Origin of the sequence: Senegalia sp. (in: firmicutes) (genome assembly GCF_052088025.1) — a bacterium.
In the GTDB taxonomy this organism is placed as follows: Bacteria; Bacillota; Clostridia; order Tissierellales; family SIT17; genus Anaeromonas.
Window position 1 is genome coordinate 1 of sequence record NZ_JBQCYD010000021.1, and the last position, 45,557, is coordinate 45,557.

The window sequence follows — 45,557 nt, forward strand, 5'->3', positions numbered from 1 at the left end:
ATAAATAATTAATTAATTTAAAATTAATGCGTCAACTATATTGACATCTACCGTAGATGAAATTGATGCTATAGGATGCAAAAGAAACATGGATAGTAATAACGAAAAGGACCAAACACTAAATCAATTATTAGTTGAATTAGATGGTTTTAGCAGTAAATCTACAGTGGTAGTAATAGGTGCTACAAATAGATTAGATCTATTGGATGAAGCCTTACTTAGAGCTGGAAGATTTGATAGACATATTTATATAGGGAATCCAAACCTCAAAGCTAGAAAGGATATTTTCAATGTCCATATTAAAGATAAGCCTATACACAAAACAGTAGATATTGAAAGCTTATCTAAAAAAACCCATGGTTTTTCAGGAGCACAACTTGCAAGTATTGCAAATGAAGCTGCTATAATAGCTGTAAGAAATAACAAGAGAAAAATAGATTCTTATGATTTTAATGCTGCTATAGAGAGAGTGGTAGCAGGACTTGAAGTTAAACATCCTACTGTACTAAAAAAAGAAAAAAATATAGTAGCACATCATGAAGCAGGTCATGCAATTGCAAGCAAACTATTAAATTCAGATTTAATACAAAAAATATCTATAGTTCCAAGAGGTCAAGCACTTGGTTACGTGCTAAATTTCCCAGATGAGGAAAGATATCTTTTAACTGAAAAAGAATTATATAACAAGATAATAGTATTACTTTGTGGTAGAGCAGCAGAAAAAATTTGTTTTGATGAAGTAACAACAGGAGCACAAAATGATTTGAAAAAAGCAACTAATTTAGCTAGTAATATGGGTTGTAATTATGGAATGAGTTCTTTAGGTAATATGTCTATTGATGAAACTCATATAAGATACTCTATGGATTCAATAAACAAAGAAATAAAAGCAATAATGGAAGAATGTTATGAAAAATCTCTAGATATAATAAAAACTAACAAAGATATCTTAGTAGATGTTGCATCTTTCCTTTTAGAAAAAGAAACTATGGATTTAGAAGAATTAAATGTCATCTTTAAAAAGCATAGTAATTTAAGTAAAACAGCAAATTAAAGACACCGCTAGCGGTGTCTTTAATTATGCTATTTTTTTTCCTTTATTTCTTTTACTATCTTCTCTATAAATTCATTTACTTTCATAGCACCCGTATCTCCATCTTTTCTTGATCTAACTGATACCTTTTCTTCACTTGCTTCCTTTTCACCTACAACAAGCATATAAGGAATTTGTTGTAATTGAGCTTCTCTTATTTTATATCCAATTTTTTCTGATCTATCATCTAATTCTACTTTTATACCATTTTTTCTAAGTTCTTTTTTAACTTCTCTAGCATAATCATTAAATTTATCAGATATAGGAAGTATAGTAGCTTGAACTGGAGCAAGCCAAGTTGGGAATTTACCAGCGTAATGCTCTATTAATATACCTATAAACCTTTCAATACTACCAAATGCAGCAGTATGAATTACAATTGGTTTATGCTTATCTCCATCATCACCTATATATGATAAATCAAATCTTTGAGGTAATTGGAAATCTAATTGTATAGTACCACATTGCCAAGTTCTTCCTATAGCATCTTCTAAATGGAAATCTATTTTAGGACCATAAAAAGCTCCATCTCCTTCATTTAATATATAATCTACCCCCAACTCTTCTAAAGCTTCTCTTAGTGCAGTTTCAGCCATATCCCAGTCTTCTTCAGCACCCATTGAGTTTTCAGGTCTAGTGGATAATTCAATATTATATTTAAAATCAAAAGTAGTATAAATTTCATCTATTTTATTTACCACATTCTTTATTTCATCTTTTATTTGTTCTGGCAACATGAATATATGAGCATCATCTTGAGTAAATGCACGAACTCTCATAAGCCCATGTAAAACTCCAGATAATTCATGCCTATGAACTCTACCAATTTCAGCTACTCTCATTGGAAAATCTCTATAAGAATGTAATTCATTTTTATAAACTAGCATTCCACCAGGACAATTCATCGGTTTTATAGCGTAATCTTCTTCATCAATTTTTACTGTATACATGTTTTCTCTATAGTGATTCCAGTGACCAGATGTTTCCCATAATTTCCTATTTAATATTAATGGAGTTTCAATTTCCACATAATCTTTTTTCTTATGAAGATCTCTCCAAAAATCTAAAAGAGTATTTTTAAGTTCAGTTCCTTTTGGTAAGAAAAATGGAAATCCTGGCCCTTCTTCTAATATAGTAAATAAGCCTAATTCTTTGCCAAGTTTTCTATGATCTCTTTTTTTAGCTTCTTCCATACGTTCTATATATGCATCTAAATCCTTTTTCTTTTCAAAAGAAGTACCATATATCCTTTGAAGCATTTTTCTGTTTTCATCGCCTCTCCAGTATGCACCAGCTACATTTAATAATTTAAATGCTTTAACTTTCTTAGTGCTTGGAAGATGAGGTCCTCTACATAAATCTATGAAATCACCTTGTTTATAAAATGATATTTCTTCATCTTCTGGTAAATCTTCTACTAATTCTACTTTATAATCTTCACCTTGTTCTTTTAAATATTCAATTGCTTTATCTCGTGGAAGTACAAATTTTTCCATAGATAAATCTTCTTTTACTATTTTTTTCATTTCTTTTTCTATTTTTTCTAAGTCATCTTCACTAAATCTATGCTCTGTATCAAAGTCATAATAAAAACCATCTTTTATTGCAGGCCCTATAGCAAGTTTTGTATCAGGAAATAATCTCTTTACTGCATTAGCTAGTATGTGAGAACTAGTATGTCTAAATACTTCCTCTCCTCCATCATCATTGAACTTTAACAATGTTAAATCAGCATCTGAATCTATTTCTTCATCTAATCCTACGAGTTCATCATTTACTTTTGCACCAGTTACAACGCGTGCTAGACCTTCACTTATACCTTTAGCAACCTGCATGGGAGTTACTTTTTCTTCATATTCTTTTATTGATTCATCTGGTAAAGAAATTTTAATTTTATCCATATTCATCCTCCTTATTTTTGCAATTAAAAAAACCTCACTCCTAGACTTAAGTCTAGGGGCGAGGTTTACTTCGCGGTTCCACCCTTGTTTTTGCTTTAAAATCTTAACGTGATCAGCGGAAATCTTTACCCTTAAAGGTTCAGACTCAACTCCAGGTTAGTTTTCAATTGAACATATTTAGAAATACTTTCAGCTTATGCATTTCCTCTCTTTAAACTGTTTTCAATTTACTCGACCCTTCAATGTTATTATAAATATATTTATATTATTATACCTCTTATTATGCTACTTGTCAAATATATTTATACTATCTAAAAAATAAAAAATACTAATATACCTTGAATAGCTCCTATTAAAAGTCCTAATATACCACCCAATATTTCTATATGTTTAAGTTCTTTTTTTGCAATTGCAATTATTATCTCTTCAACCTTTTGTATTTCATAATTGTTTATTTTTTCTTCTACTATTTCAGAAATTTTCACCTTTTCAATTGTCTTATCAATCATTTCATCAATTAATTCCTTTATAGTTTTATCTCCTTCTTTAGCTATAAAATCATTTACATAACTTAATATCATTTTTTTAACAGTTGATGGTATTATAGAAGGCATCTTATTATCTACTATTTCATTGATTTTTTGCATGATTTTTATCTTTATCTTATATATATCATCTTCTTCTATAGCCTTATCAATTATTTCATTTATAGATAAAAGCTCTTCTTCAACTACTATACCTATACTTTTTGCTACTTCTTCTTTTCTTTTAGGTATTAAACCTTGTATCTTAAAATTAATTAAGGGTATATTTATAGGATATAGTGGTCTAAAAAGTAATTTAATAGCCACTATATTTGTAAGCCAACCTATAAGTCCTCCTATAATCATCATTATCATTATTTCAAGTATCGCCATTTTATTCACCTCTTATATTTCTTAACTAAGACATTATATCATATTTTTTGCATTAAAAAAATAGGGCAAAACCCTATTTTCCTAATATTTCCTATGAATATCTATTCTATGGCCTATATTACATAAGTTACAACCATCGCATAATATTACATTTTTCTCAAATATATTTTTTATTATCTTTATAGCTTCATCTTCTTTTCTATCTCCTAAATGAATCATTACTTTATTTGGAGCAATAGTTATCAAAGAACTTATTAAAAGGTCATCATATCCCATTTCATTGTTTTCCATTTCATCAGCTATTTCTTTTAAATATTCATTATTAATCATTCTCATATTTTCATCATACAAGAGATATCTTTTGTTTTTCATAAAAAATATATTTACAGTTTCAAATTTCGCCGTTTGTATATCTACAAAATATTTTAACATATTTATAAAATCTTCAAATTCTTTTTCTACTACAAATTCTTCAGTTATATCATTGACTGTATTTTTTATGATTTGTTTTAAAAATTCTAATCTAAAGTTTATAAATCCTTCTATATTTAAAATATCATTATTATTTAAATAATCTAATATTATTTTATTTATATTAGCTCTTTTACTTATATTAGATGTGATTAAATTATAGTTTTCATATCTATTTTCTATATAATCTAAACTTTTATTATATAAAAGATTTATATCTTTATCTTGAAACCAACTTTTTTTATTTAAAATTTCTTTTTTTATCATATTATATTGATATTTAGATATGATAAGATCTACTAACTCACTTGCAATAATATTATTAACTATTTTTTTTATTGCAACTTCATCAGCTTTATTTTTATCTTTTATTAAATATCTTATTTTTGATAAATTCCCGACCTTACATATATCTCCTTTTATATCCACTATAGAATTTATATTTTTGAATCTATTATTTAAAATAGTTGAAATATCACAGATTTGATCATCATATTCAATTGTTAAACAATACATTTCATCACTCCTTTCTAGCGTATTAGTAGTATGTGTTTAATGCTTGCTCTTATTCAAATTATTAGTTTACATTAAATGCAAATTAATGGAATTTTTACTGTAATTATTTATAACAAAAAAACTCTTAATAATATTATATGCAATAATATTATTAAGAGTTTTAATTTTTTTGGAGGCGGCACCCAGATTTGAACTGAGGGTAGAGGATTTGCAGTCCTCGGCCTTACCACTTGGCTATGCCGCCATATGTTTTAGCACAAAATTAATTATAGCATAAGTTTTTTTTCTAGTCAATATTTTTTATTTTTATATTTATAAAATATTATCTCACCTATATGGTAATAATATAAGTGAGGTGATTTATTATGAAAAAAGAAATAAAAAATCAAAAGAAAAAAATAATTTTTGAAAAGAGAAATTCAAAACAAGCTATATTAGATATTCATCATGAAGAAGGAGTAGCTAAGGTACCAATACCAGGTATTGATCAAGTAATAGAAGCAAAAGAATGGGTAGATGAAGTACAAAAATAGAGACAAATCCTAGGATTTGTCTCTATTTTTAATACTCTTCCATATTATTAAATCTAGCATCTTCTAACCATCGCTCTGATTTTGTTACATGATCTAACATGTTATCTATAGTTTGATAATGCTTCTTTTCTTCAATTATCAATCTTTCAAATATTTTCTTGTCACATTCATCTTTAGCATCATCAAATTGCTTTTGATAATACTCTATACTTTCTTTTTCTAATTCTAATGCATGCCTATATGCTCTTACAGTATCTGATATATTTATCTTAGCATATAAAAAATCGTCATTTTTTGATTCTTCTTCATATGAAGTATTTTCATTTAATCTCTCAGTAAAGATAGTATCTACATCTTCTATTTTCATAGTAGTATTACAATCAAAATAATTTTCTTTTATGTTCTTTATTATTTCATAATGTCTCCTTTCATCATCAGCCATCATTTTAAAAATATTTTGAATACCCTTACTTTCTGTTTTCTCAGCTTGTTCCTTATAATACTCTTCGCCCTCTTTTTCCATTTTCATAGCTAGTTCATATATGTTCATTTTAAAAAACCTCCTTAAGTAATCATTATTTATAAATATACCCTTATAAATTTAATAATAACAATATCTCTAGGTTTTAAATTGAATTTAATAATTCTTTAATTTCTTTTTCTTCAAAATTATATTTTTCATTACAGAAATGACATACTAGTTCAGCTTGTTTATCTTCTTCTAATATTTGTGTAAGTTCATCTCTTCCTAGACTTATAAGAGCTCTTTCCATACGATCCTTACTACAATCACATGCAAAATCCATTTCTTTCTTTTCTGTTATTTTCATAGAAAATTCACCAAACACTTGATTTAATATATCTTCTGGAGTACTACCTTCATCTATCAACGATGATATAAAAGAAAGTATAGTGATGTTCTTTTCAAGTTTTGTTAATACTTCCTCATCAATATTTGGAAGCACTTGAACTATAACCCCACCAGATGCCTTTACTGATATATCTTTATCTACAAGTACACCTAATGCTACTGCTGAAGGTTGTTGCTCTGATGTAGTGAAGTAATTAGCCAAATCCTCTGCAATTTCTCCACTCACAATATTAGATTGTCCTATATATGGATTTTTAAGCCCTATATCTTTTATTACTATTAGCTTTCCATTTGAACCTACAGCACCTCCTACATTGAGCTTACCATCAACTCTATCTTCTACTTCAATATCAGGATTTGAGATATATCCTTTGACTTCACCTTTACTATTAGAAACTGCAAGTATATTGTTTATAGGTCCATCACCTCTAAATTGAATAGTAAGTTTATCTTTATCACCCTTTAACATAGATCCCATTAAAGCTGCTCCTGTTAAAGTTCTACCTAATGCAGCTGTGGCTACAGGAGATGTGCCATGAATTTTTCTAGCTTTTTCCACTGTATTAGTTGAACTTGCAATAAATACTCTAAAAGAAGCATCTTCATCAATTGCTCTTATAATATAATCTTTCATTTTATTCCTCCTTTAATAATTTAATATTTATTATACCCTTAAAGACATAAAAAATATATAAAAAAATTAAGACCCCTATCATAGGAGTCTTAATTGCTACGTTAACTATATATTAAATATTATTATATTCTATTATAGTTTAGTGATATTAGTAGCTTGTGGGCCTTTTTCGCCTTCAACTATTTCGAATTCAACTTCTTGACCTTCTTCTAAAGTTTTGAATCCGTCACCTTGGATTGCTGAGTAATGAGCAAATACATCTTCGCCATTTTCTCTTGTTACAAATCCGTAACCTTTAGTTGCATTAAACCATTTAACTGTTCCTTTTTCCATTAAAAACATTCCTCCTAAAATCTATTGCTTGTAGATATGTATTATCTACTATAATTATAGTTTACCATATTATTTTTTTTATGTCAAATAAAATTTATAAAAATTTCACTTAATTGCCAAAAAATTAATTCTAGTGCTTTTCTTACTAGGTTTTTTAAATGATAAACCATCAAAAGATGATATTTCCTTAAATCCAACTTTCTTTAATAGTAACATAATTTCTTCGATATGAAAAGCTCTTTCTTTATGCACTTCATTAAATCTATGATAAATATCTTTTTCTTTTAAAAAAAATGTCAAATAAAAATTGCATATATCATCTTCAAATTCATTTTCCCAAGTATAAAATACATCTTCTTCATCATATATGAAAGTATTATTACCAATAACTTCAGATAACTTATAATATGAATTTATATCAAATATGAATATTCCCCCATCTTTTAAATGATTAAATACATTTAAAAATGTTTTTTCAAGATCTTTCATATTAATTATATAATTTATGCTATCACATATGCTTATTACAGAATCAAATTTTTTATTAAATTTAAAATCTATCATATTCATATTTCTTATAGATACATTTTTATATTTTCTAAGCTTTTCATAGGCAATTACAAGCATTTCCTCTGATAAATCAAAACACTCTACATCATATCTATTTTTTGCTAAAATTTCGGTTAGATTGCCTGTACCACATGCCATTTCCAATATATCTTTTGGTTTTTTATCTATTCTTTTAAATAAATCTTCAATATAATTATACCACTCATCATAATCAATATCCTTTGTCATGAGTCTATCATAAATTTCAGCAAATCTATTATAAACCATTTAAATCCCCCTTTTTACGTATATTACTTTTCTTTTTGATTTTCTTTAATCTTTCTTTTTCTCACATTTACTATCCCACCAATTTTACCAGTTTCCTTAGCGGTTAATCCACCCCAACCTAATTCTTTTACTTTATCTGTCAATCCCAGCTCTTCTGCAATTTCATATTTCATTTTATCTTCTATAGTTTCTTTTTTTCTCTTCTTAGTCATTATATCACTCCTCATTATTATTATGAGAGAATATAAGTGTAAATATACTCTTGATTTTAATTAAAAAAAATGGTAAAGTTAATATGTCGGAAATTACTACTTTTCCACTCCCCTTTAATAGCTAAAAGCTATTAAAAAGGCCAACTCCCCCAAGTTGGCCTTTTATTTTGCACTTTTTCATCTTTTCAATTAAATATATGCTAAGAAATTTAAAATTATAAAGCCTATAATTGTTATTATAATAGGTATATATTTAAATATATTTTTATTATCTTCTACTATGCTATCATCATATTCAATCTCAACTTCATTATATTTTGGTAATTTTTTATAAAGATATAGTGCAATAGCTCCTGAGAAAAATGAAATTCCAAACAAAGTAAATGATGCCATTGTAAGCTGAAGCGTTTCTGACATTGCTATATCTATATTTTCCATATTAGCTGCTTGATTTTCTATATTAGAAAGCATATAGGTAAGACTCCAAGCAAGTGCATTATTTGTAGCATGTGCTATCATACCCGCTATTAAAGAATTTGTCCTATATACTATAAAACCAAAAACTATGCCTAAAAAAATTGGTCCTAATAAATTTTGAATATTAAAGTGAAATATTCCAAAAAGAAAAGCAGAAATAAATATAGCCTTTTTATATCCTTTACTACTATATCCACTCATTATTAATCCTCTAAACATAATTTCTTCACAAATTCCAGGAGTAATTGCTATTACAAATAATCCCAATAAATAAAATGAAGCAGAAGAAGGAGTAGGAATAGGTGTAGGTTTTAATTCTCCAAATAAGCTCACTATTATTAACATTATAGAATTTACAAATGCAGCTACAGGATATAATAATATAGTAATAAAAATTACTAATAATATATCTTTAAATTTTATCTTGTTTAATCGCAATACCTTTTTTATACTGTAACCTTTCACTTTTAAAAATATAATTACAGGTAATAATACAAGTATATATTCGGTTATTAAAAGTCCCGAAAATAGTTCATATGATTGGGCAATGTTACCTATTGTAACTAATAATATGGCAATAAAAAAATAAAATATATTCACTTCTAATACCTTAGGTCTTTTCATAAATTTATCCATTTTTAGTCTTCCTCAAAAACAAAAATATCCTCTATATTCCTATAATGATTCCCATAATTTAAACCATAACCTGCTATAAATAAATCAGGTATTTTAAATCCATAGTAATCCGCTTCTATCTCCACTTCACGTCTTTCTGGTTTATCTAATAAAACACAAGATTTAATAGATTTTGGATTCTTTTCTTTTAAATAATCTAAAATAAATTTCATGGTATTTCCTGAATCTACTATATCATCTACTATGAGTACATCATAATCTTTTATATCAGCATGTAAATCATTTATCACTTTTACTTTACCTGAGGAATATTCATCATTTCCATAGCTAGATGTAGTCATAAACTCAACTCTAAGTTTCAAGTTTATTTTTCTTACTAAATCTGATGTAAAAACAAAACTTCCCTTTAGCAATGAAATCACTAATAAATTTTTATCCTTATAATCATTTGTAATTACTTCACCTAATTCTTTTACCTTTTCTGCTATTTCTTCCTTTGAAATAACAACTTTTCGTTTTTCATTCATTAAATCCACTCCTCATCCCTTTATATTTCTTTCTAATTGTTTAATGACTATTTTATTCCACTTTATTTATCCTGTCAACACCCTCTATCTAGTCATTATTAATTCCACTTAGATAATTTCTTATTCTTTTTAATTCATATAATATTTTATTTAAGGTATATTGTATTGAAACTCCTATTATAATTAATATTATTGCAAATATGACTTTAAACTCTACATTAAAGTCCATATAAAACACCTCCATAAATTTATTATAACAAATTAGAATTAAAAAAAGTAGCCAATTTGATATAGTTAAATTCAAATTGGCTACTTTTTTTAATATGCTTGTGCTTTTAATTTTGATTCATATGTATTTTCTTTATCTTCTACATCTTCACTATTTTCTCTATTATTATCATCTTTTATATATTCTAACTTAGATATTGAAACTTCAAATGCCATTTTATTTACTGTGCTTCCATCAGAAAGTCTTTTTTGATATTCTCTACTTTGAATTCTACCCCAAATTTTTATATGATCTCCTACTTTTAAATTCTCACAAAATCTTGCATTTCTCCCCCAAGATATTGAAGGAATATAATCCGACTTATTATATGCTCTATTAACAGCCATTAAAATATCAGTGATTTCTCTTCCAAAAGGTGTAGTTCTATAAACTGGCTTTTTGCAAATAAAACCATCTAAATAAATTTCATTTGGTCTCTTGCTTTTTTCAGCGTATTCTTCTTCACAAGGAATATATACATCTCTTGCAAAAATAGTTAACACTAGTTTGTTGTGACTATTTTCATATCTATTATATGATCTTAATTGACCTTCTACTATAATAGTTTTTCCTACTTGAATATCTAAATCTACTAATAAACGTTCTGATACAGTTACAGGTAATATATCACTCTGTTCGCTCAGCCTTGGAATCTCCATTTCATATACATAGAAAGACTCTCCATACATTTCATGACTAAATTCCTTTTCTTTAACCACCTTTCCTACAATAGTTACTGAATTATTGTTTACAATATTATCTACCAATACCCCCACTTCCTTTCCTATTCTTATGTAATTAGACTCTAAATAATATTATTCAAGTAAATATCAATTTATGAATAATATTTATAAGTATTTTTTTGCCCCTATTTTTTATATTAGACATAAATCTTAAAATACCTTTTTTATTATATAAAAAAATAGCAGAAACATATTAAATTTCTGCTATTTTTTTGAATATAATATTGCCTTTATCCATACCTTGAGAGCCAAGTAAAAGAATTATGTCTCCTTTTTCTACATAAGATATTGATTTTTGTATTGAATGATAAAGATCCTTATGGATTTCATATGGTACTTTATATTCCTTTAAAATATTTTCAAACTGTTTAATCTCTTCGTTTTTCACTTTATTATCTTCATCTACAACATCTTCACTCAAGGAAATAATGATTTTAGGTTTATTTAATAGCTCATACCATGAAGCTAAAACTACTGCATTTTCTTTATTTATATCTGAGCCTCTATTACCTCTTATTGAATTGACTATTATTATCTTATTATAATTCAAACTTTTTATCCTATCAAAATTTGATTGATAACTAGAGGGATTATGGCAAAAGTCATCTATTACAATATAATCACCATCATATATCTTTTCAAATCTACGAGAAATACTCTTAATTTCCTTCAAGCCTTCTTTTATAGCATTTATATCTAAACCATAATATAAGGCACAAGAAATAGCTGCTAGGCTGTTATATACATTATATAAGCCTGATATATTCATAGATATATTAAACTCTTGAGGTTCATAACTTTTCCCATTTATAGAATTTATAGTTCTTTGAATACAAACACTAAAATTTAAATTTTCATTTATATTTATGCTTGAAGCAGTTATAGTTGACTTTGAATTTAAACCATAGCTTATGGTTAAAACTTTATTATTTCCTTCTAGAATTTTCACTGCATTTTCATCATCTGTATTTATTATAGCTAATTTGTTTTCACCTAATGAATCAAATAGCATCTTTTTACTATTTAAATAATCTTCAAAAGTTTTATGAAAATCCAGATGATCTATATCAATGTTTGTATGTATAGCAATATTAAATTCTATACCATATGTTCTATAGAGTTTTAAAGCATGAGAAGAAACCTCCATAACAACAACTTGGGTTCCTATTTTGTTTAATTCAAAAAATATTTTATATAAATCTTCACTATCTGGTGTAGTCATGCTTATATGTTTATATTCTGCCTGTGTTTTTATTCCTAATGAACCTATAAGGGATGTTTTAATATGAGATTTTTTGAATATTGATTCAATTAAATGTGTTGTTGTGGTCTTTCCATTTGTTCCAGTTACGCCTATAATAAATAATTCTTTAGTCGGATAATCATAAAATTCATTTAAAAGTTCTGCTAGTTTTATTCTTGAATTTTCAACTTTTATTATAGGAATATTTTTATTTTTTATATTATCTTCAGTATATATCATAATTGCTCCATTTTTTATGGCTTCATTTATATAATTATTCCCATCTAATTTTCGTCCCTTTATAGCAACAAATACAAATCCTTTTTTAACTTTTTTTGAATTACATGTTATTCCCATTATCTCTTTATCCATTATATGCATTTCAAATCTCCTCTATGAACTAATTTAGAATCATGGTCTTTAGTATTTCACATTTTCTTTTTCATATTCTAATACTTGTTATTTTTTGTATTGGATACCTCTATGATCTATATAATAATTATCCTTATATATTAACTCTGAAATAGGTACTACTTCATATCCCTTGTCTTTTAATTCCTTTAATATTATAGGGAGATATCCCGTAACATATTTTGCATTATTATGAAATAAGATGATTGATCCATTTGTTACGTTTTTTACCACTTTATCAACTACTGGTTGAACACCTTTTTCTTTCCAGTCTAATGAATCAATACTCCATTGTATTACATTATAATCATTATCCTTACACACTTCAATAAGTCTATCATTATAATCACCATAAGGCGGCCTAAACAACTTGGTTTTCTTTTTTGTTAATTTAGACACCTTTTCTTCAGTTCTTTTTAATTCTTCTACTATTTGCCTTTCATTAAGTTCAGACATATAAGGATGTGTAGCTGAGTGATTTCCTATTTCATGACCTCTTTTGTCAAATTCTTTAACCCAATTAGGATATTCATCCACCCAAAATTCAACTAAAAAAAAAGTAGTTTTTACATCATTTTTATCAAGTATATCAAGAATTTCACCCGCATACTCATCTCCCCAAGCAGCATCGAAACTTATAGCAACTTTTTTATCACTTGTATCCACACCATAAATAGGTAATTGCTTTTCAGTAGAGAACACTTGACTTATATTAGTATTTGGATTTTTCATAAGAATGCTAGCAAGAAACAATAGAAATACTAATATAAAGACCATTATGACATTAATCTTTTTAAACAAATAACTTTTCATATATTTCACCCCACATTTTATAATTATTATATTATATTATGTGAAGTTGTAATTTAGTAATATAAAGCCAAATTGATTTCATATTAATTTTTTAATCATGCTTTTTTTCTATTCTATTATAAAGACTAGATGCAATAATTGCTGTTAGAGGTACAGTAAATATTAGACCTATGCTCCCTGCAAGAGCCCTTAATATTTCAGATGCAATCATATCTCTATTTATTATATCTATTATATTGAAATCATGAGCCATAAATAAAAGCATCAGATGTATTGAACCACCAGAATAAGCAAGTATTAATGTGTTTGACATGGTACCCATTATATCTCTACCTACATTCATTCCTGATTTTATCAATTCCTTGGTAGTCATATCTGGATTTGCTATTTTAATTTCATTTATTGAAGACGCAATTGACATACTAACATCCATCACAGCTCCTAAAGCTCCCAATATTATTCCTGCAAATAATATCCCTTTAAAATTGAAACCATCACCTTGTTCCACTAAACTAAGCATTTGTGCTTCTTCTGTTCCTAGACCTGTAAGACTCGCTAATTCACTTACAATTAAAGTTATTATTCCTGCAACTAATACTCCTGCACTCGTACCAATAATTGCAGCAAGAGCCTTTCTATTAAATCCTGAAATTATTATAAGTGTAACAGCTATTATAGCAATGGATACAATTATAGATAGATAAATAGGATTATATCCTTTTAATATTAACGGCAGCATTATTTTAAGAACAGCAAAAGCTGTTATTAATAATGTGATTATTGATTTTAAACCTTTTAATCCTCCTACAATAAGAAGCAACAAGAAAAATATAATTACTAGATATAATAAATATCTATCTCTAGCAATTTCTGATATATATCCTTGAATTATTTCACCATTTTCATCTTTTTCTAAATACAATAAAACTTTATCACTTTCCTCTACTACTATGTTGTAAGTAAACATACTATCTACAGTATTTTCAACTATTATTTTTTCACCTTTATTTTCACCACTTGTAATTTTTAGCTCTATAGTTTGAATTAAAGTAGTTTCACCTTCTGCATAAGAAGTCTCCTCTTCATCTTCTGATAATATCTCAAGCACCTTAGCTCTTACTGGCACTGGTTTCTCTTGTCCATTACCTTCAAGATTACCTTCAGCTAATGAAATGCTAAAATTCGAAAATATTATTATTATTAAAGTTAAAAATATAAGTATTTTTTTAAACATTTTTTACCGCCTTTCTTCTACAAAAACTATCACGATATACTTAATTATTAAATCATTATTTAAGATATTAGTCAATAATTATTCCTTCTAAAAAATATTTTTAGAATAATACATTGCCTTAGTTGAATATATTTATTATAAAGGGAAGAGGGGTAAGAATTATGGAAATATTTCATTATGAAGAGTTAAGAATCCTTATAGAGTTTTTTTGTGGATTAATAGTTTTTATGTTTTCCATTAAATTTCTATCAACAACTATGGAAAATAATTTAAATAATAAATTTAAAAATATATTTAATAAATTAACTTATAATAAAATTTTAAGTTTGATTTTAGGAATTTTAATCACACTATTATTTCAAAGTAGCAGTTTAGTTATTGTAATAATAATTACACTTGTTCATAGCAGAGTTTTAAATATTAAAAAAGCTATACCAATTATATTAGGTGCTAATATCGGTACAACATTTACCGCTCAAATAACTGCTTTTGATATAGAAAAATTATTACCTGTAATAATTTTAATAGCTTTAATATTATATCTATATGGAATGAATTCCAAACATAGATTAATAGCTACTTTTATACTTTCTATATCCTTAATATTCATTGGAATAAAGCTAATGGGTTCATCTATCTATGAGATTACTAATTCAACTTACATATTAAAAAATATAGCTTATATCTATGATAGTAAAATTAAATCTATATTTTTTGGTGCTTTTTTTAGTGCATTAATACATAGTAGTTCTACTTCTGTTGTATTACTACAATTAATTTCGAAAACTGGCATTATTCCATTATTATCTTCTATTTATATTTTATTTGGTTTAAATATAGGAACTTCAATAGATGCTATTATAGCAGGTATTACTACCAATACATATGGTAAAAAAATAGCCTTATTCCAACTTTCATTTAATATATTTGGATCTATAATTTTCTTTTTTTTAGGAGATATATTAGAAAATGTAGTAGTACTGATATCTCCAAATAATATAGCAAGGCAAATTGCTAATGCTCATACTATATTTAACATAACTACAGTTTTATTAATATTTCCCTTTACTGATAATATAGCTCAATTTTTAGATAAAAAAAATAATTAGGCAATTGCCTAATTATTTTTCATATATATATAATTCTTTTCCCTTTATTTTTTCTTGGTCAATACTTTCTTCTTGAGCTTTAGGAACAGTAATTATATCAGCTGATCCATCACTTATGAATTTCCTATCTGGATTATTTCTAAAACCTTCCATCCAGTCATACATACCTACTCCATCTACTTCTGTTTCACTTGCACGTACTCTTTGAATTGATAGAGGGTTAAACTCAGTATTTATAGGTGAAACACTTGGCTTCCAACCTACATTTAATATAGCTACATTCTTATATTCAGTGTCTTCAAAAGAACCTTCTTCTAAATATTTTTCTAATGATTCATCTGGTCTTCCACCATTACAAAGCGCGTAGGTATTTATCTGGTAATCAGGCACCACAGAATTAATAAATTTAACTTGTCCACCTACATATTCCTGTATTTTTGATTCAGAACTTACATTAGTCATATCATTATGATTTATTGTATGGTTACCTATATCCATACCTTTATCTAATATATATTTTAATTTATACTCAATTAATTCAGCTTGTCCAAATGGATTAGATCCATTTAAGAAAAATGTTGCTTCAAGTGGAAAGTCTGGATTTTCTTTGTGAAATTCTTCAAGTATTGCTACAGCACTATTTGGATCTATATTCTTTTCTCCATTTTCCTCTATTATATCAAAGTTATTTTGTCTTCCATCATCAAATGTGAGTACTACTGGAGTATATCCAGCTTCTGTAGTTATATTATTGTTTACAAAATCTTCTAAGCTTATAGGTCTGTAACCTTCATCATAAAGTGTTTGTAAATCACGTCTAAAATTCTCATGAGTTCTATCCCATACATCTTCCTCATCTGTTATACCGTGATACATAAGAACCATGATTTCACCATTTTCATTTGGACTTAAAGATAAGTCAATATCCTCTTTACTTATAGTTTCTTCTTTTTCCTTTTCTTCTTTAACTTCTTCTTTTTCATTAGTTTGAGCATTTTCTTTATTATTTTCATCATTTTTACTACTAGTTTCTGAACTATCAGAATTACATGCACTAAATGATAAGGCAACAAATAATATTAAAAAAATGCTTATAATTTTCTTCATATTTCCCCTCTTTTCACATATTTTTTTCATTTATTTCATTATATCAAATTTTTAATATATAGCAAAACATATATTTTAGTTAAAAGCTTAATTATATGTAATATACCTTTATTTTATAGATTTAATCAAAATCTTCCAGTATTTTTTATCTTAATAAGGTTATATTAATATTACAACAGAAAATGTTGTATAAAAAACTTTAGGAGGAAATAAAAAATGGCTAATAATAATAATAGAATAGTAGTACCAGAAGCAAGAAAGGCTTTAAACCAAATGAAAACTGAGGTAGCAAATGAATTAGGATTAACTAATTATGATTCTACTGATAAAGGAACATTATCTTCAAGACAAAACGGTTATGTTGGCGGAAATATGACTAAGAGATTAGTTGAATCTGCTCAAAGACAAATGTCAGGTAAATAATAGATTAAAAGAGAGGTAAGTTTTAAACTTACCTCTCTTTTTTATTGTCCTTTTGTGTTATAATTTATATGACTAAGTAAAGGAGAGATAAAATGTTTATAGAAAATAGCGATGAATTAGCACAAAATAAATTAATATTATTATACATATTTGAAAAAATAGATTATCCTATTACAAACTCTGAAATAACTCAATTCGTTCTAGAAAATAATCATATGAACTATTTTTTAGTTCAACAATATTTAAGTGAGTTAGTATCAACAAATTTCATCTCTATAAAAACGCAAGATGGAAATGAATATTATAACATTACAAATAATGGTAAGAAGGTTCTTGGTTTATTTGAAGGTAGAATCAGTATAAATACTAAAGAAATAATAGATGATAAATGCTCAATAAAAAAACAAGAAAAAATAAAAGAAAAACAAATAATAGGTAATTATTATAAAAAAAATGATGTAGAGTATATTGTAAATTTAAAAGTTGTAGAAAATGACAATACTATATTTACACTTTCTTTAAATGTCGTATCAAATGAACAAGCTAAAATGATATGTAATAATTGGAGGGAAAATCCTCAAATTATATATAAAGACTTTATAGACATACTTACAAAAAAACAAGACTAATTTTTATTCTTAAATAAAAATTAGTCCATTAGGTTCCTTACCTACAGGAATCTTTCTAACTATTTGATTTTTATATATATCAAATAGAAAGAGGCAATCTTTAGTTGAATCACTTATATACAATATACTGTTGTTATCCCACAATATATCGTTTGGCATTCCACCTATATATATTTTGTCTATTATTTTTTGAGTTATATAGTCAATCTTATATAAAAATCCATCTCCTCCATTAGTCGTAAAAACAATATTTAAATCTTTTATTACAACCATATCTAGCAATGTTTCTTCTATAAATATTTTTCTAAAAACCTTTTTATCTTCTAAATTAAATAAGGATATAGAAGACTTCATCTCTCCATAAGATCCGCATGATAATATAAACATATTTTGATTTAATATATGAAGATGTAGTGGATTAATATCTAAAAATATTTTTTCAATGTCATCTTTAACCAAATCTATTATACTTATACTATATTCATTACTATTTGCTACAAATAATTTTTTTCTTAATTTGTCAATTTTTAAATCATGAGGTTTCTCCCCAACTGCTATAGTTTCAATCAAATCAAAATTTTCTTCTTCTATTACTGATATAGAATTAGAATCACTATTAGTGACATAAATACACCTATTATATATTTCTATATGACTTGGGCTTGAACCAACATATACTAAATCCAATATTTCTTTTTTATCAATATCAATTTTAAATATATTATTTGTGTAGGAGTTTATGGTATACATTATATTTGATTCTGAACCTTTAAATATAGAGTGAGTTCTAGAATTATATATATTGCAATCTATTTTGTTTTTATTGTTTTCATTTATCATATCGCAATAATTTATTTTAGATGTTTTAAAATTATTTTCTAAATCTATAATTGTAATAGAATTATCACCTGAATTAGAAACCACAATTTTTTTTGGCTCAATTAAACTCATATTTTCACCTCATCTTTTCTATATAACACAGTATGCTAATAAATAAAATAAGGTGAATTTACATTCTATTTAATTTTTATAATTCCTCTAACTTCTCCAATCAAATATAGGGATCCTGATATAACTATTAAATCTCTCTTATTATATTTTTTATAAGCTAAATCAATTGCTTTTTTAATATCCTTTTCAGAAACGACATTTTTGTTGAACTTTTCTATTCTTTCTACTAGTTCCTCACTAGATAAGGCTCTTGGAACTCTAGGTTCAGTAGCTATTATACTATCTGCATATGGACTTATTATAGACAATATTTTATCTATATCTTTATCCTCTAACATCCCCATAACTAAAATGAGTTTATTATAATCAAATATCTTTTTTATATTAGATACTAAAGATTTAGCCCCTTCTTCATTGTGAGCACCATCTATAATAACCTTAGGATTGTTACTAATAATTTCTAGTCTTCCCATCCATTTAGCATTTTTAAGACCATTTTTTATATTTTCTTCTGATATATTTATTTTTTTCATATCATTTAATATAAGTAATGTTTTTATAGCTAAAGATGCATTATATATTTGATATTTTCCTATTAAATTTATCTTTAAATCACTATATAAATTACCTTGGTGTGAGAAGCTAAATAGTCCGCCTGAATCATTATATTCATCTATTTTTATAGAATTAAAATCTAAAAATGAAATATTAGAATTCTTTTCTTTTGATACATTTAATAAGACATTCTTAGCTCCCTCTACTTGTGGATAAGAAATAACCATAGAATTTTCCTTTATAATACCAGCTTTTTCATAAGCTATTTTTTCTATAGTATCACCTAATATATCCATATGATCCATTGATATAGATGTAATAACTGATATAAGGGGATTGTTTATTATATTTGTAGAATCATATCTACCACCAAGTCCTACTTCTAAGACTACCATATCCACTTTTTCTTCTAAAAAATATACAAAAGCTATAGCTGTTACTATTTCAAATTCAGTAGGATGATTATATCCCTCATCTAACATCATTTGTACTTTTATCTTTACTTTTTCTGTAACTTCACTAAGCCTATTATTTTCTATATTTCTATCATTTATTTTAATTCTCTCATTAAAAACTTCTAAATAGGGGGACGTAAAGGTCCCCACATTATATCCTGATTCAGTTAATATACTAGATATAAAAGTAGTAGTTGAACCTTTACCATTAGTACCTGCAATATGAATAAACTTCAATTTTTCATGAGGATTATCTAATAATTCAAGTAATTTTCTAATATTATCTAGTCCAAGCTTACTTCCAAATTTTCTAGTACCATGTATAAATTCTAATGCTTTCTCATAATTCATATATTAACCTCACCTTTTAATTCATCTTTTTTGTAATATTTTCTAATCTTTCTAATACCTTTTCAAGCATTTCTTCATATTTAATTTTCTTTTCCTTTTCTTCATTTACTATCTTTTCTGGAGCTTTTTCTGTAAATCCCTTATTTGATAATTTACCATTCACTCTTTTAATTTCATTTTCAAACCTTGATTTTTCCTTTTCTAATCTTTCAATTTCCTTATCAAAATCTACAAGCTCTTCAAGTGGTAAAAATATCTCTGCATTTTCTATTACAGCACTCATAGCATCATCATTGATTCCTTCTTTATTTTCTTTTACTTCTAAATCTGATGCAGAAGCAAGTGTCATAAAGAATGATTTGTTTTCTTCTAATATTTCTTTTATTTTATTATCTTTAGTTACAAAAATCACTCTTGCACGTTTTGAAGGAATAACATTCATCTCAGCTCTTATATTTCTAATATGCTTGATTGCATCCATTATAAAATTGATGTTTTTCTCTTCATCTTTGAAATTATATTTATAATCATTTTTTGGCCAATCTGATATCATTATGCTCTCATCATTATCATTTATATAACTATATATTTCCTCTGTCACAAATGGCATGAAAGGATGAAGAAGTTTATTTATATTTCTTAATACATGAATCAATACATTTTTAACTATTATCTTATCATCTTCATCTTCTCCATATAATCTTGCTTTAACCATTTCAATATACCAGTCACAATATTCATTCCAAGTAAAATCATAAACCCTTTGACCTGCAAGACCAAGCTCAAATTTATTCAAATTATCATCTATTTCCTTTATTGCACCATTAAGCCTAGAGATTATCCATTTATCTTCTAACTTTAAATCTTTATCATCCACACCAGTAAATTTAAAATCTTCTCCTAAATTCATTATTACAAATCTAGAAGCATTCCATAATTTATTTGCGAAGTTTCTACTTGCTTCTACTCTTTCAACATAAAATCTCATATCATTACCTGGTGTATTTCCAGTTATAAGAGAAAATCTCAATGCATCTGAACCATATTCATCAATGATTTCAAGAGGATCTATACCATTACCTAATGATTTACTCATTTTTCTCCCCTCAGAATCTCGAACGAGTCCTGTAATAAATACATCTTTAAAAGGAACCTCTCCCATTTGTTCCACACCTGAAAATACCATTCTTACTATCCAGAAAAATATAATATCATATCCTGTAACTAATACATCTGTAGGATAAAAATATTCTAGTTCTTTAGTATTCTCTGGCCATCCTAATGTAGAAAAAGGCCAAAGTGCTGATGAGAACCATGTGTCAAGACTATCTTCATCTTGAACTAAATTATGAGAATCACATTTACTACATTTTTCTGGTGCCTTTTTAGAGATAATAACTTCAGAGCAATCTTTACAATAATATACAGGAAGTCTATGTCCCCACCATAATTGTCTTGATATACACCAATCTCTTATATTTTCTAACCAATTAAGATATATTTTTTCAAATCTTTCTGGTATAAATTTAAATTCTCCATTTTTAAGAGCTTTTATTGCAGGTTCAGCTAGGGGTTTCATTTCTACAAACCATTGTTTTGAAATAATAGGTTCCACTATAGTATTACATCTTTCACAATGACCTACATTATGATTGTGCTCTTTAATTTCAACTAAATATCCTTGTTCTTTTAAATCTTCAACTATTTTTGCTCTAGCTTCATATCTATCTAATCCTTCATATTTTCCACCATTATTATTTATCCTTGCATCATCATCTAATATTTTAAGGTTTTCTAAATCATGTCTAAGTCCTACCTCAAAATCATTAGGATCATGGGCTGGAGTTATTTTAACAGCTCCTGTACCAAATTCTAATTCAACATATTCATCTTCTATTATTGGTATTTCCCTATCAACTAGAGGTAATATTAGTGTTTTACCTAGAAAATCTTTATATCTATCATCATCTGGATTTACAGCTACAGCAACATCACCAAGCATTGTTTCTGGTCTTGTTGTAGCTATTTCTAAAAACCTGTCTTCTCCTTTTACAGGATATCTCACATGCCATAGTTTGCCACTTGATTCAACATGTTCAACTTCAGCATCAGAAATAGCAGTAGCACAAGATGGACACCAATTGATTATCCTATCTCCTTGATATATCAATCCTTTTTCATATAATTTAATGAAAACTTCTTCTACTGCATCACTTAAGCCTTCATCAAGTGTAAATCTTTCCTTTGACCAATCTGGTGAAACACCTAATTTTTTAAGTTGATTTTTTATCTTTCCACCATATTCTTCTGTCCATTCCCAAGCCTTATCTAGAAATTTTTCTCTTCCTAGTTTTTCTTTACTTAATCCTTCTTCTTTTATGCGGGCTACTACCTTAGCTTCTGTAGAAATACTAGCATGGTCAGTTCCTGGAAGCCACAATGCCTCATATCCATCCATTCTCTTCCACCTTATCAATATATCTTGAATAGTATGATTTAAAGCATGGCCCATATGAAGACTTCCTGTTACATTTGGTGGTGGCATCATAATAGTAAAAGGTTCTTTATCTTCATTTACATCTGCTTTAAAATATCCACTTTCATTCCAATATTTATAAAGCCTATCTTCAAATTCCTTTGGATCATAAGTCTTAGATAAATTCTCCATTTAAACAACTCCTTTTTTTATTTTCCATAAATCATAAGTAAGACTGAAATAATAGTTAAAAATAAACCTGATAACTTTATTTTAAGCAAAGATTTTAAGTCTTTAATCTTACCCTTCTTATATTGTCTATCAGCGCCTAAAACTATCACACTGCTTATTAAAAATATTAATATACCTATTATATAAATAGTATCACTCCCTTAATAAACAAAAAACACCCTCAATCCTTATATAATATAAGGACGAGGGTAATCGCGGTACCACCTTAGTTTCAATTTAAAAAAATTGACTCTTAATTAATTTTAACGAATATTATCCGTTCAGATTTACTTAATTTTCAATCTGAAAGCTCAAAAGCTACATTCAGCAAAAGTTATCTTCTGGATCCTTTCAGCCTAAGGGATACCATTCTCTAAAAGTTCTTTTGCCTACTCCTCTTTGTCATTGCCTATATTTATTATATTACATAACATTATATATTTAATACATGCTTATTGTCAATATGAATGAATATTTTAAATACAAGTAACATATATAAGAATTCAAAATATAATAGAAGTATAGTGAATAAAATTTTGGAGGTGCATTATGAAATCTAAATTATTAGCAGTATTATTAGTAATTTCTTTGTTTATATTACCTATCATATCAGGCTGTAATGAAGAAGTAGCGCTTGAAAAAGTACGACTTATAGAAGTAACTCATTCCGTATTCTATGCTCCACAATATGTAGCATTGGAAAAAGGTTTTTTTGAAGAAGAAGGTTTAGATGTAGAACTTACAAATGGAAAAGGCGCAGATAAATGTATGACAGCTCTATTATCAGATCAAGCTGACATAGGCTTCATGGGACCTGAAGCTACAGTATATGTAGCTAATACCGATAAAGATGATTATGCGATTAATTTTGCTCAACTTACACAAAAAGATGGTTCTTTCTTAGTAGGTAGAGAAAAAGATGATGATTTTACATTTGATAAATTAAAGGGAAAAACAGTTATAGGTGGAAGAAAAGGTGGAATGCCAGAAATGACATTAGAATATGTATTAAAATCTAATGGCTTAGAATTAGGTAAAGATGTAAATGTTAGAACAGATATTCAATTTGCTGCAATGGCAGGAGCTTTTTTAGGCGGCGAAGGTGATTATGTAACATTATTTGAACCAGTAGCATCAGAGCTTGAAAAAGAAGGTAAAGGCCACATAGTAGCTTCTATAGGAGAAGAAGGAGGATATATTCCTTTTACAACTTATAGTGCAACAAAAGAATATATGAAGGAAAATCCTGAAACAATTCAAAAATTTACAAATGCAATCTATAAAGGAATGATTTGGGTAAATGAAAATTCATCAGAAGATGTAGCAGAAGCCTTAAAAGGACAATTCCCTGATACAGATAAAGATGTATTGATTTCTCTAGTAGAAAGATATAGAGATCAAGATACTTGGAAACCAGATTTAGTTTTAAGTCAAGATGGATTAGAGCATATGATGGATATAATGGAACTTGCAGGAGAATTAGAAGAACGCGCTGATTATGAAAAGATAGTAAATACAGAATTTGCTGAAAAAGCAATGGAGAAATAGAAGCGGGCTTTTTTCAGAGTAGAAATTGAAATAATTTCTACTCTGAATTTTTACTTGTTTTTGTTTACCTTAATATAATTTATGGTATAATTTAAATAAAGAGTCTTTAGTTTATACGACTAGGAGGAGAATTTATGAATAACGAAGAGAAAATATATGATTTATTAGAAAAAGTATATATAGAATTACAAGAAACAAAAAAAGATTTACATGATTTTAAAGAAGAATCCAAAAATGATTTAAGTAATTTTAGGCAAGAGTTTAATCAAGATTTGGAAAATTTTAGAGAAGAGACTAAAGATAATTTCCAGAGTTTTAGAAAAGAAGCCAGAGAAGATTTAGCAGCTTTTAGAGAAGAAACTAATAGAAGATTTGATACTTTAGAAAATAAATTTGATACCTTGGAGAATAAGCTAGATGATTTAGAATCTAATAATGCAAGCCGACATATTGTTATGAATTCTAATATAGAAAAAATAAAGAAAAATATGAGCACAGTAGAAGAAGTAACAGCTAAAAACTGGACAGATATTATTGAACTTAAAAAAATAAAATGAATTTATTTAAAGTAGGCCTAGGCCTACTTTTGTTTTGTATTATATGAGTAATTTATTAATTTCTTCCTTTAAATCATCTATCATTATTCTAAGCTCATCTTCATCTGGACGTTTTGAATCATCCCACATCTCATCTCTTGATAACCACCATACAGGACCTTTTTTCGGCGTATCTCCCGTCACTCTAGGAAATAAATGCCAATGCACATGAGTATCTCCGTTTCCTAATAGTTCATAGTTCATTTTCTCTGGCTTAAATACATTAAAGACTGCTTCTGCTACAATACTCATTTCTTCAAGATATTTCATTTTAAAGTCATAAGGTAAATAATGTAACTCTGTAGTATGTTCTTTGGATAAAAATAAAGTATATCCTTTAAAATGTTGATGATCACCTATCACTACATATCCTGTTTCTAATTCCATAACAAAGTATGGATTTATTCCTTGTTTAATCATTTCAATTCTTTCACAAATTAAGCAGTTCATTTTCTTCCCTCACTCTATAATTTATTTTATATACTTAAATATGATTTACCAATATTCAATCAATTAAAACCTATTTAATCTCTGCAAAAATTTCATGTATATTACCATCTGGATCTGCAAATAAAGCTGTCCTTTGACCCCAAGGCATATTGTGTGGTTCCTGAATAGAAGTTGCTCCATTTCTAACTAAATTTTTAAATGATTCATCCACATCATTAGTAGTTTCACATGGAAAAGCTAGTTCAAATGCTTGACCACTTGGTTTTTTCTTATATTCATTACTAAACTCATACATAACATCTCTCATGCAAATAGCAAATCTAACTCCATCATTTTTAAATTCAACATAGTTTTCAAGATCATTTTTAACTTCAAAGCCTAATATTTGATTATAAAATTCCTTCATCTTTTCTATATCATCTGTCCAAATTGTAATAAGATTTATTTGTGACTTCATTATAATCATCCTTTCTTAATTTTAATCTAAGCTTATCCAATATCTTTGAGTAATTTCATTTTCTTCTGGTATTTCATTTTCTAATATACCACCATTATTTATAATGGTCTTTGCTGATGCAATATTATCTTTATCACAAGTAATTAAAACTTTTTTAATATCTAATTTTAGACATTCTGTTAAAGATAATTTTAACATCTCAGTTGCATATCCTTGATGTCTTTCTGATTTTCTAATACTATAACCTATATGTCCACCAAATTTTAATAAGTAATCATTTAGGCGATGTCTAATATCAATCATACCAATTAAACGACCGTCATCAGTAGAAACAGCTATATATGTAGTTGCTGGAACTAAACCTTCTCCTACAGTCTCCTCTTTTAAATTATTACAAAATGAACTATACCACTCATCAAATGTTTCAGCATTTCTCAAACCAGCAGTACCATCCATGCTATCTCTACTTTCAATAAATTCTCTTTTATAATCCATAATTTTATCTTTATACTCTGTTGTAGGTAAAACTAATTTTAATCTATTCATATTTATCACTTACACCTGCCTCATTAATTCTAAATTCTTTCTTATCACAATCTATTTCAACTTCTACTCCATAGGCCAATATGCACATTGGTGAGGTATGTCCAAAATTCATATTGTACATAATTGGTAAATCACGTCTTTTAGCTTCATCTCTTATTACCTTTAAATATTGTTCTTTATATTCTTCATAATATTTTTCATCTTGAGGTTTACCTATAATTAATCCATTTATTTTATCAAATATGCCTAAAGCGTTGAAAGCTCTAAGACACCCTCTGATATAATCAGGTGTAGGCTTCTCTTCACTAGTTTCTAAAAATAATATCTTATCTTCCCATTCTTTTAAATCAGGCCATAATTCTGTTCCCCTTAACCAATCTAATACTTCTATACATCCACCTATTAATTTACCTCTTACCTTACCTTTTCCTTGAAGAATTTCATATCTTCTTTTTTCAATGTTTAATTCTCTTTTTATTTTGCTATTATCTTTATTTTCCCATGGCAAAAACTCTGAAGTCCAATGTTTGCTTCCTTCAACTTGTCCTATTTTTTCACTAGTAAATAATACTCTTTCAATCCACTTTTTTGTATAATCATGCATTTCTACATTTTCAGCAAATTCTGCCAGAATACTCGGTCCATAATAACTAATAATACCAGCTTTATAGCACATGAAGTGGTTTACCGTTGTATCGGAATATCCCATGAATATTTTAGGGTTATTCTTTATTAAATTAAAATCTATATAGGGCAATAATCTAAGAGTATCATCACCACCTATATTAGAAAATATAGCCTTAATTTCTTTATCTTTAAATGCATTCATCATATCTTCGGCTCTTGCCTCTGGATGTTCACTTAAATATTTACTACCCTTTAGACTATTTGGCATTTCTACAACTTTAAGTCCAAATACTTCTTCTAATCTTTTTTTCCCTATTTCATATCTATGTCTAAATTCTTTATCTCCCGCTCCACCCCATGATAAACTTACAATAGCTACTTTATCTGCTCTTTTTAGCTTTACTGGTTTTATCATAAATAATTCCTCCTTACAGTATTATTCCATTGTTCTTCCGTTATCCTCCAAACTTCATTAGGAATATATTGATAGTTTGAGTATCCTAATTTTTTTGCATTTCTATCAGCCATTTCTATGAACTCAATATTTCTGTTTACACCCTCTTTTAAACTTTCAACTATCATTTTTGACCAAATTCCACCTTTTTCATATAAACCTTTCATTAGAAAATCTTTTTCTAACTTTTCTATATCATATTTTATCTTTTTATGTTGGACAGTCCATTCATTATTTGACCATGAGAGTATAGAAAATTCTGCAGAAGATTCCTTGTTAAAATGTACTCCAACTGATCCAGGATTTAAAACCAGTTTTCCATTTATAACTCTACTCCATTGCTCATGAGTATGACCACAAATTAATACTTTTTCATCAATCTTATTTAAGATTTCTACAAGCCTATCCTCTTTATAAGGATAAAGATGTTCGTAAACATCATCTGTAGAACCATGAACTACTCTAATAGTATCAAAGTCTTCAATCTGTATTGATTTTTGATTAGTTAAGTCCCTTATAAATTCAATATTATGAGTCTCTAACTTATCTCTAGTCCAAATTATAGAATCTAATTGTCTATATTTATTCCAGTCAGTGGTTTTATCATCAATAGTTTTTAATATATACTCTTCTCTATTTCCACCTATAGTCCATCCCTTTAACTTAGATATTCTATTTAGAACTTCATTAGGATTAGGGCAATCACTAATATGATCACCTGCTATAATGAAATGATCAATTCCTTGATTCATTGAATAATTAATCACCGCTTCTAGTGCAGTAAAATTTCCATGGATATCTGCTAATACTCCTATTTTCATTTTTCATCTTCCTTTATATATTTATTTAAAATTTTCAATAATCTTATTATTATTTTATTCTACAAAACTTTTTAAAATCCTTTTTTATTAATAAAATCAGGCATGTTTTATAATTATAAAACATGCCTGATTTTAAATATTTTTATATAATAGTTTCAAAACTAAATTTTATTTTTTATTGTGTATCAAACTATTATTTACAATTTCTTTTCTTTTTTCTCTTAAGTTTCTTATTTCATTTTTAACTAATCCATCTTTCATTTTTCCCTTTTCTATAAAAAACATGGATAAACCTCCTGCGCCTACATGAGTACCAACTGCTGCTCCCATTTGCATTATATAAATATCTCCAATAAAATCTGTTTCTTTTTTTATTTTATCCTTTAAATCATGTGCAATTTTTATTTTTGTTGTATATCCAATTATGATAAAATTCGTAATATCTTTATCTACTCTTCTTACAAATTCATCTACATAATAATTTAGTGCCTTTTTCATCCCTCTTACTTTGGCTACTATAGCACCCTTACCTTTTTTCATAGACATAATAGGTTTAATCCTTAGTAATTTACCAATTAAAGCACTGGCATTGGTGAGTCTTCCACTTTTTATTAAATTATCTAAATCATCTACACAAAGAAAATGTTTAACTCTAGTTTTATAACTTTCATTAAACTCTATAAGTTCATCAAAACTGTATCCTTCTTCAATTAGCTGAGCAGATTTTATTATTAACCAGCCGCTTCCATGACTCATAGATAAAGAATCTACCACATGTATTTTAATATTGGAGTCTTTATTATCTTCAAAATAATAATCTTTTGCTATAACAGCCGATTGATAAGATCCGCTAGTTCCACTGGACATACAAATACAGAGTACTTCTGTATATCCTTCTTCTACAGCTTTATCTATGATTTTTAAGTATTCATCTGGACTAGGCATAGATGTAGTTGGGTTTTCATCTAGAGTTTTCTGTTTTTCATAGAATTCATCAGGCTGAATATCTATTTTATCTTTGTAACTTTTACCTTCTATAATAATATTTAGAGGTGCTACTCCTATGTTATATTTATCAATTATATCTTCAGATAAATCACATGTGGAATCTGCCATAATTTTAATCAAATTTATCCCACCTTCTATTTTGATATGGCATAATTAGTCAAATTTCTACAATATGTTTATTTTATTAGTATAGCATATATCTTGTTTATTGGATATATGCTATAAAAAAAATAATCTCTTAAATAAACTTATTCAAGAGATTATTTAATATTATTATTAACATATTTTTATTATGTTTCTCTATTTCTAAATGGTTCAGTTGATTCAGAGTTTTTTATAGCAACAATATATTGAAAAAATTCCAATATGCTTTTTTCTGATTTTTCATTATTAAACTCAGGAGACATTTTTATATCAGAAAAAGGTATTCTTTTACTATTTAATTTACAGACTATAAAAATTTTTAATATTTAGTACTTCTTAAAGTTATAACCTAATATTTCTACTGAATCTTTTTTATTTAATCTTGAATCATAATTCTTTCTTAACTGGATCATATTCAAATGATCGAATCCAATTTCTCTATAAAACTCTATTGCACTAATATTTCGAGGTATTACATCTACAAATAATGCAGTAACATTTTCATTAATCAACATATTATCAAGAAGAGACATAGCTTTTTTCCCTAATCCTTTTTTCCTATATTTTTTAAGAATATATAAATCTTCAAGCCATGCAGCGTTATCTCCACCAAATTCTAAATAAAAGAAACCAATAACGTCTCTATCTTCCATAGCTAAATAAATGTTTCCTTCTTTTAACCATGAGTTAAATGTTTGCTCACCTTTCTCGATTGTACACCAGTATTCCTCAGGTGCTTTAGTTAATTTACGATGATAATTCATTAATTCTACAATCATAGGTGATACAATCTCTTTATCCTCATTCTTACAAATTCTTAGTTCCATTTTTCACTCTCCTATTTCTTAAATACTAAATTTATCAATGTATATTTACCTTTATTACTTTCTTCCAACTATAATAAAGCGATGTTCTGTACCTACCACAAAACCTTTTTTCTCTAACTTTTTTTGTAACCTACACAAATTTCTAAAACAAGAATCTACAGAAAAATTAGGAAATTCCCATTCAATTACCTTTGCAAAATAAACTAAAGTGCCTACATCATAGAACTTATTTTGTGGAAAATATTCATTAGTATATAATATTTCAAAACCTGCTTCTTTTAACAATTTACTATTGTTCTCTAAATCATGCTTTGAATTCTTGATTTCTAAATTATCAATTAATTTGATTGATAAATCATTATTATTTTTTCCACCGACTTGTTGTGTTATGAAAAAACCATCTTTTTTTAATATTCTTTTTTACTTCATTTATAGCAAAAGACTCATGTTTATTTATAACTATATCAAATTTATCGTTCGAATAAGGAATATTACTATCTTCTATTATTTGCTTTACTTCTATTCCTAGAGGAGTCAATTTCTTTTTACATAATTCTATATTAGGTTTATATGTTTCTGTAACACTAGTTAATTTATAAGGATGATTAAGTGTTAATAGAAATTCTCCACCACCTGTACCCATATCTAATAATCTATCAGATGGTCTGATGTTATTTAATATAATTTCTTTATAATCCCAAGGGAGCCCTTCACTATCATATCTATCATTAATATGAGAAAAATCCCAGCCCTTAAGTGTATATTGTTCTTATTTTTTCCATTCTTCTTTTAACTTTTTATAATTCATTATATGCTCCTTTTATTTTTCATCATATTCATATTTATTTCATTTAGCATATAGCAAGAAATTTTGATATAAATATCCTTTTCATAGGTCATTTCATCTGATTTTTTTATATAAACATTTAATGCATCTTCTATTAAAGATTTGTATTTCTCTGAAAGTATATTTTTTCCCCAAATACCTCCCTCAAGTTTTGAAGAAATAACATTTTCTTTTATAAAATATAGAACTCTACATAAATTAAGAATAATATAAACCGGGTTATCTAATATATCATCTTCTGCATTTTTGATATCCCTAAGTATTGAATCTATATAATATCCTCTTGGTACATCACTAAATACATCGTCTATACCTCTACCATAAAGACAAACTCCTCTATGCTTAATAATAGTCATATGTGCTGCCAAATCAGGATCTACATCATTACCACAAATATAATCTTCATTAAAAAGATATTTATCTTTATGACTATCAGAATAGTGAAGTTCAAAAGGTGTGGGATAAACAAATTGTTTTGCATATTTTTCTAATATAATGCTCATTTCTATACCTTTTTTAGGTAAATTATTTATGTATAATATTGATGATATAAGTTCTTTTTTAAATTTATATTAATAGGTTCTTTTACAACTACAATAAAATCTATATCACTTGCATCAGTATAACAACCCATAGCTAATGAACCATGTAAATATATTCCAACAATATTAGAATCTAATATACTCTTAAATCTATCAATTATTATATCTAATATTCTAAATGGTTTCACATTATCCCCTTCAGCCTTAGATAGTTTTCTTATTTCTTATTTGTATGATTACAGGCGATTGAGTTCTCAGCATCTATAGCCAATGTATATTTATCACCTTTAACATATCCTAGAACAGGTCTATCTGTTTCTTCTTCATGAGGCAAATAATACACCCTATGAGAAATATTATTAAGTCCCATTTGTTTTTTCTCTCCTAACTTAATACAAAGTTAATTTAAATACCTTTTCATCTTTTAAAAATCTTTCTGTATCTTTAAATCCAACTTTTTCATATAACTTTTGCGCTACAATATTGTCTGGGTCAAAACATATATGTATTCCCTTGCAATCCTTAATTTTCTTCATTTCTACAATTATTTTAATTAAGGATGCTTTTCCATATCCGCAACCTTGAAACTTGTAATCTATCATTAATCTGCAGATTTCAAAAAAGTTATAATCATATGAATATCCATACATAGCAAACCCAACCATTGTTTCATTGTTATAGATAGCTTTAGTATCCCAGCCTTCTTGTACTTTTGATTGAGCAAGCGATAATGCATTAGATGCTATATATTCTTCAAATACAGTATGCGTATTATTTTTATTGGTTGTCAATTTAATGCATTCTATCCAGTTATCATTGGTAATATTTCTTAAATTAATATTCATAATTCATCTCCTATAATTAAAAAAGTCTATATACTAATAGGTCACTCTAATTCTAGTAGAATTCATCTTACGGTTGTAAATAACTCCTAGTATTACTGAAACAATAAATTCTATTATGTACACCAAAAACACCTTAAACCCTATATCTAATTGCAAATATCCGTTATATCCTATATATACGGCTAGTCCTATACATCCATTATACCAAGCGTGTGCTAATACACATAAAGTTATATTTTCACTATACTTATATAATGTAGAAAAACTAAAGCTTAAGATAATTGTCATAAGAGTATAAATTCCAAAATTAATTTCACTTTGTACAGTTCCTTTTATAAACCATAACGGTAGATGCCATAATGCCCATACAACTCCTACAACTATAGTAGCAGGAATATAAGTAAATATTTTTTCCAAATTAGGTTGTAGATAACCTCTCCAGCCTATTTCTTCAAATCCTCCCCCTATTATCATAAGAGGTAAATTAATAAACATATATAAAATAGAAACAGGTTCTTCTATTCCAAATCCAAACCAAACCATAAGAAAACGCCATAAAAGATATAGAAAAAATATTATTCCTACCTTTTTATTTATATTTTTATTAAACACAAACCTATTAAAAGAAGTAAATTGAAATTCATAAGGATATATTTTATGGATTATATAAAAAGCTATCATAGGTCCTAGCGCTCCTAATAAGTATGGAGCCCAGAATAAAACTTCTCCGTACCATAATACATTAAAATATTCATTTCCTATCACAATCATTCCCCAAGACAACCATGTAATGCTAAATGTAAATAGTAAAAATAACAATATTCGTTTTATCAATAAAGTCCTCTCCTCAAATGTCTTTTTATCTTATATTATATTTTTTTACATACATATAAATTATGTAAACTATATCCTATTAATGATGCATTATCATATGTCATAAAATGATAGTCTAACCATTTATCAAATTCATTTTCATCTAAATCATTTATATTATTTCTCATCATATGAACTATACCATCAGTACCTACATGCTTTAATTTCTCTACATTAAAATTAGTCATAGTTTTTTCCATTTCTTCATATGTTGAAAAATAAAAGCAATTTTCATTTTCTTCAAATTTAGATTCTACTCCAAATTCAGATACATTTTTTAAGTATTTATCACTAATATTTTCTTTATCCCTACCTATATGGATAACATATTGAGCATATCTATTTATATAAGCAAGTGCTAAAATTCCTCCTGGTTTTAAAACTCTTAGACATTCATTTATACATCTAATTCGATCATCCAAATTTGCAAGATGATATAATGGTCCTAAACACAATACCACATCAAAAACATTAGAAGAAAACTGTGATAAATCTAGTACATCTCCCAGTTTTATTTCTATATCATCAGAAACGATTTTTTTAGATTTTTCTATCATTATATCAACATTTTTTCGTAAAATGTCTACTGCTGTAACTTTATTACCTTTATTAAGATAATAAAAAGAATATCTTCCAGTTCCTGCTCCAACTTCTAGTATTTTTGAGTTAGCTTTTATTTTATCTTCTAATACATGAACTGTTGAAAGAAATTCTATTCTATGCGAATTATCTTTTACTAACCTTGAATCCTCATCATAGTTTTCATAATACTTTTCAATCATATTCATAGTTTAACCCCCTATAATTAAAAATGTTTGTCATAATTACTACTACTTATGCTACTTTATCATTTTTATATACTGTTAAGTTAAGGTAAGATAAATAACGAAATCCATAAATCATTATTTTTTGTTTTTAGCCTTCATTCTTTTAGATTCAATCTGTGTATACCTAAAAATTGCATAAATACATAAAATAATAATAAATGGTATTCTAATTGTACGCATTATAGACAAATTAAATATTTCTTCTATTAATACTGTAAAAAATAAAATAGAAGACATTAAAAATATTGTACCAATATAATAATATCTATCTTTTGTTCTTAACTCTTTCCTTTCTTCTTCGGTTGAAAAATAATATATTATTGAGATTATAGGTCCTTTTTGCATAAAAGAAAAGATGGAAAGTATTAAAAGGATAGTTGTAATTAGAATTATTATAATATTTAATATCATAATTTGCCTCCTTATATTTACTTATAAAAATGTAAATCAACTTCATATTAATAACTATCAATTTTTATTTTCTTCAATAAAATCAATGAATTTATAATTCATCTCTTCTGAAATATTATATAATGTATTTGTATCATCAGATTTCATCAATGATCCTTTTCCACCATTTTCTTCAATCCACAGATAAAGTTTTTCCTTACTATTGTCTTTGTAAATAACGTCTAAATTAAAATCTGGTTCTCTTATATCTACAATTCCATCTAATTTAGTAGCACTCGTTATTATATTTTTCAATTTATCAATAGTTTCTTCATTAGTTATATTTATAATTAAATCTGAATTAGATTTGTCAAATCCATTTGATTTAAAAATACTAATTTCTTTTATTTTTCCATCTAGTTCTAATTTAAGATTATCTTTTTCATTCAGTTGTTGATTACAGCCTAATAGACTCATAGAAGCTAATATTAAAATGAGTGCTATAATTCTTTTCATCCTTCAAACCCCCAACTTTTAATTATTTTCTATTTCCTTTCTTTTATACTTTATTCATATTTCCTTCAAATATTATTCTTTTACTTTAAACTTAACTTGTTATAAATAAAATCTGCTTGATTTTTTCCCAAAACTATTTTAATTTTATTTATTAATTCTTCTGTATATTTTATTTCTAATTTATTTAGCATAGCAAACAATTCTTTTAATTCATCATCTCCAAATGTATTTCTAAATTCATGCAAAATCAAAGCACCTTTAAATCTAGATAAATATGCCTTACTATCATTTCTATCCATATTCATTATAGCTGGACAATTTATAGTTTCTTTTTCGTAGTAATCAATAATAGCTTTATATTTTTCTTTACCAAAATAATGTTCAATATATAACCATGAGCTATATTCAGCAAAACTTTCATTTAACCAATCTTCCCAAGAGCTAGCATCAGCTTCATTCCACCAAATATGTGCCATTTCATGGCCTATAAAATGTATTAAATCCTTTTCTTTAATATCTCTTTCACTTAATACAATTAATTTTTCTCTACAGTAACCTCCACCTTTTACTCTTGGAGCGACTAAGATATTGAATTCATTATATAAAGCTTTACTTCCAAATTTATGGTTGTAGAAATTTAATATATCTTCAACATATTTTACTAAACATTCTACTATCTTATTTCCAGTCTTATTTATACTATAAAAACCCACTTTCATATTGTTAATTTTTATACTTTGATGACTGTAATTTTTCATAGCTAACAGATAACAATCCATTGAATCTATATTTGAACTCCAATTATCTCCTACTTTATTAGCTTCTAATAAATAATAATCTGGAATCCCAGAAATTAAAACATTATATTTAACTTTAGGTATTGATTTTATTAATGGATACCATGGAGAGTATAAGTTTAGTTCAATAAAATCATCATTTATACTATTAATTTCTGATTCTTGAATTCTATTAATAATTCCAGAGTATTTTATCTCAATACTTTTTATATTTGTTTTATTTAATATACTAATAATTTTAGCTTCTGGAAAAAACGGTAAAGATTTTTCAATCTTAGTTTCTTCATATATGATTTCCTTATTGTTGGCAATTATTTTTTCTATAATCAAACTTTTATGTAAATAAAGCTCTAGTTTAGTAGATTTGAATTCATTAAGAGATATAATTACTTTAGAATCAATAGATTCTTTAATAGGATTGATTTTAACATTTATAAAATATTCAATACTAATCTTAACCCTCTCCCTTTCTAGATTTTAATTTAACTTCAAGCTTTGAAAATTTTCAACTTATGTTTTTAATTAAACTTAGATATACTATATATTTTTTAATTTCTTAGTGAAATTGGTTATATGCAGTATTTTCTTTCACTTTAGAACATTAATTTTCTAATCTTATAAACTTTTTAAGTATTCATCAATAATTATTATATCTTTAATATCTTTTTCTCTTCCTAGCTCATTTTTTGTTTTCTAATGCTCTTCAAACTTCCAACTGGTATTTCATTAATATATTCAATTTTATCTACATTCCAATTTTCAAATATTTCAATAATTCCATTTATATTTATGGTTCTACTTTTATCGTTTTCAACTTCAGCAATAAATCCTTTCAAAAGTAATTCCTCTATCATATCTGTAGTACATCCAAGATCAATATCTCTCGTTTCACTTTTAACCTCATGCATTACTAAAGCAGAACCAGCTACTATCCAATATTTTTCTTTTGGAAAATCTAATTCATTCATTTTATCAATGATATCTTTTTTAGTAATCATATATCACCTCTAATTAATATTTAATTTATAAGTCTTAATATCACTAAAATAAGTAATATTACATATCTCAAATTATCCAAATTAAGTAAATTTTAAATCTCATTTTCTAGTTCTTTTTTTATTATTTATTTTCATTATCATTTTAACTGTTTCTCTTATATCTCCATCATCTGGTTCAGCATCATCCCAATTATGACCATATACTCCATAAATTTTTCTCACTAAAATATCGAATTCTATCCAACGTTCTTCTATTATTAATGTAAATACATATGCTAATCTGTTAACCATGAATTTGTTAAGAAGCTTCATATCTTCTTCGGATAATTGATTATTTGGATGTGCATGCATACCTTCTACTGGGCCGTTTCGAAAAGCGAAATGGGTTACTGCTTTTGATATAATATTAATATTATCAAGATTAAGAATCTCATTTTTAACCTGTAAGTTCAATTCTTTTGCCTCTTTTGATTTTACCTGTAGGAATTCGTCAACTATTGAATCTCTAATAGTCATTCCTAGCTTTCTTCGTCGATATGTTATCTTGGACTTCTTGACATCAAACAACTTTGCAATAGTTTCATCTGTCTTTTCTTCCTCTATAAATAATTGTTTTAGCTCTTCATCTGACAAATTTTGATGATTAATTATTTCACCACTAGCTTTCTGCTCACATAATTTTTCATAGAGACCCATATGAACACCCCTCAAATTTTTATATCTATATAATATTATTCTACATATATTCCCAAATCCCTTCTTTATTCCTATAATAGTTTAGAGTTTAATTACTCTCCTATCGGGTAATTATTTTATAAATAAAAATTACAGGGAGGAATGTTTTATGCCATGGAATAAGAATGATTATCCTGATGCTATGAAGAATCTGGATAATCAAGTGAAAGGTAAAGCTATAGAAATAGCTAATGAGCTTGTAAATCAAAATTATTCAGAAGGTAGAGCTATTCCTATTGCAATTGAAAGAGCTCGTGAATGGGCAGATAATAATGGTTCAAGTAGTTCAAACTCTAAAATTTATCATCTAGTACCAAATGATGATAAATGGGAAATCAAAAAAGAAAATGGTGAAAGAGCAAGCTTCACATTTGACACTAAAAAAGAAGCAAGGGATAAAGTAAATGACATGTTAAATGATACAGCAGATAAAATTATAATTCATAGAAAAGATGGAACAATAGAAGATACTTTAACTTCTTAGAAGTAGGTTAATAACCTACTTCTTTTTTGTCTGTAATTATTATATAATGAAATCAAAGCAATACTTGAGGAGGAGAATATGAAAACCTATTCTATGTTAAATATCCACAAAAAAATATCTAATAAAATATTAAATAATGAATATATTAAAGATAATTTTCTTTATGAAAAAATAAAAGAATATTTAAAAAGTGATTTATTTTCGCAAAAATTAAATTTTTTAATAAAGCATAAGGATTTTAGTGCTAGTGCTATATATGACATATTTTCTGAGCTAATTGAAGATTTTGGCTCTAATGAAAAAGATGAGTGGCTAAAATATTTCTATAATTATTTATTAGATAAATCATATCCAAATGCTGTGACATGTCAAATAAAAAAAGAGTATGAAATACCTACTTTGATTTTTATAGATACATTTAAAATTTTAACAGATTATGAAAGAAGTGATAGACAAAACTTACCAGATGGAAGATATCCTCTAGAAATTATATCTGATTCTAATATTAAAAGATTCAATATAACTAATGAATATAGAAAGTTCAAAAAAGTTTTTGAAAATGATTATATATATGAACTAATGAAATTACATCAAGAAATTACAGGTTATACTACATTAAACCATATTACTGGGGTTCATTATGTTGCTATGCATATTTCTAATCAATTATATAAATTAAATCTACCTGTAGATTTGGGCAAAGTATCTGCGGCAGCAACTGCACATGATATGGGTAAGTTTGGATGTAAGGGTGAAGAATTAAAACGCGTTCCATATCTTCATTATTTTTATACTGAGCAGTGGTTTAAAAATAATGATATGGAGTATATTGGTCATATTGCTACAAATCATTCTACATGGGATTTAGAGCTTGAGAATTTACCTATAGAATCTTTAATACTTATATATTCAGATTTTAGAGTTAAAGGTAAAAAAGTAAATGGTGAAAATAAAATGCATATTTATTCTCTTACAGATTCTTTTAATATAATTCTTGATAAATTAGATAATGTAGATGAAGAAAAAGAAAACAGATATAAAAAGGTCTATGCTAAATTAAAAGACTTTGAAAATTATATGATCAATTTAGGTGTTAGTACAGATACTAATGTTTTTGGTCCTAAGGAAAAGTCTAAAAAATACTTTTCACTTATGAAGAATGAAGAGATAGTAGAAAACTTAAAATACAGGGCTATAGAGCATAATATATTTATTATGGATAAACTAGATAGTGAAACTTCTCTAAGTTCTATATTAGAAATAGCCCGTAGTGAAAATGACCCCAAAAAATTAAGAGGCTATTTAAATGTTTTTGAAGAGTATTCAACTTACTTTACTAAAAGACAAAAAGAGATAACATTGAATTTCTTATATGATCTTTTAATTCATAAAGAAGAAGATATAAGAAAACAAAGTGCTGAATTAATAGGAATATTAATTGCAAATTATGATGAAGAATATAGAAAAGAAGTGCCTAAAAATGCCTATATTGATAATACTAAGAAAACCAGCTATGATCTTTTAAATGAATATATAAAGTTAGTATTATTTCCAGATCATAAAATCCTTGATCTTCATAAAAGATGGATAGGACTTAGTCTAAAGAATATAATAAATTCATTATTTTTAAATTGTGATAGATCTCAAAGAAAAAACTTTAGATCTATACTATTAAATTATTATGAAGATAATAATTTAATAGATATTAGTATAAAATTTTACCTTTTACAAGCAAGTGAATATATACCTTTTAAATCAGCAAATGAAAAGAAAATAGATTCTATGCTTGATTTTATAATTTCTTTTTTAGAAAATGATAATGATGTATATAGATTAACTGCTATTAATAGAACCTACAATATTATATATAGATTAGATAAAGATATTTCATTTATAAATGCCGTAAAAATTAGTCTTAAATCAAATTTGAATTATTCTAATTTGCCTTCTGAAAATTTTTTGAAATTAAAGATTGCTAAGAAACTAAAGATGGATAAAGAAATTATTGATTTATTAGCATCATATTATAAAAAAGATTTGTCTAAAACAGCAGATATTTTTTTGATGAATTTAAAAACTGCTACTCATTGGATAATCAAAAAAAATAATATTGAATTATTATTAGAACATATTATTCAATATGATGATAAAAATATAATCCACACTGCAATGCATTTTACGAATTTATTAAAGGTAAGTGAAAATGAAAATGTAAGAAATCATGCTGGAGAGGCACTTTTAAATATTTTTCCCTTCCTTTCATTAGATAAGAGAAATGATGTTACAGTAGAGCTTTTAAGGGCACTTGAAATACAAGGATATCATTTTACAAAATATATACCAAATTATTTAGGTCAATTAATTCTTTACCTCCATCCTACAGAATTAAATGAGATAATAGATGACTTTATATCTAAAATCAAATCTGCAAATAGACAAATTAAACTTTTAATATTAAAAACTGTAGGTATAGCTATACAAAACTATTCTAATTATAATGATATTTTTGTAGAAGAAAAAGATATATCAAATAAAAGATTAATTAAATTACTTGGGATATTATTAAATGGTTTAGCAAATTATGATATTCAAGTAAAGCAAGAAAGTTTTAGGATAATAGGTTCTGAAATATTTGGAAAAGAAGATTTAAGCTCAGAAGAGAAAAATATTATTTTTAAACACATCTCCAAAAAAATATTAAATTTATTGCCTTTGAAGGAAGAAAACGAATTATGGTTTTTCAATAATTCAGCATCTTTAAATAATATTTATAGATTTATTTCTGATTATATATTTGAAAATGGTAATATCCATATTCGCACTAATAAAAAGATTGCTTTTTTTCCAGGTACATTTGATCCTTTTTCCTTAAGTCATAAAATGATTACTCAAGAAATAAGAAATTTAGGCTTTGAAGTATACCTTCAAGTAGATGAATTTTCTTGGTCAAAAAGAACTCAACCACATGAAATTAGAAGAGAGATTATAAACATGAGCATATCAGATGAACTTGGGATTTATTTATATCCAGAAGATTTGCCTGTAAATATTTCAAATCCTCATGATTTAAATAAGCTAAAAAATAATTTCAACAATGATGAAATATATATTGTTGTGGGAAGTGATGTACTTACAAATGCTTCTTCATATAAAAACGATATAAGTGAAAATTCAATTCATAATTTTTCTCATATAATTTTTGATAGGAAAGAATCAGCTTTTACTAAGTCTAATACAAGTGATATGGAATCTGTTTTAAAAAATATCAAAGGAGATATAATAAATTTAAAATTACCCTCTATATATCAAACCATAAGCTCTACTATGATACGAGATTATATAGATGAAAATAGAGATATTTCTCAGTTAATAGATCCATTAGCACAAAGTTATATCTATGAAATAGGAGTATATAAAAGAGAACCTCAGTTTAAAACATTGATTCAAACTCAGTCTATTGATATAGAAATAATTGATGATATTTCAGATGATTTAATTTCTACTTTATCTTCTAGTATTTTAAAAGAATATAGAGATTCGTATTCAAAGTTAAAGGAAATTCAAAGTAAATTAAATCCAAGAGTAATTTTATTAAAAGATATAAAAAATAATACCATTATAGGTTTTTCTATATTTCATTGGATTAGGTCAAGCAACTTGTTTGAACAATTTAATGATAATAAGGTCTCAGAATATATAAGACAAGATTCAGTTGGTAGAATTATATGTATTGATGGAATATTTATAGATGATGAATGTGATTTTGAAAACTTAGAGCAAATAATGATTACTGAGACTCTCTCCTTTTGCTTGTCAAAGGATTATACTTATGGAGTTTTTAGAAATATCATAAAAAATTATCCTACTAAAAACTTAAACGAAATATTAAGGCTTCAAGGATTTCACAAACTAAACTTTAAAGATAAAAATACAAATATATTTACAGTTAAAATGACAAACCCTTGTACTTTAAATTTAGATTTAGAATCTATTTTAAAACAAGAATTTATAGATAATAAAAATGTAAAAAGAACGATTATAAGGGCTAGAAAAAGGCTTCAAAGGGTACTTACTACATTATATCCAGGTCAACTTATAATTTCATTTGATAGAACTATACTGTATGAAAAAATGATTAGAAAGATTTGCAAATTAAATAATGTCCCTGCTGTCCAACAAATACCTAAAAAAACAGGTGAAAAAATGTGTGTACCATTTGGTAGTATATTAAATGGCCATATTGTTCCAAATACAGTTACTAAATCAATGCATACAGAAAAAATGTATACACCTGATATTAGAGATTTTAGTATTGAACCATTTCCATATTATTTGAATTTAGAAAATCAAATAAAAATGATAAATTCTTTTGATCGTTCTGTAATATTAGTAGATGATTTACTTAATAAAGGATATAGGATAAAGGCCATAGATTCTTTATTAAAACAAGAGAATATAAGTGTAGATAAAATAATAGTAGGAATTTTATCTGGTAGGGGCAAGGAACTTATGGATATACAAGATAGAAGGGTAGATTCAGCATATTTTATTCCAAATTTAAGAATATGGTTTAATGAAAGTGCATTTTATCCTTTCATAGGTGGAGATACTGTATGTAGAGATACTAATTCACTAAAAAACATTCTACCTTCTGTAAACTTTGTACTTCCCTACACATCTCCTATTTTTATAAAGGGCACTAAAAATAGCACATTATATGAATTATCAAGAGTATCTATATATAATGCTGTTGATTTGCTCAAAACTTTAGAAGATGAATACCAAAAGAAATATGGAAGAAATTTAACTATAAGACAGTTATCTGAAGTCTTTATAGCTACTAGATATCCTGATAAGGGAAGTAATATTGAATATGATTTAAATCTAAAGGCTTCACATTATTTAAAAAATGACTTAGAACAACTAATCAGATTAGAAGATATAATTAAAAGATAAGAGGTGTCTTATGTATTTATACAAATTAGATGAAAATATTTATGGATTTTCATATGAGAAATATAATTTTAAAGAAGCTAGCGAAATAGATTTGATTAATAGTGATAAAATTTATTATTTATTTAAAGATAATCCCCTAAAAAGTAGGAGAAGCTATATAATTTCCTCTCCTTCCCTACTATCTTTAAAGAAGGAAGATATAAATATTTTAAATCAAAAAAAGGAAAATCTCCATATCTCACTTTGGTTAAAAGAAAAAATAAACGCTAAAAAAGTAATCGCACTAAACTTAAATTTCCCAACTTGGAAGGAAGTTTTATATCAAAAAGAAATTAAAAAATGGAATATAAATATATTAGCTTTAGGAGATATAGGTACTACTTTACTAACAGGATTAAAGCTCTTAGGTGGAAATGAAATTTCTCATATTGGAATATATGATAGAACTTTAAAGAAACAAAAAAGATGGGAAATGGAAATGAATCAAGTCTATTCTGCATTTAATTATCATACTCCTTTTGTAAAAATAATAAAAAAAGAAGAATTATTTGATTGTGATATGTTTGTATTTTGTGCATCTAAATCAGTACCAAAAGTAGGAAGTGATATAAAGGATGTTAGAATGGCACAATTTGAAAGCAATTCTGAAATTATAAAAGAATATGGTCAAATGGCTAAAAAAGAAAAATTTAAAGGAATATTTGCAGTAGTATCTGATCCTGTAGATTTACTTTCTAAGGTAGTGTTTTTAGAGAGCAATAAAGATGATAATGATAATTTTGATTTTCTTGGTTTAGCACCTGAACAAATCAGGGGGTATGGTTTAGGTGTAATGAATTCAAGGGCAGTATATTATTCTAGAAATAATCCTAAATTAAATCACTTCCTTGAAGAAGGTAGAGCATATGGACCACATGGTGAAGGACTTGTAATAGCTGATAGTATAAAAGATTATAATGATGAATTTTCTATGTATTTAACTGATAGAGCAAAGTATGCTAATCTAGAGATGAGAGAATTAGGCTTTAAGCCATATATTGCTCCAGCTTTATCTTCAGGTGCACTTTCTATTATAGATACTATAAGTGGAAATTGGCATTATAGTGCTACTTTTATTGGTGGAGTATTTATGGGTAGTAAAAATAGAGTGAAATATAATACTGTAGAATTAGAAGAATTAAAATTAGATGAAAAGTTATTAGAAAGATTAAAAGAAACTTATAAAACTCTTGGTGATATTATATGAAAGAAATATATTTAATAGTTTCTAAAAATCCTTCACCATTTTTAATGGAAATGATATCACATACCTTAGATGGTAAAAAATATATTATAATTAATGATTATAAACATATTCCTAATCTCCAAAACAAAAGAATATTATTTGCTTTAGAATTAGATGAATTTGGTGGTAATATATTCATACAAAAATTCTTTAATAACTTGTTCAAATCTAATAATGCTCTTAAAAACTCTATAGGATCAGTTTTAATATATAATAGTATGGATGATTTATATACTAAAACTATGGCACAAAATATAATATTTAATGCTAATAGATTAGGAGCTACTTTCCCAGGAAGACCTTTAGTAGAAGCTACAAGATCTCTTTTAAATATGAAGACACTTGCTAATGCTAAAGATATCAGTTTAAAAGAAGCTCTTTTTTATTCATGTAGCACTCTTTATGATAATTTAGTTGATTTTGAACAAACAAAGTTTGCTAAAGCAAAACTATTGGTCCTTCATTCTAGTAATTATGAAACATCAAATACTTTAAAACTTTGGACTATGATTAAAGAGAATTTAAAGGATATTGATATAAAAGAAATTCATATAGAAAATGGTACTGTAAGAGATTGTATAGGTTGTCCCTATAAAACTTGTAAGCATTATGGAGAAGATACCAGTTGTTTCTATGGTGGTATCATGGTAGACGAAGTCTATCCTGCTATTTTAGAAACTGACTCTATACTTTGGATTTGTCCTAATTATAATGATTCAATAGCAGCTAATTTAAAGGCCGTTATCAATAGACTTACTGCACTTTTTAGAAAAACAAAATTTTATGATAAATCTATATTTTCTATTATAGTATCTGGAAATTCTGGAAGTGATGCTCTAGCAAAAGAACTTATAAGTGCTCTAAATATCAACAAAACTTTTAGACTTCCCCCAAACTTTTCTATAATGGAAACTGCTAATGATAAAGATGCTATATTAGAAATTGAAGATATAGAAAGAAAAGCATATGATTTTAGTCAAAATATGATGAATTATTTAAAACAATAGGTACTCAATTGAGTACCTAT

General features: G+C 26.5%; 50 protein-coding genes, 1 tRNA gene and 2 other annotated features. Of the genes, 11 read left to right on the forward strand and 40 right to left on the reverse strand.

Going from position 1 to position 45,557, the window contains the following annotated elements; genetic code table 11:
- Positions 1-40: 40 nt before the first annotated feature.
- A complete protein-coding gene (locus ACTHUW_RS07315) occupies positions 41-1,054 on the forward strand; it encodes an AAA family ATPase (protein ID WP_442211038.1) in 1,014 nt (337 codons plus the stop codon).
- A gap of 29 nt (positions 1,055-1,083) precedes the next feature.
- Here ACTHUW_RS07315 and thrS read toward each other — a convergent pair whose 3' ends face one another.
- From thrS to ACTHUW_RS07335, 4 genes are all read right to left on the reverse strand, one after another.
- Complete coding sequence (thrS, locus tag ACTHUW_RS07320) at positions 1,084-2,994, reverse strand: threonine--tRNA ligase (RefSeq protein WP_442212883.1); 1,911 nt, start codon at positions 2,992-2,994, stop codon at positions 1,084-1,086.
- Positions 2,995-3,045: 51 nt separating this feature from the next.
- Positions 3,046-3,246: a binding site (T-box leader), on the reverse strand.
- A gap of 59 nt (positions 3,247-3,305) precedes the next feature.
- Positions 3,306-3,911, reverse strand: coding sequence for a DUF445 domain-containing protein (locus ACTHUW_RS07325; protein ID WP_442197601.1), 606 nt, complete (start codon positions 3,909-3,911; stop codon positions 3,306-3,308).
- A gap of 81 nt (positions 3,912-3,992) precedes the next feature.
- Positions 3,993-4,898, reverse strand: coding sequence for a sporulation protein YtxC (gene ytxC, locus ACTHUW_RS07330; RefSeq protein ID WP_442197600.1), 906 nt, complete (start codon positions 4,896-4,898; stop codon positions 3,993-3,995).
- A 170-nt stretch (positions 4,899-5,068) separates the two neighbouring features.
- A tRNA-Cys gene (locus ACTHUW_RS07335) sits at positions 5,069-5,142 on the reverse strand.
- 121 nt (positions 5,143-5,263) lie between these two features.
- Here ACTHUW_RS07335 and ACTHUW_RS07340 point away from each other — a divergent pair.
- Positions 5,264-5,431 carry a CDIF630_02480 family spore surface protein gene (locus ACTHUW_RS07340; protein WP_442197599.1) on the forward strand — a complete coding sequence of 56 codons (168 nt, stop codon included), beginning with the start codon at positions 5,264-5,266 and terminating at the stop codon, positions 5,429-5,431.
- A gap of 28 nt (positions 5,432-5,459) precedes the next feature.
- Here ACTHUW_RS07340 and ACTHUW_RS07345 read toward each other — a convergent pair whose 3' ends face one another.
- The 12 genes from ACTHUW_RS07345 to ACTHUW_RS07400 all read right to left on the reverse strand — a co-directional run bounded on the left by ACTHUW_RS07345 (position 5,460) and on the right by ACTHUW_RS07400 (position 14,670).
- A complete protein-coding gene (locus ACTHUW_RS07345) occupies positions 5,460-5,981 on the reverse strand; it encodes a ferritin-like domain-containing protein (protein ID WP_442197598.1) in 522 nt (173 codons plus the stop codon).
- A 76-nt stretch (positions 5,982-6,057) separates the two neighbouring features.
- Positions 6,058-6,936: an Hsp33 family molecular chaperone HslO gene (gene hslO / locus ACTHUW_RS07350; protein ID WP_442197597.1), complete on the reverse strand. Its 879-nt coding sequence runs from the start codon at positions 6,934-6,936 to the stop codon at positions 6,058-6,060.
- Positions 6,937-7,068: 132 nt separating this feature from the next.
- Entirely contained in the window at positions 7,069-7,269 is a 201-nt protein-coding gene (locus tag ACTHUW_RS07355; protein ID WP_442197596.1) for a cold-shock protein, read from the reverse strand.
- A gap of 105 nt (positions 7,270-7,374) precedes the next feature.
- Entirely contained in the window at positions 7,375-8,106 is a 732-nt protein-coding gene (locus ACTHUW_RS07360; protein ID WP_442197595.1) for a class I SAM-dependent DNA methyltransferase, read from the reverse strand.
- 23 nt (positions 8,107-8,129) lie between these two features.
- The gene (locus tag ACTHUW_RS07365; protein WP_442197594.1) at positions 8,130-8,333 is read right to left on the reverse strand and encodes a small, acid-soluble spore protein, alpha/beta type; all 204 of its coding nucleotides are present in this window, start codon (positions 8,331-8,333) and stop codon (positions 8,130-8,132) included.
- A 174-nt stretch (positions 8,334-8,507) separates the two neighbouring features.
- Complete coding sequence (locus ACTHUW_RS07370; protein ID WP_442197593.1) at positions 8,508-9,431, reverse strand: CPBP family glutamic-type intramembrane protease; 924 nt, start codon at positions 9,429-9,431, stop codon at positions 8,508-8,510.
- 2 nt (positions 9,432-9,433) lie between these two features.
- Entirely contained in the window at positions 9,434-9,958 is a 525-nt protein-coding gene (gene hpt / locus ACTHUW_RS07375) for a hypoxanthine phosphoribosyltransferase (RefSeq protein WP_442197592.1), read from the reverse strand.
- Between the two features lie 88 nt (positions 9,959-10,046).
- Positions 10,047-10,187: a hypothetical protein gene (locus ACTHUW_RS07380; protein WP_442197591.1), complete on the reverse strand. Its 141-nt coding sequence runs from the start codon at positions 10,185-10,187 to the stop codon at positions 10,047-10,049.
- 89 nt (positions 10,188-10,276) lie between these two features.
- Complete coding sequence (locus ACTHUW_RS07385; RefSeq protein ID WP_442197590.1) at positions 10,277-10,993, reverse strand: single-stranded DNA-binding protein; 717 nt, start codon at positions 10,991-10,993, stop codon at positions 10,277-10,279.
- A gap of 169 nt (positions 10,994-11,162) precedes the next feature.
- Positions 11,163-12,593 (reverse strand): Mur ligase family protein, encoded by a 1,431-nt coding sequence (locus ACTHUW_RS07390; RefSeq protein ID WP_442197589.1) that lies wholly within the window; start codon positions 12,591-12,593, stop codon positions 11,163-11,165.
- A gap of 78 nt (positions 12,594-12,671) precedes the next feature.
- Positions 12,672-13,436 (reverse strand): polysaccharide deacetylase family protein, encoded by a 765-nt coding sequence (locus ACTHUW_RS07395; protein ID WP_442197588.1) that lies wholly within the window; start codon positions 13,434-13,436, stop codon positions 12,672-12,674.
- 91 nt (positions 13,437-13,527) lie between these two features.
- A complete protein-coding gene (locus tag ACTHUW_RS07400; RefSeq protein WP_442197587.1) occupies positions 13,528-14,670 on the reverse strand; it encodes a YibE/F family protein in 1,143 nt (380 codons plus the stop codon).
- 161 nt (positions 14,671-14,831) lie between these two features.
- On the opposite strand from ACTHUW_RS07400, the gene ACTHUW_RS07405 reads away from it, so the two are divergent.
- On the forward strand, positions 14,832-15,779 hold the full coding sequence (locus ACTHUW_RS07405; RefSeq protein WP_442197586.1) for a Na/Pi cotransporter family protein: 948 nt from the start codon (positions 14,832-14,834) through the stop codon (positions 15,777-15,779).
- Positions 15,780-15,791: 12 nt separating this feature from the next.
- Here ACTHUW_RS07405 and ACTHUW_RS07410 read toward each other — a convergent pair whose 3' ends face one another.
- Positions 15,792-16,886 carry a polysaccharide deacetylase family protein gene (locus ACTHUW_RS07410; RefSeq protein WP_442197585.1) on the reverse strand — a complete coding sequence of 365 codons (1,095 nt, stop codon included), beginning with the start codon at positions 16,884-16,886 and terminating at the stop codon, positions 15,792-15,794.
- A gap of 216 nt (positions 16,887-17,102) precedes the next feature.
- Between ACTHUW_RS07410 and ACTHUW_RS07415 the strand changes: the two genes are divergently transcribed.
- Together ACTHUW_RS07415 and ACTHUW_RS07420 are read left to right on the forward strand one after the other, a co-directional pair.
- Positions 17,103-17,309 carry a small, acid-soluble spore protein, alpha/beta type gene (locus ACTHUW_RS07415; RefSeq protein ID WP_442197584.1) on the forward strand — a complete coding sequence of 69 codons (207 nt, stop codon included), beginning with the start codon at positions 17,103-17,105 and terminating at the stop codon, positions 17,307-17,309.
- A gap of 92 nt (positions 17,310-17,401) precedes the next feature.
- Positions 17,402-17,938, forward strand: a complete 537-nt coding sequence (locus ACTHUW_RS07420; RefSeq protein ID WP_442197583.1) for a DUF4364 family protein — start codon at positions 17,402-17,404, stop codon at positions 17,936-17,938.
- 9 nt (positions 17,939-17,947) lie between these two features.
- On the opposite strand, the gene ACTHUW_RS07425 is transcribed toward ACTHUW_RS07420, so the two are convergent.
- From ACTHUW_RS07425 to ACTHUW_RS07435, 3 genes are all read right to left on the reverse strand, one after another.
- Complete coding sequence (locus tag ACTHUW_RS07425) at positions 17,948-18,889, reverse strand: YncE family protein (RefSeq protein WP_442197582.1); 942 nt, start codon at positions 18,887-18,889, stop codon at positions 17,948-17,950.
- A 65-nt stretch (positions 18,890-18,954) separates the two neighbouring features.
- Positions 18,955-20,250, reverse strand: coding sequence for a bifunctional folylpolyglutamate synthase/dihydrofolate synthase (locus tag ACTHUW_RS07430; protein WP_442197581.1), 1,296 nt, complete (start codon positions 20,248-20,250; stop codon positions 18,955-18,957).
- A 16-nt stretch (positions 20,251-20,266) separates the two neighbouring features.
- A complete protein-coding gene (locus ACTHUW_RS07435) occupies positions 20,267-22,918 on the reverse strand; it encodes a valine--tRNA ligase (protein WP_442197580.1) in 2,652 nt (883 codons plus the stop codon).
- Between the two features lie 235 nt (positions 22,919-23,153).
- Positions 23,154-23,372, reverse strand: a binding site (T-box leader).
- Positions 23,373-23,506: 134 nt separating this feature from the next.
- Between ACTHUW_RS07435 and ACTHUW_RS07440 the strand changes: the two genes are divergently transcribed.
- Complete coding sequence (locus tag ACTHUW_RS07440; protein ID WP_442197579.1) at positions 23,507-24,505, forward strand: ABC transporter substrate-binding protein; 999 nt, start codon at positions 23,507-23,509, stop codon at positions 24,503-24,505.
- 134 nt (positions 24,506-24,639) lie between these two features.
- Positions 24,640-25,062 carry a hypothetical protein gene (locus ACTHUW_RS07445; RefSeq protein WP_442197578.1) on the forward strand — a complete coding sequence of 141 codons (423 nt, stop codon included), beginning with the start codon at positions 24,640-24,642 and terminating at the stop codon, positions 25,060-25,062.
- A 39-nt stretch (positions 25,063-25,101) separates the two neighbouring features.
- On the opposite strand, the gene ACTHUW_RS07450 is transcribed toward ACTHUW_RS07445, so the two are convergent.
- The 20 genes from ACTHUW_RS07450 to ACTHUW_RS07545 all read right to left on the reverse strand — a co-directional run bounded on the left by ACTHUW_RS07450 (position 25,102) and on the right by ACTHUW_RS07545 (position 37,766).
- Positions 25,102-25,551, reverse strand: a complete 450-nt coding sequence (locus ACTHUW_RS07450; RefSeq protein WP_442199152.1) for an HIT family protein — start codon at positions 25,549-25,551, stop codon at positions 25,102-25,104.
- A 70-nt stretch (positions 25,552-25,621) separates the two neighbouring features.
- Positions 25,622-26,008 carry a VOC family protein gene (locus tag ACTHUW_RS07455; protein WP_442197576.1) on the reverse strand — a complete coding sequence of 129 codons (387 nt, stop codon included), beginning with the start codon at positions 26,006-26,008 and terminating at the stop codon, positions 25,622-25,624.
- Positions 26,009-26,029: 21 nt separating this feature from the next.
- Positions 26,030-26,554: a GNAT family N-acetyltransferase gene (locus tag ACTHUW_RS07460; protein ID WP_442197575.1), complete on the reverse strand. Its 525-nt coding sequence runs from the start codon at positions 26,552-26,554 to the stop codon at positions 26,030-26,032.
- Complete coding sequence (locus ACTHUW_RS07465; RefSeq protein WP_442197574.1) at positions 26,547-27,596, reverse strand: S66 family peptidase; 1,050 nt, start codon at positions 27,594-27,596, stop codon at positions 26,547-26,549. Before ACTHUW_RS07465 ends, ACTHUW_RS07460 begins: the two co-directional genes overlap by 8 nt.
- On the reverse strand, positions 27,593-28,456 hold the full coding sequence (locus tag ACTHUW_RS07470; RefSeq protein ID WP_442197573.1) for a metallophosphoesterase family protein: 864 nt from the start codon (positions 28,454-28,456) through the stop codon (positions 27,593-27,595). The genes ACTHUW_RS07465 and ACTHUW_RS07470 overlap by 4 nt, the downstream gene beginning before the upstream one ends.
- Positions 28,457-28,624: 168 nt before the next feature.
- The gene (locus ACTHUW_RS07475; protein ID WP_442197572.1) at positions 28,625-29,584 is read right to left on the reverse strand and encodes a DegV family protein; all 960 of its coding nucleotides are present in this window, start codon (positions 29,582-29,584) and stop codon (positions 28,625-28,627) included.
- Positions 29,585-29,934: 350 nt separating this feature from the next.
- Complete coding sequence (locus ACTHUW_RS07480) at positions 29,935-30,435, reverse strand: GNAT family N-acetyltransferase (protein ID WP_442212885.1); 501 nt, start codon at positions 30,433-30,435, stop codon at positions 29,935-29,937.
- A gap of 54 nt (positions 30,436-30,489) precedes the next feature.
- The gene (locus tag ACTHUW_RS07485; RefSeq protein WP_442212887.1) at positions 30,490-30,720 is read right to left on the reverse strand and encodes a hypothetical protein; all 231 of its coding nucleotides are present in this window, start codon (positions 30,718-30,720) and stop codon (positions 30,490-30,492) included.
- Positions 30,721-30,796: 76 nt separating this feature from the next.
- Positions 30,797-31,078 (reverse strand): hypothetical protein, encoded by a 282-nt coding sequence (locus tag ACTHUW_RS07490; protein ID WP_442212889.1) that lies wholly within the window; start codon positions 31,076-31,078, stop codon positions 30,797-30,799.
- Between the two features lie 164 nt (positions 31,079-31,242).
- Positions 31,243-31,785, reverse strand: coding sequence for a DUF4111 domain-containing protein (locus tag ACTHUW_RS07495; protein ID WP_442212891.1), 543 nt, complete (start codon positions 31,783-31,785; stop codon positions 31,243-31,245).
- A 26-nt stretch (positions 31,786-31,811) separates the two neighbouring features.
- Positions 31,812-32,012 (reverse strand): nucleotidyltransferase domain-containing protein, encoded by a 201-nt coding sequence (locus tag ACTHUW_RS07500; RefSeq protein WP_442198614.1) that lies wholly within the window; start codon positions 32,010-32,012, stop codon positions 31,812-31,814.
- A gap of 29 nt (positions 32,013-32,041) precedes the next feature.
- Positions 32,042-32,194 (reverse strand): hypothetical protein, encoded by a 153-nt coding sequence (locus tag ACTHUW_RS07505; protein ID WP_442212894.1) that lies wholly within the window; start codon positions 32,192-32,194, stop codon positions 32,042-32,044.
- Between the two features lie 19 nt (positions 32,195-32,213).
- Positions 32,214-32,669, reverse strand: coding sequence for a GNAT family N-acetyltransferase (locus ACTHUW_RS07510; RefSeq protein ID WP_442198612.1), 456 nt, complete (start codon positions 32,667-32,669; stop codon positions 32,214-32,216).
- A 33-nt stretch (positions 32,670-32,702) separates the two neighbouring features.
- A complete protein-coding gene (locus tag ACTHUW_RS07515) occupies positions 32,703-33,434 on the reverse strand; it encodes a CPBP family glutamic-type intramembrane protease (RefSeq protein ID WP_442212896.1) in 732 nt (243 codons plus the stop codon).
- Positions 33,435-33,538: 104 nt separating this feature from the next.
- The gene (locus ACTHUW_RS07520; protein ID WP_442212898.1) at positions 33,539-34,330 is read right to left on the reverse strand and encodes a class I SAM-dependent methyltransferase; all 792 of its coding nucleotides are present in this window, start codon (positions 34,328-34,330) and stop codon (positions 33,539-33,541) included.
- A 114-nt stretch (positions 34,331-34,444) separates the two neighbouring features.
- The gene (locus ACTHUW_RS07525; protein WP_442212900.1) at positions 34,445-34,780 is read right to left on the reverse strand and encodes a hypothetical protein; all 336 of its coding nucleotides are present in this window, start codon (positions 34,778-34,780) and stop codon (positions 34,445-34,447) included.
- 57 nt (positions 34,781-34,837) lie between these two features.
- Positions 34,838-35,275: a hypothetical protein gene (locus tag ACTHUW_RS07530; RefSeq protein ID WP_442212902.1), complete on the reverse strand. Its 438-nt coding sequence runs from the start codon at positions 35,273-35,275 to the stop codon at positions 34,838-34,840.
- An 80-nt stretch (positions 35,276-35,355) separates the two neighbouring features.
- Positions 35,356-36,402: a M1 family aminopeptidase gene (locus tag ACTHUW_RS07535; RefSeq protein WP_442198607.1), complete on the reverse strand. Its 1,047-nt coding sequence runs from the start codon at positions 36,400-36,402 to the stop codon at positions 35,356-35,358.
- 344 nt (positions 36,403-36,746) lie between these two features.
- Positions 36,747-37,070: a hypothetical protein gene (locus tag ACTHUW_RS07540; RefSeq protein ID WP_442198606.1), complete on the reverse strand. Its 324-nt coding sequence runs from the start codon at positions 37,068-37,070 to the stop codon at positions 36,747-36,749.
- A 99-nt stretch (positions 37,071-37,169) separates the two neighbouring features.
- Positions 37,170-37,766, reverse strand: coding sequence for a hypothetical protein (locus tag ACTHUW_RS07545; protein WP_442198605.1), 597 nt, complete (start codon positions 37,764-37,766; stop codon positions 37,170-37,172).
- A 148-nt stretch (positions 37,767-37,914) separates the two neighbouring features.
- Between ACTHUW_RS07545 and ACTHUW_RS07550 the strand changes: the two genes are divergently transcribed.
- The 4 genes from ACTHUW_RS07550 (at position 37,915) to ACTHUW_RS07565 (ending at position 45,537) form a co-directional block, all read left to right on the forward strand.
- Complete coding sequence (locus ACTHUW_RS07550) at positions 37,915-38,289, forward strand: DUF2188 domain-containing protein (RefSeq protein WP_442210900.1); 375 nt, start codon at positions 37,915-37,917, stop codon at positions 38,287-38,289.
- 78 nt (positions 38,290-38,367) lie between these two features.
- A complete protein-coding gene (locus ACTHUW_RS07555) occupies positions 38,368-43,245 on the forward strand; it encodes a cytidyltransferase (protein WP_442210898.1) in 4,878 nt (1,625 codons plus the stop codon).
- 10 nt (positions 43,246-43,255) lie between these two features.
- Positions 43,256-44,491 (forward strand): lactate/malate family dehydrogenase, encoded by a 1,236-nt coding sequence (locus ACTHUW_RS07560; RefSeq protein ID WP_442210895.1) that lies wholly within the window; start codon positions 43,256-43,258, stop codon positions 44,489-44,491.
- Entirely contained in the window at positions 44,488-45,537 is a 1,050-nt protein-coding gene (locus tag ACTHUW_RS07565) for a flavodoxin family protein (protein ID WP_442210893.1), read from the forward strand. The genes ACTHUW_RS07560 and ACTHUW_RS07565 overlap by 4 nt, the downstream gene beginning before the upstream one ends.
- The last annotated feature ends 20 nt before the right edge of the window (positions 45,538-45,557 follow it).

Excerpts from the sequence above, each read along its gene's own strand:
- thrS (WP_442212883.1), bottom strand. The coding sequence starts at position 2,994 with ATGGATAAAATTAAAATTTCTTTACCAGATGAATCAATAAAAGAATAT.
- ACTHUW_RS07325 (WP_442197601.1), bottom strand. The coding sequence starts at position 3,911 with ATGGCGATACTTGAAATAATGATAATGATGATTATAGGAGGACTTATA.
- ytxC (WP_442197600.1), bottom strand. The coding sequence starts at position 4,898 with ATGTATTGTTTAACAATTGAATATGATGATCAAATCTGTGATATTTCA.
- ACTHUW_RS07340 (WP_442197599.1), top strand. The coding sequence starts at position 5,264 with ATGAAAAAAGAAATAAAAAATCAAAAGAAAAAAATAATTTTTGAAAAG.
- ACTHUW_RS07345 (WP_442197598.1), bottom strand. The coding sequence starts at position 5,981 with ATGAACATATATGAACTAGCTATGAAAATGGAAAAAGAGGGCGAAGAG.
- hslO (WP_442197597.1), bottom strand. The coding sequence starts at position 6,936 with ATGAAAGATTATATTATAAGAGCAATTGATGAAGATGCTTCTTTTAGA.
- ACTHUW_RS07355 (WP_442197596.1), bottom strand. The coding sequence starts at position 7,269 with ATGGAAAAAGGAACAGTTAAATGGTTTAATGCAACTAAAGGTTACGGA.
- ACTHUW_RS07360 (WP_442197595.1), bottom strand. The coding sequence starts at position 8,106 with ATGGTTTATAATAGATTTGCTGAAATTTATGATAGACTCATGACAAAG.
- ACTHUW_RS07365 (WP_442197594.1), bottom strand. The coding sequence starts at position 8,333 with ATGAGGAGTGATATAATGACTAAGAAGAGAAAAAAAGAAACTATAGAA.
- ACTHUW_RS07370 (WP_442197593.1), bottom strand. The coding sequence starts at position 9,431 with ATGGATAAATTTATGAAAAGACCTAAGGTATTAGAAGTGAATATATTT.
- hpt (WP_442197592.1), bottom strand. The coding sequence starts at position 9,958 with ATGAATGAAAAACGAAAAGTTGTTATTTCAAAGGAAGAAATAGCAGAA.
- ACTHUW_RS07380 (WP_442197591.1), bottom strand. The coding sequence starts at position 10,187 with ATGGACTTTAATGTAGAGTTTAAAGTCATATTTGCAATAATATTAATT.
- ACTHUW_RS07390 (WP_442197589.1), bottom strand. The coding sequence starts at position 12,593 with ATGCATATAATGGATAAAGAGATAATGGGAATAACATGTAATTCAAAA.
- ACTHUW_RS07395 (WP_442197588.1), bottom strand. The coding sequence starts at position 13,436 with ATGAAAAGTTATTTGTTTAAAAAGATTAATGTCATAATGGTCTTTATA.
- ACTHUW_RS07400 (WP_442197587.1), bottom strand. The coding sequence starts at position 14,670 with ATGTTTAAAAAAATACTTATATTTTTAACTTTAATAATAATAATATTT.
- ACTHUW_RS07405 (WP_442197586.1), top strand. The coding sequence starts at position 14,832 with ATGGAAATATTTCATTATGAAGAGTTAAGAATCCTTATAGAGTTTTTT.
- ACTHUW_RS07410 (WP_442197585.1), bottom strand. The coding sequence starts at position 16,886 with ATGAAGAAAATTATAAGCATTTTTTTAATATTATTTGTTGCCTTATCA.
- ACTHUW_RS07415 (WP_442197584.1), top strand. The coding sequence starts at position 17,103 with ATGGCTAATAATAATAATAGAATAGTAGTACCAGAAGCAAGAAAGGCT.
- ACTHUW_RS07420 (WP_442197583.1), top strand. The coding sequence starts at position 17,402 with ATGTTTATAGAAAATAGCGATGAATTAGCACAAAATAAATTAATATTA.
- ACTHUW_RS07425 (WP_442197582.1), bottom strand. The coding sequence starts at position 18,889 with ATGAGTTTAATTGAGCCAAAAAAAATTGTGGTTTCTAATTCAGGTGAT.
- ACTHUW_RS07430 (WP_442197581.1), bottom strand. The coding sequence starts at position 20,250 with ATGAATTATGAGAAAGCATTAGAATTTATACATGGTACTAGAAAATTT.
- ACTHUW_RS07435 (WP_442197580.1), bottom strand. The coding sequence starts at position 22,918 with ATGGAGAATTTATCTAAGACTTATGATCCAAAGGAATTTGAAGATAGG.
- ACTHUW_RS07440 (WP_442197579.1), top strand. The coding sequence starts at position 23,507 with ATGAAATCTAAATTATTAGCAGTATTATTAGTAATTTCTTTGTTTATA.
- ACTHUW_RS07445 (WP_442197578.1), top strand. The coding sequence starts at position 24,640 with ATGAATAACGAAGAGAAAATATATGATTTATTAGAAAAAGTATATATA.
- ACTHUW_RS07450 (WP_442199152.1), bottom strand. The coding sequence starts at position 25,551 with ATGAACTGCTTAATTTGTGAAAGAATTGAAATGATTAAACAAGGAATA.
- ACTHUW_RS07455 (WP_442197576.1), bottom strand. The coding sequence starts at position 26,008 with ATGAAGTCACAAATAAATCTTATTACAATTTGGACAGATGATATAGAA.
- ACTHUW_RS07460 (WP_442197575.1), bottom strand. The coding sequence starts at position 26,554 with ATGAATAGATTAAAATTAGTTTTACCTACAACAGAGTATAAAGATAAA.
- ACTHUW_RS07465 (WP_442197574.1), bottom strand. The coding sequence starts at position 27,596 with ATGATAAAACCAGTAAAGCTAAAAAGAGCAGATAAAGTAGCTATTGTA.
- ACTHUW_RS07470 (WP_442197573.1), bottom strand. The coding sequence starts at position 28,456 with ATGAAAATAGGAGTATTAGCAGATATCCATGGAAATTTTACTGCACTA.
- ACTHUW_RS07480 (WP_442212885.1), bottom strand. The coding sequence starts at position 30,435 with ATGGAACTAAGAATTTGTAAGAATGAGGATAAAGAGATTGTATCACCT.
- ACTHUW_RS07490 (WP_442212889.1), bottom strand. The coding sequence starts at position 31,078 with ATGGGTACAGGTGGTGGAGAATTTCTATTAACACTTAATCATCCTTAT.
- ACTHUW_RS07495 (WP_442212891.1), bottom strand. The coding sequence starts at position 31,785 with ATGAGCATTATATTAGAAAAATATGCAAAACAATTTGTTTATCCCACA.
- ACTHUW_RS07505 (WP_442212894.1), bottom strand. The coding sequence starts at position 32,194 with ATGGGACTTAATAATATTTCTCATAGGGTGTATTATTTGCCTCATGAA.
- ACTHUW_RS07510 (WP_442198612.1), bottom strand. The coding sequence starts at position 32,669 with ATGAATATTAATTTAAGAAATATTACCAATGATAACTGGATAGAATGC.
- ACTHUW_RS07520 (WP_442212898.1), bottom strand. The coding sequence starts at position 34,330 with ATGAATATGATTGAAAAGTATTATGAAAACTATGATGAGGATTCAAGG.
- ACTHUW_RS07525 (WP_442212900.1), bottom strand. The coding sequence starts at position 34,780 with ATGATATTAAATATTATAATAATTCTAATTACAACTATCCTTTTAATA.
- ACTHUW_RS07530 (WP_442212902.1), bottom strand. The coding sequence starts at position 35,275 with ATGAAAAGAATTATAGCACTCATTTTAATATTAGCTTCTATGAGTCTA.
- ACTHUW_RS07540 (WP_442198606.1), bottom strand. The coding sequence starts at position 37,070 with ATGATTACTAAAAAAGATATCATTGATAAAATGAATGAATTAGATTTT.
- ACTHUW_RS07545 (WP_442198605.1), bottom strand. The coding sequence starts at position 37,766 with ATGGGTCTCTATGAAAAATTATGTGAGCAGAAAGCTAGTGGTGAAATA.
- ACTHUW_RS07550 (WP_442210900.1), top strand. The coding sequence starts at position 37,915 with ATGCCATGGAATAAGAATGATTATCCTGATGCTATGAAGAATCTGGAT.
- ACTHUW_RS07555 (WP_442210898.1), top strand. The coding sequence starts at position 38,368 with ATGAAAACCTATTCTATGTTAAATATCCACAAAAAAATATCTAATAAA.
- ACTHUW_RS07560 (WP_442210895.1), top strand. The coding sequence starts at position 43,256 with ATGTATTTATACAAATTAGATGAAAATATTTATGGATTTTCATATGAG.
- ACTHUW_RS07565 (WP_442210893.1), top strand. The coding sequence starts at position 44,488 with ATGAAAGAAATATATTTAATAGTTTCTAAAAATCCTTCACCATTTTTA.